We start from the raw sequence: 57671 nt of genomic DNA, 5'->3' as shown, positions 1-57671 counted from the left end.
ATCAGGTAGAAGGATAGCGGTTAGTTCTTAGGACGCCACAGCTGTTCCATGGCAATGACAAGGGCGGTACCGACGAGCAGACCGTTGCTCATTAAGTTCTGCACAAGCGCAGGCATCGCAGAAAACACTTCCGCCGGAAGAAACATCGTCCCCATCCCGAAAAGGTAGGCAATGCCGACGATGGTAATCTTTCTGGAATCCAGAGGCTCCAGCGTGAAGTTGTTAATCGCGATTCCCACAAGCTGGACGAATGTCGCCATAAGCGCCGCGTTGGCAACCGAGGAGGGGATGCTTGAAATCACCCGTGTCACCGGCGGAAAAAAGGCTGTAAACAACAGCAGGATGGCAGCGTAGATGAACGGGTTTTTCCGCTTCTGCCCGGTAATGGCGATAAAACCTGCGGACGTAGCTCCCGGGACGTTGGCGACGGTTGCCATGCCGCCGGCAATCATCGTATTGATTCCGGAAAACATCGTTCCTCTGTCGACCTGGACGCCGTTATTTTCTTTACCTTCTCCTACTGTCTGTTTCACTGCTGTAATGGAGGCGACGATATTCGAAATCGAAATGACAGCTGTAATGAACGCCATCGGCAGCAGGCTCCACTCCAGCGTTGGTAGACCGAAAGCGAATAGCTCGGGAACTGAAAATACCGGCATCTCCGCTTCCGTCATCTGCCCGCCGAGAATCAAACGGTGAATGACCCAGCCGATCACAATGCCGATGAAAACGGCATAGCTGCTCAGCCATCCTCTGGCAAACGTCGATAATCCGAGCACAATAAAGAACGTCAGAAAGGCAAGGACTGCGGTCGTTCCCTGGATTGTTCCACTGTCTCCCTGCAGACCGAGCATCCCTTTCAGCAGCGTTCCACTCAGCTGTACGGTCAAGAACAGGAAGAATGCCCCTGTCACAAGAGGAGTGAAGATGGGCAGGATTTTCTGCGACACTTTAAACGCCCCAAACAGGAACAAAAAACCGCCTGTCATGATCATCGTCATCTCCAGCGCCTGAAGTGTTCCTGTATAACTGCCGCCTGCTTCTGCACCGGTCATGGCCATAACGGTAAAGATACTGACCCAGATGCCTGCGGGAATTTCCATGATCGGCAGACGGTGGCCGAACAGCCCTTGAAGCATGGAAGCGATCCCAACGGTAAAGAAGGTCCGCTGGATCAATCCGGCGGTTTCTATGTAGTCTAATTGATAAATCGATCCGATCACAATCGGCAGCGCAACCGCATTAGCAAGCAGAAAGACGAACCATTGGATGGTTTCAAGCAGGCTGGCTGCCGGACTGGTTTGATTCAATGTTAACACTCCCTCAAAAAACAGTGGTAAAGAATAACTATGAGTGTATCACTTTCTATCCTGTTGTGGGGGACGATCCGGGCGGTTCCTGATCTTGGTGAACGTATTCGGTTCCGGGAACCAAAGCGTGAACGTGGATCCCAGGCCGGGTTCCGATTGAACATCCAATTCAATGTTCAACGGGCGGCGGATGCGGTCAACGAGGTAAAGGCCCATCCCCGATGCTGCTTCAGTTTGGTGAGCGGTTGTTGACGTGAACCCTTTTTCGAAAATGCGTGGCCTGTCCTGTGCTGCTATGCCCCGCCCTTGATCAGCAACCGTAAGAAAAGATCGGCCACTCTTTCTGCCGCTTGTTACCGTAATGTCTGAGGAAGGGCTGTATTTAATGGCGTTCGATAGCAATTGACGGATCATAAAGGAGAGCCATTTCGCATCCGTCAGAACAGATTTCTGATCCAGCTCAAGGTCAAAGCCGATGCCTTTCTGCATGCACCACGATTTCAAGGTTTTAATTTCACTGAACAATAAAGGCTCGAGCGCGGTTTCTTCTATGTATAAGTCATTTTCAATAAAAGGGATCCGCTTCCGGTGCAGCTGCTGGTCGAGCAGAAGATGGATCCGCATCCATTCATAGGTCAGACGCGAGCGCAGCGGGTAGTCTTCAATCCCTTCGATCATCAGCTTCATCGCAGTCATCGGCGTTTTCACTTCATGGATCCATCCGAGCAGGTCATCTTTTTCCTCCTGCAGAAGATCCTGATGATGGGCAGCTTCCTTTTTCAATCGTTCCAGCTGCTCCCGGATGCTCGTTTCAATGACGGACTCCAAGGGACTCTCAGCTTCAGGAATCGTGGTCAGATCAAGGTCATTGTCCCGCTCCACCAACTGCTTGTAAAACCGGGTCTCCTTCTGGAAACGGAGGAGCAGAAACAAGCTGAAAATGATCAGCGATAAAAATACGTAATACGTAACGGCACGGAATGGGAGGGACGAGTCGAGGTATCCAATAAGGAGGGCAAGCAATTGAAGGGACATGAACAGAAGAATCCAGCTCAGCTTTTCCCGCATATAGGTGAAAATCATGAGCCTGCCTCGTCTCTGGCTGTATACCCTTGCCCGACTTTTGTTTCGATGACGTGTTCCAGACCAATCTCATTCAGCCGTCTGCGCAGCCGGTTCACATTGACTGTGAGTGTATTGTCACTCACGAAGCGTTCATCCTCCCACAGCTTTTGAATGATTTCCTCACGGGAGACCACTTTGTTCTTTTTTTCGAGCAGCTGCTTTAAAATGAAGCTTTCATTTTTTGTTAAATCAATGGACGTATCGTTTGCCGTCACCCGGCCCCGCTCAAAGTCCACCGTTGCGCCAAACCAAGTCTGCAGTTCAGAGGCGTGGGTGTTGTAGTTGTAGACACGTCGGAGAATGGCCTGGATTTTAGCGATCAATACTTCAAAGTGGAACGGTTTCTGTACAAAATCATCGGCTCCAAGATTCATCGACATGACCATATCCGTCGGGTGATCCCTGGAGGAAAGAAAGATGATGGGGACGTTGGAATGCTCCCGGATCATCCGGCACCAGTGGAAGCCATCGAACTTCGGGAGCTGGATATCGATGATCACAAGCTGCGGTTCAACGGACGTGAATATTTCCATCACCCGGCTGAAATCCTGCACCCCGTGAACCGCATACGACCACTGGGACAGCCTTTCCTGCATTTCCTGAAACAATGTCCGGTCATCTTCAATCAACAGTACATCAAACACATCGATCCCTCCGTTTTTCCGTTATTTACCTTTTGCTATTATAGCAGACAAGCGAGGGTTTCCCTATTGTACTTTTGTAACGCTTGACCGCGGTGAATTTTTTGAACATTTCAGCATCTTCCTCTTTCATTTGTTTGAAGGAGGGCGTACAATGAGTACTAATATTTCCGCCTGTGATGGCAGGTGAAACCAATCGAAAAGGAGTCTTATCTATGTCCCTACCAATCGTCGAAGCCGCCTATAAAAAGGAGAAACCCGAAACGGAGCAGATTCCTTTTGGAAGAACGTTCACGGATCATATGTTTGTAATGGATTATGAAGAAGGGAAGGGCTGGCACGAGCCCCGCATCGTTCCTTACGAGCCCCTGACGCTTGATCCGGCCGCCATGATCTTCCATTACGGGCAGACTGTATTTGAAGGATTGAAAGCCTACCGTACAGACGACGGACGTGTCCTGCTGTTCCGTCCGGAAAAGAACTTTGAGCGCCTGAACCTATCCGGTGACCGTCTCAGCATCCCACCTGTCGATGAAGACGAGGTACTGGGCTACTTGAAGGAGCTTGTCGCTCTGGAAAAGGACTGGGTACCGGAATTTGAGGGAACTTCGCTATACATCCGTCCGTTCATCATCGCTACGGAACCGAGCCTCGCTGTTGCTCCGTCCAAATCGTATAAGCTCATGATCATCATGTCACCGGTCGGTCCGTACTTCTCCGGAGGAATCAAGCCGGTTACCATTAATGTGGAAGACCAGTTCACAAGAGCCGTCAAAGGCGGAACCGGAATGGCTAAAACCGCCGGTAACTATTCGTCCGGCTATCAGGCCCAGGCGAAGGCAGCGAAGGAAGGCAATGCTGACGTCCTTTGGCTGGATGGTGTGGAAAAGCGCTACATTGAAGAAGTCGGCAGCATGAACATCTTCTTTAAAATCGATGGGGAAATTGTGACCCCTGCTTTGAGCGGAAGCATTCTGCAGGGGATTACACGAACATCAATCATTGAAGTACTGAAAGAATGGGACATTCCAGTGACCGAACGCCGCATCTCTATTGAAGAGTTGTATGAAGCGTATGAACAGGGAAAACTGGAGGAAGCGTTCGGAACTGGAACAGCGGCCGTCATTTCTCCCGTCGGTGAGTTGAACTGGCTTGGGAAGAAAATGGTGATCAACGACCACGAAATCGGTGCGCTCTCCCAGGAGCTGTATGATACGATTACAGGCATTCAGCGTGGAAGAAAAGAAGACAGCTTCGGCTGGACCATCGAAGTATAAGAAAGCAGAAAAAGGCTGCCGGGAACATGTTCCCGGCAGCCTTTTTTCTGTCAACCGACCATATGGGCTTTTGGTGCTTCTTTAGGCTGAAGACTGTTGTAGGTCTCCATGACGCGGGCGGTCTCTTCTTCCGTTAAGGGAAGGAGCGGGAGGCGGACGCCTCCGGTATGAACGCCCATTTCATTCAACACCGCCTTGACCGGGGAGGGACTCGGCGCTGAGAAAACAGCGTGCATGACAGGGAGAAGCTTTTGATGAAGACGCGCGGCAAATGGGGCGTCTCCTTCTCTGAAACTCTGAATCATCTGCTGCATCTCATTCCCGATGATATGGGAGGAGACGGAGACGATGCCGGTTCCTCCGATGGCGACAAACGGAAGGGTGTTGGAATCTTCCCCGCTGTATACCGAAAAGTCACGGTCTGTTTCACGGATGATTTCCGCCGCGGCTTCCAGGTCACCGCTCGCTTCTTTTACGGAAACGATGTTGTCAATCTCAGAAAGGCGGATAATCGTTTCCGGTTCCATGTTGACGACACTGCGTCCCGGAATGTTGTACAGCATGACCGGAAGGGAAGTGGCTGCGGCAATTTTTGAGAAGTGCTGGTACAGTCCTTCCTGTGTCGGCTTGTTGTAATAAGGAGTCACAAGCATGATGGCATCCACGCCTGTCTGTTCGGCTTTTTTCGTCAATTCAATGGATGCGCGGGTGTTATTGGATCCTGTACCGGCGATGACCGGGACGCGGCCGTTTACAACTTCTACTACGTGTTCAAACAGCTGGAGTTTTTCATCCGTTGTCAGTGTCGGGGATTCACCGGTCGTCCCGCCGACAACCAGGCCGTCACTGCCGTTCTCGATCAAGTGGTTGACTAAAGCTCCCGTTGCTTCCAGGTCCATATTCTCGTCGTTGTCAAAAGGGGTCACCATCGCTGTCAGTACTTGCCCGAAGTTCATTAACCTCACACCTTTTCTTGTATTTTGTACGTTCGAGGTCGTGAGGGCCATACGGCAGTAAAATCAAAAACGACAGCATCAAGGGCTTCGATGCTGCCGTAGAAACTTTTATACCGTTCCTGCGTAAGATAGCCCTCCATATAGTTTCCTATATGACAGTTCTGTGCCTGTTGAGCATCAGACCCAGCTTCAGGACCATGAGAGTCCGTACACTTCGGCAATTTCCCCTTTCCGCATGCATCCATGGATCTCATTCTCCTCCACATGCGTACTCTTGTCATTGCACCTCTATCCTTACTTCAAATGAAATTTGAAATAAGAAACTATTTAGTTAATAAAAATAGTACCAAAATTCACGTCTGCTTACAACAGGGAAGTGCTAAAATCATGCTATTAGACAAAAATGGTCGCCAGGCACCGATGTCCGACTCATCTTTTTTATAAAGCTCTGTTAAAGTCTGTTGTTGATATTTTAAACGATTACTAAATCGTCTCCGTCTGGAATTAAGGGTCCGGTCCGTTGTTTACTCAGAGCATGGGATGGCAGGGAAAACCGTCCGCTTTCCGCGGGGAACGAAGTTTGAGGAGGCTCACGGTACCCCGCGGAAAGGGAGTCATTCCCAAGGCCGCCTCCTACAAATCCCATGACAGAAAGGGGTGATAGGAGCTCACATGTTAAATAACAACACCAAGCAATAACAGAGCCTTTTATAAAATCCGTCTGCAGGCGGAGGAAGAATCCATCCCGGGCACATCGAGAAGGACATGGATATTCCTTACACTTAAAGGAACTTACAAAAAAGGTGGGGGTAGTCATGTCCGGTTCATCCATTACCGTTTCTAAAGATACACCGTTGGCAGAACAGCGTTCCATTTTTCGAAATAGAAATTTTCTCCTGTTATGGGGAGCGGCCTTGTTGTCCAGTTTCGGTATTTCGTTCTTTTTATTTACTCAAAGCTGGTATGTCGTCCATGAGCTTCGTCTGGAAGCTTCGCTCGGTGTGCTGTACGTGGCAGCAAGTATTCCACGGCTGGTCTTTATGATTGTCAGTGGAACAATCGCCGACCGGTTCAGCCGGACGAAACTGATGTTCCTGTCCGATTTCACGCGGGGGGTGCTGTTAACAGGACTCGTCTGCTGGTATTTCTTCGGGGACATCAGTCTTTGGACATTCGTCGGCTTTGCGTTTGCTTTTGGTATTTTAGATGCGTTCTTCTGGGCAGCAGAGGGGGCGGTTCTACCGTCAATCATTTCCAGGGATCAATTGACCCGTGGAAATTCAGTGATTCAAATGACGAACCAGACGTCGTTCATTCTAGCGCCTATGGTGGCAGGCATTCTCGTTTCCTTTGGCAGTTATGCGCTCGTATTCACGGTCACCGCTGGGATGCTGTTTACCGGAAGTCTGTTTATTTTTCTTATGAAGGTGGAGGAAGAGAAGAAAGCCGGAGAGGAGGAGGAAGCGTTCTGGGACTCTTTCAAGGCAGGCGTGCGCTACGTCAAAAACTCGCGTGTGCTTTCCTTGATTATTGGAATGAGCATTTTATTGAATCTGTTCATGGTCGGGCCGATGACGATGGGGCTGCCTCTCTTTGTGAAGCAGCGTCTGAATGGCACGGCCCTTGACTTCAGCTTTCTTGAGGCAGGTCTGGCAGTGGGAATGCTGCTCGGATCTGTAGTCATCGGTATCCTTAATTTGAAAAGAAGAAGAGGGAAAACGAGTCTCACCGCCCTCATGGCTGCCGGAGCCGCTTTTTTCGCTTTAAGCTTCACAGAAGGGGTATGGTTCAGCCTTGGGTGCCTCGTCGTCTTCGGATGTTGTCTCTCTATCTGCAACATCCCGGTCATCTCTGTGCTTCAAAGTTTCATTGAAGAAAAAATGATGGGCAGGGTGATGGGTCTTGTTTCGCTTGCATCGATGGGTCTCGTTCCAGTGAGCTACGGCGTGACCTCTCTTATACTGGCGGCAGGAGTGCCGATCCATCAAATCATGGCCGGGGGATCTGTACTTGTTACGCTGTATGTCCTCTTTGTCTATGTGCGCTTCAGGGAGCTTCGCGAACTGGACTGAAGTTCTCTCTATTAAAAAAAGGGGAATCCTCCGGTATGCAGAAGACCACCCTCTTTTTTACATATATCTGTATACAGACACTGGTGACGCCGGTTCTCGTCGTCAGCGCTGTCCTTTGTACCAGCCTTTCTCCTTGAATATGGAAATCGCTTCAATCCGGTTGGAAACCTCCAGCTTCTCCAGAATGACAGATACATAGTTCCGGACGGTTCCGGGGGTAATGAACAAAGCTTTAGATATGTCCTTCGTATTTCGGCCGTCCGCCATCAGCTGCATCACTTCCCGCTCCCGTTCTGTGAGCGGGTTTTGATCGGCGAAGGCAAGGTCGACGAGCTCAGGGTCGAAGATGCGCTGTCCGGCTGTAATTTTACGTATGGCTGTTGCCAGGTCTTCACTTGGACTGTCTTTCAACAAATAGCCGCTGACGCCTGCTCTTCTGGCACGGTCAAAATAACCGGGACGGGCAAAAGTCGTCAGGATGATCACTTTGCAGGGCTCCTCATACAACTCTTCCGCGGCATCCAGCCCATCTTTGACCGGCATCTCAATATCCATGATGCAGATATCCGGTTTCAGACGGCGGACGAGGCTGCAGGCTTCTTCACCGTTGGAAGCCTGGCCGACGACTTCCATGTCCTCTTCTAAATCAAGCAGCGCCCCGAGTGCACCGAGCAGCATGCGCTGATCCTCGGCAATGACAATTTGAATCATAAGAGTTCCTCCTTTTTCCCTTGCTGAATGACTGTGGGAATGTGAAGGGTCAGTTTCGTTCCCTGGTCACTTTCCAAATCAAGCCGTCCATTTACAAACTCCAGTCGTTCCCGCATTCCCTGCAGGCCGTGTCCCTGGAACGGGTCCATCGTTTCCGGAAGGCCGATGCCGTCATCTTCGATGGTGACCGTCAACTCCATGGCAGAGGCTGCAATCTGGACGTGACAATGGGTGGCCCGGCTGTGTTTGACGATATTGGTGGCGGCTTCCTTCAGGCACATGCTGAGAACATTTTCCGTTAAGGCAGGGATGGAAGTATTCCCGAGGTTGCCTTCATAGGTGAACTTCATTTCCGCAGCTTCGATGATCTGCTGCACCCGGATCAGTTCATCTTTCAATTTCATTCCCCGCATGTTGGAAACCATCTCCCGGACCTCCTTGAGAGCGTTGCGGGCGGTTTGCTGGATATCCTCCACTTCTTTCTGCGCTTTGTCCGGCTTGGCCGTCATCAGCTTGGCGGCGAGGTCACTTTTCAATCCGATCATGGACAGTTTCTGCCCGAGTGTGTCGTGGAGGTCACGGGCAATTCGTTCCCGCTCTTCAATCACCATAAGCTGGGAAATCCGCTGGTTGGCGTCCTCCAGCTTATTTTCAAGATCCTGCTGCTGGTTGCGGTAACGGACAGTGAAAGGCAGCAGGATCACCCCGATGACGGTAATGATGATAAATGGAAGGTTCGGAAAAATCGAATCCAGCTCCTGCACGAAAGTGTAGGCGATCGTTGCAAGTGTAAGAGTCAGGTGAACAATATATAAAGAAAGAAACCCTCCGAAATGACGGATGTTCCCGATGAAAAAAGCCAGGAACAAGGAAAAGTAAATGTAGCCGAACAACAAGGTCATTCCAAGACTGATCGCCATCTCAACGCTGACCCACAGATAAACGAGACGGCTGTCCGATACGAATGAAAACCGATAGGCCAGAAAGAAAATGAAGACGAGAAGAAGTCCGGTCAAAATTTCGTAAATGGAAGATGCCCGGAAGATAAAGAAAAACGGCAGGATACAAAAGATGATCCAGACGTATATGCTGAGTCCTGTGTTTTTTGGGATAATATGATACCACTTCTGCATGAACGCTACCTCCTGTGTCTAGCATATGGGAAATTCGGGCGGCTGTCATGAAGGAAAAAGCCCATTCTCAACGAATGGGCTTTGAATCAACTTTCATTCTGCACGCGGCGGGAGACCGCTGCACTTGCTTTCTTCTTCAGGAGCGGCTGGACTTCCCTGAACGTCCGGAACGTTTTGTTCTCGGTGTCATAGAGCCGGAATTTGATGGACTCAAGACTCGTTTTCAGCGTGATCGTTGTTGCATACTGGAGCGGCGGTGTTGCATCATGTGCTTTTTCCAGTGCATAGTTGGGAACCCTCGGGCTCAAGTGGTGCACATGGTGAAAGCCGATGTTGCCGGAAATCCACTGCAGGACTTTCGGAAGTTTATAATAAGAGCTTCCATCAACAGCTGCTTTTACGAAATTCCACTCGGATTCCTCTTCAAAATAGGAATCTTCAAACTGGTGCTGGACGTAAAACAACCAGATGCCCAGTGCACCGGATATATAAAGGATCGGCAGCTGTACAATCAGGAAGGCTTCCCATCCGGCCATCCAGATGATCATTCCGTATATCAATGCGGCAGCAGCCGTTGTCACGTGGGTGTTCACACGCTCTTTTCGCTTTGCGCCCTTGCGGTTGAAACGGTTGGACACGAGGAACAAATAAATCGGTCCCAGACCAAACATGATGACAGGGTTTCGGTACAGACGGTAGATGAGGCGTTCTTTGAAGGACGCTTGTACATATTCATCTACGGTCATGACCCAGATATCACCTGTTCCACGCTTATCGAGGTTGCCGCTTGTCGCGTGGTGGATGGAGTGGCTCCGCTTCCACTTATCGAAAGGGAACAGCGTCAGGATCCCTGTAATCGTCCCGATCACGCGGTTGGCCTTTTTATTTTTGAAAAAGGACTGGTGGGTACAGTCGTGAAAAATGATAAACAGACGGACGACAAAACCTCCGGCAAGCACGCCGAGTCCGCCGGCGAGCCAAGGGGAGACAGCCATGCTTAGATAGGCTGCGGCCCATATGATTAGAAATGGAACGAGTGTATTGATCAGCTGGCGGATGCCGGCGTTTCGATCTGGTTCTGCAAAGCGGGCGACGCTTTTCTTCAGCTCTTTTTCTTTCTCCTTATCCATCGTAACGACTCCTTCATAGTAATTCGTAATTCTAACAATAGGGGAAAAGGAGACGTATCAGAAGACATAAACGTCAGCACTTTTATATGACACTTGTCATGGGTGTTTCCCTGTTTCTGGATGTGTTTCACGTGGAACAGGTCGTCAGGCGTCCACGCCGGGGGTTCTCAACCTGCGGAGCCCTCTTAAATCAAGCAGCGTAAACCCAAGCTTGGAGAGGATTGGCAGCACGATGAATGCTGTAATCTCCATGACTTCTTCAAATGCCCCTACACCTGAAGGGCCGAGAACCCACGCCGTCGGATAGAGTACCCAGAAAGACGTCAAGTAGGCGGCCATTTGCCCATAATGACGTTTCAGCCCGTCCCCGCTCTTGGCAGCCATCTTCCGCAGGGGATACCAGATGATATACAAAACAATGAAAAGGGCGGCTATACCAAGTCCGTACCAGACGTATTTCAGCGTATCGTTCGAAAAATCAGCGATCAGTCCGGTTAAGATCATAAACACATCGGCTGTAATCAGACCGCCGATCAGGGCCTTATCTTTTTTCGGCTCGTAAAACATCGCTGTCAATGCAAGCGCCAGCAGCAGGAGAGGGGTCGTGACCACCCAGTCCAGGTAGCGGGCAAAGTAAATGGTTTGATCCGGCTCCAGTAAAACCCCCTGACCGAGGGCGATGGATAAGTAGGCGGTTCCTGACCAAAGAGGAATGATCATCGCAATGATGTATTCTCCCTTGGAAACTCCGCGTGGCTTTTGGCTCCATATAAAAAAGGTGACAGCTCCAATAAACATGATGGCTGAATAGGAATAGTGCATAACAATATCAAAGCGGCTCATTAATTTCAGCTCCTTGTTACGTTTCTTCCATCATTTTGGTCATAACGGATAGAAAATAGACCTATCCTCTTAAGCGAGCGCTTACAACGTGGTATGATAGAAGTGTGAATACCATCTTGATCGGGAGGGTTTTTCTATGACTACAAAACGCATTCTTGTTGCCTATGATGGAAGTGAAATGAGTAAAAGAGCTGTGGCCGAGGCGAATCTTCAGGCGGTGGAAGCTCCACAGCGCGAGATTCACCTGCTTGCTGTCGTCACACCAACAGGGCCGGCTACAAACGCTGCCGTATCCAAAAGTCTTGGCCGGGAAATGGCCGACCGGTTTCAATCGGAAATGGAAGAGCTCAAACAGGAATTCAAATCTCACAACATCGATGTCATTACAGAAGTTGTAGTCAGCCCTGTGAAAGAAAACGCGGCCGTCCAGATTGTTGCCTATGCCAATAAGCACGACATGGACCTCATTATTATCGGAAGCCGCGGTCTCGGAAACATGAAAAAAATGCTGCTCGGAAGTGTGAGCAGCAAAGTCGTCCAACAGGCCTCGTGTCCGGTCCTTGTCATGAAATAACAAATGGATGAAAAAAGACTCTCCTCTGCATACACAGAGGAGAGTCTTTTTGTTTCTATGAGTTCTATTTTCCGCTTCTTCTTATAAACCGTAGGACGTCATCCCGCCGTCGATGAATATATTCTGGCCGGATACATAGCTGAAACCTGAAGAAGCGAGGTACAGAATGGAGGACTGAAGCTCTTCCAGCTGTCCGAGACGTTTCATTGGAGAACGATCTTCAAGGGCAGAACGGAAGCTGTCATCGGCAAGTGCCTCTTCGTTCAAATCCGTTTTGAAGAACCATGGGCTGATGGCGTTCACCGTAATGTTGTAAGGCGCAAGCTCAAGGGCGAGCTGCTTCGTCTGGTGGATGGCTGCTGCCTTACTTGTGCCGTACACAGAGCTGAAGGACAGGCTCACTTCACCGGCGACAGACGCTGTGTTGATAATGCGTCCGTATGCCTGTTCTTTCATATAAGGGGCAGCGGCCTGAGTCATGAAGAAGATGGATTTGGCATTCGTGTTCATCACTGTGTCCCAATCCTCTTCGGTCAGATTGTTGATATCTTTGAACGCGGCTGTTCCTGCATTGTTTACAAGAATATCGATTTGTCCGAAGTCATGGTAGATGGTCTCGACCACCCGTTTGATATCGGAGGTGTCTGTGACATCGCCGGTAGTATCCGGCCTGTGTCCATGTAAACCAATCCAACTCCGGGCGGGTTGGGAGAGGGTCCTCTATAATTTGTAAGACTTTTACACTTTTTTATATGAGAAAAATGTTTATCATGGGAATTTCTGTGATATATAAAGGATGTGTACACAACAACAACCAACTTTTTGAAAGGAGTTTTTTAAGATGGCAGACCGTTTTAAAACTGGCGAAAAAGCACCTGAAAAAGGAACATATCAATTTGATGGGTTAGTTGATGGGGGCAGTGAGAACGACGTAACCGAAGATGAAAAACATATTGAACTGGAAAACGGGGATCAGTTCCCGCCGATCCGCTCCAACAAGGAAGCGGCCTATTGGAAAAAAGCGTAGCATGAAAAGTGAATAAGACCCCCGGAATGATTCATCCGGTGGGTCTTATTTATTTTATCGATATAATATATGGAGTGTAAAAAGCCATCCGTTGTGTTTAAACACTAAATTGCCGTGCTTATCTTTGTGGTTGGTGCACGTTGTATAATGTAAGCGTTATTCGTTACAATTTTCTTAACAATTAAAATACGACATTCCACCTAACGGCCCGCATGGTAATCGATAGGAGAATGATGAAAGGGTGTGGTGTTCTTGGAAGCCATCAGCAAGAATTTTTTCTTATACCTCTCCAACAACAAGCTGTTAGATCGCTTTGCAAAGCGTTTTGGCGCTAAGTTCGGGGCTGACAAGATCGTGGGGGGAGAGACGTTCTCCCACGCAATTCCAATTATACAGCAGTTAAACCATGACGGGCTCGAGGTCACTGTAGACCATTTAGGGGAATTTGTTGATTGTGAAGAAGAGTCGAGAGACCGCGCCGGGGAGTGTATCCGGACCATCCAGCAGATTGCTTCCGGAGGACTCCGATCGGAAGTTTCACTGAAGCTTACTTCCCTCGGGCTTGATATCAGCCGGGACCTCGTTATCGAGAATCTGTCCCTGATCTTGAAGGAAGCGGAGAAGCACGATATTACGGTCACCATCGATATGGAGGACTCCTCCAGATGCGGGGAGACACTTGATATTTATAGAGAATTGAAGGAGAAGTATCCAAATCTCGGCACGGTCGTTCAATCTTACTTATACCGTTCTGATGAAGATCTGGATGCCCTGAATGACTGCGATCCTTATCTTCGTCTTGTAAAAGGGGCCTATAAAGAATCACCGAAAGTCGCCTTTTCCGAGAAAAAGCTGGTGGATGATAATTTGAAGCACCTGATCAAGAAAAACCTTCTGAACGGACATTACACGGCTGTGGCCAGTCATGATGACCGGATTGTGGAGTATACAAAGGCTCTCGCAGAAGAGCACAACATCCCACGTGAACAGTTTGAGTTTCAAATGCTGTACGGCATGAGAAACCAAATGCAGAAGGATCTGGTGGAAGAAGGATATAAAGTACGCGTGTATCTTCCCTATGGTGAGGACTGGTACGGATATTTCATGCGGCGCTTAGCCGAGCGTCCGGCCAACATTGCCTTTGCCGTTAAAGGGATTTTCTCTAAATAAAACCACACAATCAGAAAGGGGAATATTATTATGGTACAGCCTTACAAACACGAACCATTCACGGATTTTGAACAGCAGGAGCACAAGAAAGCCTTTGAAGATGCATTGAAGCAGGTCAAGGAGCAGCTGGGGCAGCACCATGACCTTCTGATTCACGGAGAACGTGTCCGGACCGATGATACAATTACGTCCACCAACCCGGCGAACACGAAGCAGGTTGTGGGTACGATTTCAAAAGCGAATCAGGAGCTGGCGGAAAAAGCGGTACAGTCTGCGTCCGATGCTTTTGAAGACTGGAGAAAATGGGATCCAAGGGCACGTGCAGAAATTCTATTCCGCGCTGCTTCCAAAATCCGCCGCCGTAAGCACGAGTTCTCTTCCTATCTCGTTTATGAAGTTGGTAAGCCTTGGAAGGAAGCCGACGCAGATACAGCTGAAGCGATCGATTTTCTTGAGTATTACGGCCGTCAGATGATTGAACTGAAAGAAGGAAAAGCAATAGAAAGCCGCCCGGGAGAGGAAAACCGCTATGTCTACCAGCCGATTGGAGTAGCGGTCGTGATCCCTCCTTGGAACCTGGCTCTCGCCATCATGGCTGGTACAACAGTCGCTCCGCTTGTTGCCGGAAACACGGTGGTGATGAAACCGGCCAGTAACAGTGCCGTCATCGCTGCTAAGTTTGTAGAGGTCCTGGAGGAATCCGGTCTGCCGAAAGGCGTTCTGAACTTTGTACCGGGAAGCGGCGGCGAAGTCGGCGACTATCTCGTCGATCATCCGAAAACCGCATTGATTTCCTTTACGGGCTCCCGCGATGTCGGTCTGCGTATCATGGAACGGGCTTCCGTACGCCAGCCGGGCCAGAATCACTTGAAACAGGTGATTGCTGAAATGGGCGGTAAGGATACGGTTGTCGTTGACAAAGAGGCAGACATTGATACAGCTGTCGATGCCATCGTCGTTTCGGCGTTCGGCTTTTCCGGACAGAAATGCTCGTCCGGCTCCCGTGCCGTCGTTCACGAAGATGTGTATGACGAAGTACTGGAGAAAGTCAAAGCAGCCACTGAAAAACTAACGGTCGGCAACGCTTCTGAAGAGAATGTCTACATGGGGCCTGTCGTCGATCAGGGAGCTTATGACAAGATCATGAGCTATATGGAAATCGGCAAGGAGGAAGGTCGCCTTGTCACCGGCGGCAAAGGAGACGATTCCAAAGGGTACTTCATCAACCCGACCATCTTTGCCGATCTTGATCCAAATTCCCGCATGCAGCAGGAGGAGATCTTCGGACCTGTCGTCTGCTTTACAAAAGCGAAAAACTTTGATGAAGCGATTGATATTGCCAACAATACCGAATATGGCCTCACAGGTGCTGTCATTTCCGATAACCGCGACCACCTTGAAAAAGCGAAATACGATTTTCACGTCGGAAATCTTTATTTCAACCGTAACTGCACAGGTGCCATTGTCGGTTACCAGCCGTTCGGCGGCTTCAAGATGTCCGGTACAGATTCTAAAGCCGGCGGGCCTGATTATATTGCCCTTCACATGCAGGCGAAAACCATTTCCGAGATGTTTTAAACCATGCTCATAAAGGCTCTCCGTTCAGGGGAGCCTTTTTTATTTGAAGGAAGTCGGCTCTTTTTCCCGCCCCTTTGACCATTTTCTTTTTCTTTCCAGTGACAACCGATATAATGGAGGGTAACGAATGAAGACATTCAGCCTACTTAGAAAGGTTAGGATTCCCATGGAAGTTAAAGATAGGATTCTGCAGGCAGAAGATATCCATAAAGCGACGGAGCTGCTGAGCTCCAGACTCGGTAAGCCTGTGATTATTGAAAACAAAAACTTTGAATTGATCGCCTACAGCTCCACTCATGATGATTTCGATCAAACTCAGCAGAAAACCATTCTATCCAAAAAATGCCCGATCTTCATTATTGACCGGTTGAAAAAAGAGGGCATCGTCCAGCGCCTGGAAATGCAGCCGGACCCGATCCGTGTCCATCCGATGGAAGAGCTTGGCTTCCAGCAGCGTGTCGTCGTGGCAGCCAGGCACCTGAATCATACGATGGGGTATGTCTGGGTGCAGGAGGCCGGCCTGCTGCTGGATGACGCGGACTTTCAGTTCCTTGAAGACATCACCAATCATATAGGCAGACTCATTTATGATCAGTTCATGAGAGACAATGCTAAGGAAGGACGGAAAGAGGAGCTTTTGTGGCAGCTGCTGCAGCATGAGTACGGCAGTGAAAGCCAGTTCCGTCACGAAGCCGCCCTCGCCAAACTGAATCTGGCCGACCGTTTTTCCGTCGTCGTTTTTTCGGTCACCGCACCTCAATATAAGAGCATGCTTGATGATCTTCTACAAACGGTGCACCGCTTCCGGATCACGCGTCCGATGTATGTGCTGAAAACAGAATTCCAGCTTATTCTGCTCGTGGAGGGAAGGGCGTCCGACCGTTTTTCATCAAGAACGACAGCGAGGGATTTTATTGAGGAAGTGAAAAAAGAAACAGGAGAAGAAGCGTTTTATCATTTCCTGATTGGCGTCGGCAAGGAATATACAACACTGTCCTTGATGAGGAAAAGTTTTTTGGAGGCGCTCGAGGTCATTGAAACGGCCAACTTCATTAACCCGCGCCCGGAAACGATGCCGCGGGAATTCGTGACACTCGGCCTGTACAGATACCTGGCCGCCCTTTATGAAAAAAACAGTTCCGAGGATTATTACAGTGAAGATCTGCTGGCCTTGATGAAAAATGATATGGATAAACAGACGGAACTTCTGCTCACATTGGAAACCTATCTTGCTAACAATGGGAAAGGAAAGCAGACCGCCGGAGAGTTGTTTATCCACCCCAATACACTCAATTACCGAATTAAACAGATCCAGGAAATGACGACCATCGATTTCCAGGATTTCAACATGAAGGCGTACCTTTATACTGAACTCCTGCTCCTGAATAACGTCGAACACTACTACAAACGTTACCAGTCAGCACTAAGGTCGTGACCGATCTGCACATAAGAGTGATGGTTACGCTCCGCTTATCGGTGGATGCTTGCCGCGGGCACGGCCTCAGCTAATTGGATCAAGAAGAACACTTGATCCAGTGGATCTTCGGCTCGCGCTGTTCCCACAGGCGTCACCAGCGAACGCTCCACGTAACACGAGGGGGGGCGGAAAGGTGTCTCTACAGTACCGGTGTGCTATTTCATTCAGGGAAGATAAAAGTGGATGCTCTTTCCAAAGTGGGAAAATTGGATGCGAATCTGGACAATGTGAGAAGGGGGACCGCCTGTGTGGGTGGTTCACCTTTTTTTATATACGTTCTTGAAGGGTTAAGAGTGATGACAGACGGGGTACACGTACATTATACCTGAAAGGACGTGACGAGCATGGCAGAAAAAAGACCGGTCATTGCGCTTGCAGGCGCGAGTGGATATATAGGACAGAACCTGATGGAAAAGTTGAGAAAGCACGCCGACATCATTGCCCTTTCCAGAAGTGGTGACCAAAAAGAAGATGAGGAACAGGTAACATGGCGTTCCTGTGACCTCTACTCCATGGTGGATGCTGAAAAAGGCCTGGAGGGGGTGGACATCGCGGTCTACCTCGTTCATTCCATGCTGCCTTCTGCGAAGCTGACCCAGGGAAAGTTTGAAGATATGGATGTCATTTTAGCTGATAACTTTGCCCAGGCTGCAAAGAAACAAGGGGTCCGCCAAATCATCTATTTGAGCGGTATCATCCCGGAGCAGGAAAAAAAGCTGTCCCGACACTTGAAGAGCCGACTGGAAGTGGAAGAAATTCTTGGAGCCTACGGAGTACCCGTGACCACGATCCGGGCCGGGCTGATTGTGGGGCCGAAAGGATCTTCCTTCCCGATTCTGAAAAAGCTGGTTAAACGGCTGCCGTTTATGATTCTGCCAAAATGGACCCGGACGAAGACCCAGCCGATCGCCCTTCCGGATGTGCTGCATGCCCTGGACAGCAGCATTGGAAATGAAGAGGTGAAAGGACGTCCGGTAGACGTGGGCGGTCCGGATGTCATGACCTACGAGACGATGATGAAACGGACGGCTGCTGTGATGGGTAGAAAGCCGCTCACCATTAACGTTCCTTTTTTAACCGTTGAACTCTCCAAATTGTGGGTGCGTCTTGTCACGGGCTCGCCGAAGGAAATGGTCTATCCCCTGATTGAAAGCTTGACCCATCCTATGGTCACACAAGAGGAAAATAAAGTGGAAGGGTTAAGTGAAGGCCGCATTTCTTTTGAAGAGGCGGCCAGGGAAGCTCTTGCAAAGGAAGAAGAGAACAAAGATGGAAAGAGAGCCCTTCCGATGTTTCAACCGATGCAGCAGGATGTCCGGTCTGTCCAGCGTATTCCGATTCCAGAAGGATATGATGCAGACTGGGTTGGACGTTACTATGTGAAATGGCTGGAAAACACACTCAATCCGTGGGTGAAAACGGAAGTGGATGAAGACAACTGCTGTAAAATCGGGGTCGTCTTTAAACAGTCTCCGCTTTTATCCTTCGATTATGCCAAAGACAGAAGTACCGGGGACCGTGCTCTTTATTACATTTCCGGAGGTATGCTCGCCGACAGCGGAAAAAATGTGCGCGGCCGCCTGGAATTCAGGAAAATCCCCGGCCGTCAGGAAGCCATTGTAGCAATTCACGACTACATGCCTTCGCTGCCCTGGTTTTTCTATAAATACACCCAGGCGAAAGCACACCTTGTGGTGATGGCCTTATTCAGGAAGCATTTGGAGAAATGGGGAAGTTCCACCGTTCTTCACCATGCATAAGCGATGCCCGCTTTTCCCAAACTAAGCGTGTAACACTTAAGCTTGTATGAGGTGATTGGGATGAGCAAGAAGGACAAGAAGCACGACCGGCAGTTCAAGGAACGCAATAGTCACGGTGAGCACCGTAACGGGCGGCTGGCTCAATTTAAGAATCACAGTACTGAATTCGGTTCCGAGCCGGATGAATATATCGACCGTGCCCGCCTTGGCTATAAAGGCGACGCATAAGTAAAGGCCTGTCCATTCATGGACAGGCCTTTTGCTGTCACCCTTCAGAAGGGGATTTCTTTTTCTGCACTCCCGTGCGCACATTTTTCATTGTGATGAAGTAAATGGCGCTGATCAACAATCCGGCCGAAGCCGTTAAAAGATAGACGACGGACAGATCGTCGGAAATACTGTCTACAAAAGAGGATAAAAACTGTCCAAGAAAAACAGCGGAAGAAAAGTAGGCGAGATTTTTCCCGCGCTTGGCGGCGCTGCTTTTTTCCACGGTCATGTGGTTGGCAAGTGGAATGGTAAAGCCAAAGCCAAAGCCAATCAAAATTCCCGCCCCTGCGGCAAGCAGGAGGGAGGTCTGGTTCAGCCCAAGCAGCAGATAGCCGCCTCCGAATAAAAAGAACCCGGTCATCAGCGTGGAGTAGTCACTGATTTTATTGACCACCTTAGGCATCTGACTGGCTGATATGACGGCCACAAGAGAGATCATCGCCAAAAAGTATCCCGTTCCTGTGGAAGTCATGTGAAAGTGCTCAGCCAGGTAAAAGGGCACAGAGACCATCGTTACAAAAAAGATGGTCATGGCGAGCATAGCGGATAACAGCACCGGCCAGATTTTTTCGGAAGAAGTTCCACCATCGGCTTCCTCTTCCCCTCCGGTTTCTTTTCTTGTAAAGGGCACGAAAGATAATAGAAAAACAAGAGCGATCCAACCGAGAAGATACAACAGGAATGGGAACTGCCATCCGAAGCTTCCGAGGATGCCTCCGATACTCAGGAAGATGATACCTCCAGCTTCAATGGACATGCCCTGCAGAGCCATCATCTTCAGTCGCTGCTCTCCTTCAAAAAATTCGGCAAGCAGCCCGGTAGCCGAAGACATCACGACAGCCGTTGCCCCGCCGAGGAGAATGCGGTCGGCGAAGACCAACACCGTCCCGTCCAGCCAGATGGCGCTTATCCCCAATGCTCCGTATAAAATCAGCCCGGTACACAAAGCCCTGTAGGGTCCGGACTTGTCGATGAATTTACCGGCGAGCGGAGCGAACAGGACAACGCCGAGCGAAGGGAGTGTCGTCAACCAGGCGGCTGAGTCCTCCATATTGTAGTGCTGGGATATATCAAGTAAGGCGGGAGTAATGGCGCTGCCGACCATGACAGTCAGACTGGCCGCGAGCATTAAGGCAAATACTCCCGCTTTGGATAATGGTTTCATCGTACATACCTCCTTTAGCCATTCGGAAATCATCATAACACATATTTAGTTAGGAAACTAATTAAATGATCATCCAATGCAGTCGGTTTGTGATAAAATAGCGGCAGAAAGGGTGAACGCGATGAATGAATCACACAATGAGGATATTGGCTATCAGATTCAGAAAATATCCCATTCAATCAAACAGCTTCAGAACGAGAGGCTCCAAAAGGAAGATTTGAGCGTTTCTCATGTGAATGTCATGTTCGTTCTTTATGAGAAGGACGGGGTGACGCAGTCCTATCTGCAAAAAGAGCTTGGAATCAAAGCTTCTTCTTTGTCCAAGCTGATTGATATACTTATCCAAAAGGATCTGGTTTATAAAGCATCGCTTGAAAAGGATGCCCGCACGAAACTGATTCATTTAACGTCTCTTGGTAAGGAGCGGAAGGAGCAGCTTCAGCATATCCGCTACGATTTAGAAAGCGAAGTGACCCATCCGCTGACACCCACAGAAATCAAGCAGATGCAGGAGATGCTGCAAAAAATCAAAAACCATCTGGAGGAGTAGTACAGCCCTTTCCCCCTTAACTGTTGTTACAAAGACGACGATATAAGAAAAAAAGACATGCAGGGGGATTTAGAATGGGTTGGTGGGATAAGAGAAAAGAGGCCGTGCGTAAGAAGCTGGGAGAGGGAAAAACAGGGGTGATCGACGTCCCGGAAGGATCGGCTGTTCATCGTCAATGTGAAATGATTCAGCTGACGACAGATGACCTCGCTGTTTTGCAGGACCTGCAGCCGCTGGTAAGCGTGGAAATGGAAGCGGTTGTGAAGAAATTTTACGTGAATCTCGAAAGTGAGCCGGCGCTTCAAAAAATGATTGAGGAACACAGTACCGTTGAGCGCCTGCGGAAAACACTGGCTGTTCATATGGAAGAGATGTTTTCGGGTGTCATCGATGAGTCATATATTGAAAAAAGGAAGCGTATTGCCGCGGTACACTTGAAAATCGGATTGGAGCCTAAATGGTATATGTCTGCCTTTCAGGATTTACTGCTCTCCTTCCTGGAGGTATACGACAGGCATTTGGAAGAAGACGATTACCGGCAGGCGGTTGCAGCGACGACAAAAATACTGAGCATCGAACAGCAGCTCGTCCTGGAAATGTTTCAAAGAGAAGCGGATGCTTTACGGGAAAAAGAAATAGAGAAAAGAGAAGAAGCCTACCTGAAAGTGGATCAGATGTCCGCAGAAGTGGCTGCTGTTTCCCAGCAAGCCAGTGCTTCTACCGAACAGCTGACCGATCAAACGGAAAAAATGGTCACCGACTCTAAAAATGGAACAACGGTAGCCCGCCAAGTGGAGCAGCAGTCGCTTGATGGTAAGAAGCAGTTGGAAGTACACCAGCGGCAGATGAATCAGATTCAACAGACCATCAGGGAAATCTCCGGGGATATGGAAAAATTGAGCCGGATCGCTGAAGAAATCAGTAAAATTGTGACGATCGTTTCTTCCATCGCTGAACAGACCAACCTGTTGTCCCTGAACGCTTCGATTGAAGCTGCGCGCGCAGGGGAGCATGGAGCAGGGTTTACGGTTGTAGCCGCTGAAGTACGTAAATTATCGGAGCAGACACAAACCTCTGCTGCAGAAGTTTCCCAGTTGATTCATTCTACAAGCGGACAGATCCATAACGTGTCTGGTCATGTAGGCAGTATCGATGAGATGATTGCAGAGGGTGCGGACAGTATGGAACAGATCAATCACTTCTTTACGGAAATTGTTACGGCGATGGGGCAGAACAAAGCCTACAATGCAGGTATGGAAGAGGAACTGCAGCATTTTTCGCACGTTATTGATGAAATCAATGATGCCGTTGGTAAAGTAGCGGCTTCTTCCCAGCAGTTGACAGCGATGGCTGATTGAATGATTTGTTCGTAAAGGGAAGCTCAGCGTTTCCTAAAAAAAGTCCCTGAGACGGCTGTCTCAGGGACTTTTTCTATTAAGAGCGTGTATTGATTTCAGTGACGTTGTCCTGTGTGTTGGAAGGGGTGAAGGTTTTTCCTGCTGTTGGAGTGGTCTGCTCTTCCTCATCGCTGGAAAGCTCTTCTTTCGCTTCTCTGGCTTTGTCTCCGACTTCCTGTAGTTCTTCACCGGCGTCTTTAGCTGTGGAAACAATTTCTTCAGACTCTTCTTTAATGTCCTTCACTTTGTCGGTGATTTCTCTGCCTTGGTTGTTGAAAACCTCCTGTACTGTGGCAGCGGCTTCAGATGCGATATTGACGATATTGCGGACACGTGTAACAAGATCATCTTTTTTCTCTGATGGATTTTCTTTTACCTCGGAAGCGTATTCCGTTACAGAATCCTTCTTGGCACGGGATCCTTCTTTCAAACGGCGGCGTTGTTCAGGGTCTTTCGCCAGAACGATCGCACCTCCGATAAGAGCTCCGGTTACAATAGCGATAGGAAGCTTTTTGCTCCCGCTTTTTTTGGTCGTCTGTTGAGTTGTCATAATTGAATCACCTTTCTATCCTTATATTTTTTTGAGCTTCATTCCTCATTGTTTCTCTGGCGGTCTGAATGTCTTCATACTGAATTCTGCCTGCCTGGTAAAATTCACCCTTTTTACGCTCCACCTTCATTTTGGCAATGGATGGATCACGCGTAAGGGAGTGGATAAGTACGCCTGTCAGAGCTCCTGCCGTCAATCCTGATATCCATTCAAGAGTCTTCATGATGTCGTACGGTCCAGCTGGGCGGCTGATTTGAGCGCCTTTCTTTTCTGAGACAGGTAATAGGTCATGGCAAGCGCTCCATAAATGCCCCGCCAGCCTTCTTCATTAATTTTTTGTTCGCCTTCAAAGGTGGTATTCTTCAAGGAAGAGGTCATATCTACAAGAGAAGAAGTGAGCTTCCTGGAGGATTCCCCAATATCTCCAACGATATAGAATAACGGGCTCAATGCTTTAATCTTTTCATTCACATCGGCCAGTGTATCATTACTGTTATGCAGGACGCCGGTCGTTTCCTTCATGACGGAGTCCAACTGTTCCGGGAGCTGATCCACGGTTTCGCGGACCCCGCTTAAAACACCGGCAAGGTTATTAAGAGCTTTAATAAGAAAAATAGAGACCACAGCAAAAGCGATTCCGATGATGAGTACGCCGATTCCTAGAAAATCCATGCCAACCTCACTCCTTTATTTTCTTTCGTTTCCATTTCACATATAAATCAATGGCTGCATCGCCCCACTGCATGGCTTTAATGACATTCTCATTACGCTCGTGGGAGGCGTGGGCCACACTTTCTGAAACCCCTTGAAGGGAACTGTTCACATTTCCTACGGTCGAGCCCACATTGTTGACGGCATCCATCAAGCCGTTGATGCTCTGGGTTTTCTCTTCAAGATCAGCCGCCATTGAATTGGTTTTTTTCAACAGGCTCTCTGATTCAGATGTAATCCCCTGAATCTGGCCTTCCACTTTCTCCAATGTATTGGAAACACTGGACATCGTATGGGATGCTGTCTTTAATGTTTTCACAACAAAGATACTGATGAAGGCAAATGCAATTGCGATGATGAGTAGTCCAAGTCCTGCTAATGACATCTCGTTCCACCTCTCTTAAATTCGGTTTGTAAAAGCTATACCACTATTCTTTTTTGCTGAAACGCTTCTGGAAAAGAAAATATCTGCCAGTCCATGATAGAAGATAAAGGAAGGGGGCCCATAGACTCAGAGAATCGGTGGTTTCTAATTTTGTGAGCCGGGGAATAGAACAAAAAATGTAAACGCTTACTTATAAAGGTTCTTAACGAAAAATTAACAAATGGACGGATGCCATGGTTATTCGACATTTTTCGACAAAACTTTTCAGAATATTTTTATCAATTGTAATTGTAAATCTATACAGGTGATTTTATGATGAATATAGGAGATAACAAACGTTTCCGAATTGATTGATAGGCAGCAGGTCTAGTCATAAAGTTTGATTATTGAGACGAGGAGTGATGGTGTGGTCCAGGATACATCTTTAGAACATGATATTTATTTATTCCATGAGGGGAACCTCCGGTACAGCCACAAACTGCTGGGGGCTCATCCGGATACGAGAAACGGAGAGCAGGGCATCCGTTTTGCGGTCTGGGCTCCGAACGCCGTTAAGGTCAGTGTCGTCGGTCCATTTAACAACTGGGACGGACGGGAACACCCAATGGAAAAGATCAATGACAACGGCGTGTGGATCGCCTTTCTTCCCGGTCTGGAAAAAGGAACGATTTATAAATACGAAATTTTAACTCCTCACGGACATCTCCGCTTGAAAGCTGATCCGTATGCATTTTCAAGCGAACTCCGTCCAAATACCGCTTCGGTTGTCTATCCGCTGGATGATTATGCATGGGGAGACCATGACTGGATGAACCAGCGGAAAGGACGTAATCCCTATGAATCACCCATGTCGATCTATGAACTTCATTTAGGGTCCTGGAAGTACATAGAGTCGGAGGTTTTTTACAATTTCCGTGAATATGCAGATATGGTGATTCCTTATGTGAAAGAACTCGGCTATACCCATATCGAACTTCTACCCATGACGGAGCATCCGTTTGACCGCTCCTGGGGCTATCAGGCGACCGGATACTTTTCCGTGACCTCCCGTTACGGCACCCCGGATGACTTCAAATATTTTGTCGATCAATGTCACAATTCTGGAATCGGTGTCATATTGGACTGGGTACCGGGCCACTTCTGCAAGGATGAACACGGGCTTCGCAGGTTTGACGGGGAAGCGCTTTATGAATATGCCAACCCTAGTAAAGCTGAGAAAACACAGTGGGGGACGCTTACGTTTGATTTTGCCAGAAACGAAGTACAGAGCTTTCTCATCTCCAATGCTGTGTACTGGCTGAAAGAGTATCACCTGGATGGACTGCGTGTGGACGCTGTTGCCAGTATGCTCTATCTCGATTTCGGTAAGGAAGACGGAGAGTGGGAGCTGAATGAATACGGCGGGCGTGAAAATATTGAAGCCATCGACTTCATCAGAAAAATGAATAAAGCCGTTTTTGAAGAAGTTCCGGATACGCTGATGATGGCGGAGGAATCGACGTCCTGGCCGCTTGTCAGTGCCCCGACACATATCGGCGGACTCGGGTTCAATTATAAGTGGAACATGGGCTGGATGAATGACATGCTCAAGTATATGGAAATGGACCCGATCCACCGGAAGTACCATCATAATTTAATTACCTTTTCTCTTCATTACGCCTTTTCCGAGAACTTTGTATTACCGATTTCTCATGACGAAGTCGTCCATGGAAAGAAATCGTTATTAAATAAAATGCCGGGCGACTATTGGCAGAAATTCGCCAACCTGCGTGCATTTCTCGCTTATATGTACGCCCATCCCGGTAAGAAGCTTCTATTCATGGGAGGTGAATTCGGACAATTCGACGAGTGGAAGGACTTGGAGGACCTGGACTGGGAGCTGCTGGAATACGATTCCCACGCCTCCATTTTGGAGTACACGAAACAGCTTCACCAGATGTATCAGGAGATGCCTGCATTATGGGAGCTCGATCATAAACCAGAAGGGTTCACATGGATCGATCCGAATAACTATGAGCAGAGCATTATATCTTTTGTACGGAACAGCCGGACATCAAACGATCAATTAGTCATTGTATGCAATTTCACTCCGGAGGTCTACCACGATTATAAAGTCGGAGTGCCTGAACAAGGCTCATACGAGGAAATTTTCTCGAGTGATGCGGAGCACTTTGGTGGTTCCGGGCAGAGAAATGGACTGCCCCTGGACACGATATCCTCTCCATGGCAGGGCCAGAACCAGCATGTCACCATGACGGTTCCCCCGCTCGGTGTGAGCTTCCTGAAAAGAACATCAGTAAATCAAGGAGGAGAATCATGAAAAATAAAGAATGTGTAGCGATGCTTCTAGCTGGTGGGCAGGGGACCAGATTGAAATCATTGACGAAACAGATCGCCAAACCTGCCGTATATTTCGGCGGTAAATACCGGATCATTGATTTTCCGCTGAGCAATTGTACGAATTCCGGCATTGATACAGTCGGCGTACTTACACAGTACGAGCCGCTTATTTTAAATGATTACATCGGCATTGGAGATACATGGGACCTGGACCGTAAATTCGGAGGCGTGTCGGTGCTCCCTCCATTCATGCAGTCGGAAGGCGGAGGATGGTATACAGGAACGGCGAATGCCATCTACCGCAACCTGAAATTCCTGAACCAGTATGATCCGGAGCACGTGCTGGTCCTGTCCGGGGATCATATTTATAAGATGGATTACGGTGCGATGCTTGATTACCATAAGGAAACGGATGCGGACGTGACGATTTCTGTTATTGAAGTTCCTTGGGAGGAAGCGAGCCGTTTTGGAATTATGAACGCCGACGATAACGGGAAGATTACAGAATTTGATGAGAAACCTGAATATCCGAAGAGCAACCTGGCTTCCATGGGCGTCTACATTTTCCGCTGGGATGTACTGAAGCAGTACTTGATTGATGATGCGGAAAAAGAAGATTCCTCCCATGATTTCGGGAAGGATATCATTCCATCTCTTCTTAACGATTATAAAAAGATGATGGCCTATACATTCGAAGGCTATTGGAAGGATGTCGGAACGGTCGACAGCCTTTGGGAAGCCAATATGGACCTGCTTAAGAAGAATCCTGAACTGAACCTCAGTGATTCCAGATGGCGGATCTATTCTAAAAATCCAAACCAGCCGCCGCAGTATATTGCACCGTCAGCTTCTGTGAAAAATGCGCTGATTAATGAAGGGTGCCGGATTTACGGCAAGGTGGATACATCGGTGATTTTCTATGGTGTTCACGTTTGTGAATCCTCCGTTGTGAAAGATTCTGTCATCATGCCGGATGTCAAAATCGGCAGAAATGTCACGATCAACCGTGCCATCATCTCCAAAGGAACGGTGATTGAGGATGGAGCCGTGATCGGTGATCCTTCACCAGACAGCGAAATCACGCTGGTGGCAGATGAAGGAAGTGTTCTGGCAACAAGCTATGCTACAAACTGATTTTTGAGGAGGATTTTATGGATCGTATCGCTGGAATTATTAACCTGGACCATGAGCAGGATATGCTCGATGAACTCACATACTTCCGCTGCGGGGCAGCGGTTCCTTTTGCCGGACGCTACCGGATGATTGATTTCGCTATTTCCAATATGACCAACTCCCGGATTGAATCCGTAGCTGTCTTTGCAAGAAGAAAATACCGTTCGCTGATGGACCATCTCGAACAAGGAAAAGCCTGGGATCTGGACCGCAAACGGGGCGGTCTTTTCATCCTGCCCCCTGACTGGAATGATCCGACCGATATTTCCCGCGGGGATCTGCAGCATTTCCATAACAACATCGATTTCATCAACCGGACGCTGGCGGATTATATCGTCATCTCCGGTTCCCAGCACATCTGCAACATCGATTATCAGGATGTCCTGCAGGAGCATAAGGAATCAGGGGCGGACGTAACGGTCATTTATAAAAAAGTAGACGAAATGTATTCCGAGCATGAACGCGCTCACAAGCTCGATATCGATGGGAATAACCGTGTGACGAATATTCACAATGATCGAAGCAGCCATAACGTCTATATGGATATGTACATCATTGACAAGGAATTTCTATACAATCTGATTGAGAAGTGCATTGCCCATGGATGCTCCAACTTCTTCCTGGATGGGATCAAAGGAAAGCTTCCGAACATTCATATCAATGCTTATGAGTACCACGGCACTCATGCGCTGATCAATTCGGTGGAAAGTTATTACCGCAACAGCTCCAAGTTGTTGAATGCCTCTGAGCATGATGAGTTATTCAAAGAGGATGCACCGATTTTCACGAAGGTGAAAAACGAAGCACCATCGAATTATACCCAGTCATCACACGTGACAAATACAATGGTGGCCAACGGGTGTGTCATTGAAGGGGAAGTCGAGGACAGCATCCTGTTCCGCGGTGTCAAAGTAGGAGAAGGGGCGGTCATTAAAAACTCCATCATCATGCAGCGCTGCGAGATTGAAGAAGGAGCGGTTCTGGAAAATGTCATTCTTGATAAGGATTGCACCATTTCCAGTGGCAAGACGCTGATTGGAGCACCTGAAAAGCCGTACGTACTAGCGAAGCGGCGATCAATGTAATCCCCTTTGTCAGGGACTGTCTGGACCTTACCGCTCGGGCAGTCCTTTTTCTTTAACAATGGTTAAGTGATGGATTGAACAAAGATAAGGAGTGGATATACGTGAATATTTTAATGGTTGGTTCAGAATGCACCCCTTTTGTAAAAACCGGTGGTCTTGCTGATGTGCTCGGTACTCTGCCGCATGCCTTGAAGAAACAGGGCGCCGATGTCCGTGTCGTCCTGCCGAAATATGAGAACATGGATGATCACTGGAAGGAACAGCTGACCCACCTGGATGAACTGGATATTACGCTTGGGTGGCGGAGCCAGTATGCAGGAATCGAATATATCAACTATGAGGGCATTCCCGTCTATTTCATAGATAACGAATATTATTTTAAACGTTCCAATCTTTATGGGTATGGAGATGAAGCCGAGCGGTTCGTTTTCTTCAATAAAGCGGTTATGGACTTTATCTGCACGCTGGAATGGACTCCGGATATCCTGCACTGCCATGACTGGCAGACCGGTCTCATCCCTGTCTACCTACATACCCATTATAAGGATGTGGAAAAGCTTCAAGGTATGAAAACGGTCTTCACGATCCATAATTTGAAGTATCAGGGGATTTATCCGCAGTCTGTCCTGCATGATCTGATGGACTTTGATGAAAGCATGATGAGAGATGATGCGTTCGAATTTTTCGGGAACATCAACTTCATGAAGGGTGCTTTGAACTACGCCGATTTTATTACAACGGTCAGCGAAACTTATGCAAAAGAGATTCAAACGCCCTATTATGGGGAAAACCTAGACGGAGTACTTAGAAAACGGACTGACGAATTAATCGGAATCGTCAACGGCATCGACGAGCATAACTATAACCCTATGAAAGACGAAGCCCTTGCTTTTCCGTATCGCAGCTCCCTGATCAAGAAGGCTCAGAACAAGATGTGGCTGCAGGCTGAATTAGGTCTGCCTGTACGTAAGGAAGTACCGATGATTGGCATCGTTTCCAGATTGGTGGAACAAAAAGGGTTCGACTTGATCGGAAGGGTGATTGACGAGCTGCTTTATCATGATGATGTTCAAGTCGTCCTGCTTGGTACGGGTGAATATCAATATGAGCAGCTGCTTCAATGGGTACAGCACAGACACCCCGAAAAAATGTCAGCGAATATCCGTTTTTCAGAACCATTATCCCGTCAGATTTATGCGGCCAGTGATATGTTCCTCATGCCTTCCCGTTTCGAACCGTGCGGGATTGGTCAGCTGATTGCCTTAAGGTATCTGTCTGCTCCAATCGTAAGGGAAACAGGGGGACTTGTGGACACCGTCCAGCCATATAATGAAGAGACTGGGGAAGGGAACGGATTTTCATTTACAAACTATAACGCCCACGACATGCTGTACACGATCCGCCGGGCCGTCGAATTCTATCAGGAGCCTGCTTCTTGGCAGAATCTTGTAAAAAACATCTGCAAGAGTAAGTTCACTTGGAAAAACTCTGCGGAGCAGTACATGGATTTGTATCAAACGATGTTCCGGTAGAGCTGATAGGAGGAACCTTTATGGTGATGTTCAGTAGCAAAGAGGAATTCAAGGCCGCGTTTAAGGAGCAGTTGGAGGACCGGTATGGGCGGACGCTGGAGACAGCTTCGGAGTATGATACCTACCGCGCGTTAGGGGCGCTGATTCAGGAGAAAATCAATGCCAAATGGCTTCACACCCAGCAGCATTACAAGCGTAATAAAACGAAGCAGGTGTTTTATTTCTCGATGGAATTCCTTATGGGGCGTCTGCTTGGGAACAATCTATTAAACATGGATGTTCTGACACTTGTAGAAGAAGGACTGGAGGAGCTTGGTTTGTCCCTGTCCGGGTTGGAAGAGAAGGAAAGTGACGCAGGACTCGGCAACGGCGGTCTCGGCCGTTTGGCGGCTTGTTTTCTGGATTCCCTGGCCTCTTTGGAGATGGCTGGTCACGGCTATGGCCTCCGGTATAAGTACGGCATGTTTGATCAGCATATCATCGACGGGAAACAAGTGGAATTTCCTGATTACTGGCTTTCCAAAGACTTCGTCTGGGAAGTGAGGCGCCCGGATGAAGCAATCGAAGTCCGTTTTGGCGGACAGGTATCTTCCACCCGTGACAAGGACGGAAAGCTGCATTTTAAGTATGAGCACTACGAACCGATCCAGGCGGTGCCTTATGATGTCCCGATTGCCGGATATAAAAACGAAACCGTGAATACGCTCCGGTTGTGGTCTGCAGAACCATCTGTCGGAGACACAATGTCCCGTGCTGAAAAAGAAGGGGAGTTCGGTCATTTTCTCGGCCATAAACGTTCGCTGGAATCTATTTCGGATTTCCTATATCCGGATGATTCTACAGAAGACGGTAAACGCCTCCGCTTAAAGCAGGAATATTTCCTCGTTTCCGCCGGTGTCCAGTCGGTTGTTCGCTATTTTGAAAAACTGGGAGTGCCATGGTCCTCCTTCCCTGAAAAAGCAGCCCTCCATATCAACGATACCCATCCGGCCCTCGTCATTCCTGAACTGATGCGGATCCTTATGGATGAGAAAGGAATCGGCTGGGAGGAGGCATGGGAGATCACCCGGTCCTCGGTTTCCTATACGAATCATACAACCCTTAGTGAAGCGCTTGAGTCCTGGCCTGTAGGTCTTGTCCGCTCGCTGCTGCCACGGATTTTCATGATCATCAATGAAATCAATGAGCGTTTCTGTCAGGAGCTGTGGAGCACTTACCCAGGCGATTTCGACCGCATTGCCGACCTTGCCATCGTAGCGGACGGTCAGGTGAAAATGGCCCATTTATCCATTGTCGGAAGTCACAGCATTAATGGTGTGGCAAAACTCCATACAGAAATATTAAAACATCGCGAAATGAAACGATTCTTCCATACTTTCCCGGATCGCTTCAACAATAAAACCAACGGAATTACTCACCGCAGGTGGCTGATGCACAGCAACCGTAAACTGACGTCACTCATTACGGAAGCGATCGGCGACACCTGGATCCACGAGCCGCAGCAGTTAAGCCGGCTGATGAGCCGGAAAGATGATTTAAGCTTCCTTGATCAGCTTCACGATATCAAGCACCAGAATAAAGTGGAATTTGCAGAGTGGGTGCAGCAGACGCAGGGAATCACCGTCAATCCGCACTCCATATTCGATGTCCAGATTAAACGGCTCCACGGTTATAAGCGTCAACTGCTTAATGCTCTTCATATTATGCATTTATACAATGAATTGAAGGCAGACCCTGCCATGGAAATGGTACCGAGGACTTTCTTTTTCGGAGCCAAGGCAGCCCCGGGTTATCATTTCGCGAAAACGGTCATCCAATTGATCAACCGTATTGCAGAAGTGGTCAACAATGATCCTGCTGTAAACGATTATATAAAAGTGGTGTTCCTTCCGAACTATTCCGTGTCCATGGCAGAGAAAATCATTCCAGCGACCAATATCAGTGAGCAGATATCCATGGCTACGAAGGAAGCTTCGGGTACAGGGAATATGAAATTCATGATGAACGGCGCGGTGACCGTGGGGACGATGGACGGGGCGAACGTCGAAATCCACGACCACGTCGGGGATGATAACATTTACATTTTCGGTCTCACTTCTGAGGAGATCTGGGAGTATTACAATCAAAGCTCCTACTCTTCCAGTGAGATTTATCATAATGACGACCGGATCCGCCGTATTCTCGATGAATTGATTCATTACAGTCCTTTTTCTAAAGGCGAAACGGAATTCCAGGCCATTTACGATGCTTTGGTCACCTATAATGACGAGTACTTTGTACTGAAAGATTTTCCAGATTATCTGCTGGCTCAGAAGAAAGTCAGTCAGGATTATCAGAGAAAGCGTCAGTGGAACTTGAAGAGTCTCGTAAACATCGCCCAATCCGGTGTGTTTTCCAGTGATCGCACGATCCAGGAATACGCAGAGGAGATTTGGAAAATCAATCGTGTCGGGGCGCTGAAGTAGTTATATAGGGGGACGGATTTGTGAGACAAAAGGAAATGTATCATAACAGCTTTGAGGAATCCTATAGAGAGCCTTTCGGTGCTGCGCCGAAAGGTTCTGCTGTTACACTGAAACTGGATGTGCTCAACCGCCATCGTGTATCCCATGTCATCCTTCACTATATCCTTGACCGTACGGATCATGAAAAGACGAAGGAAATGGACGTATGCAGCGAGGAACACCAGTGCACGACATATGAAACGACTATAAAAATGCCGGAAAGTCCACAGCTGATCTGGTATTTCTTTGAAATCATCTCCGAAGACCGCACCCTTTTTTACGGACGGGAGCGGAGTAATGAGAGCGGGGAAGGCCGTATTTATGATCATATCCCCCCTTCCTGGCAGATTACGGTTTATGATCCTGTTTACGAAACGCCGGAATGGTGGAAGAATGCTACGATGTATCAAATATTTCCCGACCGTTTTTATGCAGCCGGTGACATTGATATGAAAAAAGCACCGGAAACGAGCCTTGTACATGCCCATTGGGAGAATGACCCTGTTTATATCCGCAATGAGCGAGGAGAAGTCATCCGCTGGGACTTTTTCGGTGGCAGCCTGAAAGGCATTACGGAAAAACTTGATTACCTCGAGACACTGGGCATTACCGTTCTTTACTTGAATCCAATTTTTGAAGCCGAAAGCAATCACCGGTATGATACGGGGGATTATCATAAGATTGATGAACTACTCGGTACAAAGAAAGACTTCGAGGCGCTGATTGAAGAAGCGGAAAAACGAGGCATGGAAGTTATGCTGGACGGGGTGTTCAGTCATACCGGGAGCAACAGTATTTATTTCAACCGGGAAGGGAAGTACGACTCCCTTGGTGCCTATCAATCCAAAAATTCCCCTTATTACAGCTGGTATACATTCCACAACTATCCCAACGAATATGATGCCTGGTGGGGAGTAGGGACTCTCCCTACACTCCGGAAGGAAAATGAAGATTACCAGAACTTCCTGATTCACGATGAAGACAGTGTCATCAAAACGTGGCAGAAGTCAGGGATGAAGCACTGGCGTCTTGACGTAGCGGACGAGTTGACCGATGACTTGATCCGGCAGATTTATACCCAGCTGAAGAAGAAGGATTCATCCAGTGTGCTGCTTGGGGAAGTGTGGGAGGATGCGTCCAACAAATCAGCCTATGGAAAACGCCGCGACTATTTTCTCGGGGGCGTCCTGGATTCAGTGATGAATTACCCGATGCGGCGGATCCTGCTCGACTTTATTAAAGGGGACATGGATGCCTACACGGTGCACAGGCGCTTGATGACTTTATGTGAGCACTATCCGAAAGAATACTTCTATGCCGTCATGAACATGCTCTCCAGTCATGATGTCGAAAGAATTTATACGATGCTGGCAGACTTTCTGCCGGATGACTTTTCCGATGAGCAGAAAGAGCAGCTCATCTTCAAGCAGATCAAGGCTCTCAGTCTATGGATCTATGCTTTTCCGGGTGTGCCTTCCCTGTACTATGGCGATGAAGCCGGGCTGACAGGCGGAGCAGATCCGGATAACCGTAAACCTTATCCGTGGGGAAGAGAAAACCAGGAACTGCTTGACTGGTATACCAAAATCGGGAGTTGGCGGAAAGAGCATGATGTTCTTCGTACAGGGCATTGGAAGTCCTTTGCCCTGGATGATGATGTTATCGGATTTGAGAGATGGAATGAAAACAATGTCGACCATTTTGGAAATGAAGCGGCGGACGAGCGGATTCTCTTTTTGTTCAACCGGAACCTCCGGGAAAAGCGGGAGATTAATATCCCCATTCAAAAAGGGAAATGGCAGCAGCTGGAGAACAAGAAAAGTATATTCAGTTCGAAAAATAACTGGCTGACGATCAAACTGGATCCGTCAGAGAATATGATTCTACGGTTAATGAAATAGGAGGCGTAACCAATGGGTTTCTTAGATGGATTAATGGGAAACGCGTCCGAAGTGGACGTAACGAAGCTTGAAAAGGATTTGAAAGATATCCTTGCCGGTGGAGAGCAGGTAGAGAGCGGTTATAAAGTGCTCCGCGACTCGTTTATCTTCACAAACAAACGGCTGCTTCTCGTGGATAAGCAGGGCATGACGGGGAAGAAAGTGGAGTACCACTCCATCCCGTATAAAAGCATCACCCATTTCAGCGTAGAAACAGCGGGCAGCTTCGATATGGATGCTGAGCTGAAGATATGGATTTCAGGGTCATCCGAGCCGATCGGAAAACTTTTCAAGAAGGACAGCCCGATCGAATCCGTTCAACAAACACTGGCTGAACATGTATTATGACCTTTGCAGCCTTCTTCCGTATAAAGGAAGAAGGCTTTTGCTATTGAAAAATGACTGCCGTTCAAGCATCATAGAAGTACATCATTATGAAAGCGTTACCAAAGAGGTGTTCTCATGAAGCTTGAGCTTGTTCAGAAACAAACGACAGGGTTATTTATGACAACGGAAATGCGCCAGGCCGTTCAAATGCTTCAATTTTCAGCGGGTGAGTTATGGGAGTATGTGCAGCGGGAGGTTGATGAAAACCCGCTCCTTCATTTTTCTGTCGACGCTTCATCCGTGTTCTACAAGCAAGGTGCATCGATGAATTTTATGGAAGAGATGACTCCTGATCAAGCATCATGGAGGGATAATCTAGGGGACCAGATCAGGCTGCTGGAGGTGCCTGCAGAGACGAAAGAGATGCTGATTTTTCTTGCAGGGCATCTGAATGATGACGGTTTTTGTGAAGCATCGGACGAGGAGACAGCAGAAACCTTTCATACGACGTTGGAATCAGCGAGGAGCATACGCATGTCTATGTTCAACCTGGATCCCGAAGGTGTAGGCTGCCGGAACATAAGGGAGTATTTGGTTTTTCAGGCTGCCCGGCGCTTTCCTGAGGATGAAAAACTGCCGCTGATCATCCGGCATCACTTGGATGATCTGGCCCTTGGAAACTGGGAGGAGATTGAAAAGTCTGCAGGCATACAGCGGAAGGAAGGAGAGGAAGCACTTTTGCGGTTAAAGCAGTTGAATCCGAGACCGCCGGCTTCCACTTTATCTCCATCCATTCCATCTCTCCCACCTGATTTAATAATGGAAGAAACGGCAGAAGGGTATCAGCTTCACGACCCTTATTCCATGACGAAATACCTGGGGTGGGACCACGAACTCCTTGAGTTATACGATACCAAAGCAGAGGCCGCCGGTTTTTTTGAAGAAGACTATAAACGGGCCCGATGGCTGATTCAAAGCCTGGAAAGCAGGAAGAACACTCTCCTGCAGACGGCCGAGGTCGTCGTCCGTCATCAGCAGGAGTTTTTCCGGGGCCGTTCGCTGCAGCCGTTGACGCTGAAGAATGTGGCAGATCAGCTCGGTGTGCATGAGTCCACCATCAGTCGTGCGGCTGCCAATAAAGTCATGCAGACACCAAAAGGACTGTATCCCTTGAAAAGCTTTTTCGTCACGGGGTATCAAGGGGAGGACGGAAGAGGATATTCATCGGGTTATGTGAAAGAAAAGATCACCGGGATGATCCAGGGGGAAAATAAAAGGAAACCATATTCCGACCAAAGCATCAGCCGCCTCCTGCTTCAACAGGAAGGTCTTCACATATCCAGAAGGACGGTAGCCAAATACAGGGAAACTATGAAAATTCCATCCTCCTCACGCAGGAAGGACACGTCCAAAAAGCTTCACCTCCTACATTCCTAGGTTAATATTCTCCTGAATGGGGGATAGACTATTAAAGTGGAGTGAAGGAGGAGAGAAACGTTGAAGAAGATCATTGATTATACGAAAGCGGTCATCAAGGAATTTCAAAAAGATAACGTCCCTCTGCTTGGGGCTGCCCAGGCTTATTATTACTTACTATCCATTGTTCCGATGTTGATTCTGCTATTATCTATACTCCCCTATTTGAATATTGATGCAGAAACGGCGATCCAGGCCATGGGCAACGTTCTTCCGAGCGGCACCGTTGATGTATTCCGTGAAAATATCGTTGCAGTAGTGGAACAGCCGAACGGGGGGCTTCTTACAGTTGGTATTCTGGGTACGCTCTGGTCCGCTTCCAGTGGCATCAATGCGTTCATACAATCGGCCAATGAAGCTTATGAAGTAGAAGAAACGAGGTCGTTCATCAAAGTGAGACTGCTGGCGGTCGCGTTGACGATAGGCATGATAGTAGCGATTGTCGTCGCTCTTGCGCTCCCGGTGTTCGGACAAGTCTTGATTGATTTCATCAACCTTCCAGCTCAGACGGAAATACTGATGCAGGTGCTGCGCTGGGTGATCAGTATATCGGTCATCGGTCTCGTATTGATGGCCCTTTATCACTTCGCCCCAAACAAGAACATTCCATTCAAGCATATTCTTCCGGGGGCAGTGATTACTGCGCTTCTCTGGCAGGTCATTTCCCTGGCTTTCTCGTTTTACGTAACGAACTTTGGAAACTACTCTGCAACGTATGGAAGTCTCGGTGGTGTCATCATTCTTATGCTTTGGTTCTTCCTGACCGGTATCATCTTAATGGTCGGTGCGGAAATCAATGTCGTCTATCACCGACGCCACGGAGGCAGGAAATCAAAAGCGGCTTAAATGTGAAGGAGGTCTCCCGTCCTATGAGGAGACCTCCTTTTTTAATGGAGGGAAAGGTTGAATTTCTCAAGAAGTTCAGACAGCGTCGGCCGGTCATGTCCATTTCTTCCTTTCCCGGGATCTGCATGAAGCAGTGATTCCAATACAGCTTCTTCGCAGGACTCGCGTACAGCTCGGAATGCCGCATCGATATCCTCTTCATGAAGCATTTCTAAAGACAGGGGCTGGTCCGGTTTGTCATGCGGAATGGTTCCAGCGGTTGTAAAACCGATGACAACTTCACCACTGCCGTTACCGATAATAGACCCCGTCCTCGATAATCCGGCTGCTGCCCGTTTGAGTATCCGCTTCAACTGCCGCTCTGTGACCGGGAGATCCGTCGCGCAGATGACCATCACCGAACCGCGGTCCTTCTCCTGTACCTGATGTGCTTCGTTCAGCTCTTTCCCAACCGCTCTTCCATCGATCCGCAGGTCACTCAGCGTCCCGAAGTTGGTCAATGTCAGAACGCCGAGGGTATACGATCCGTAGGCGAGGTCGATTTTACGCGAAGCTGACCCGATGCCGCCTTTCATGGAGTAACATACCATGCCTGTCCCCGCTCCCACACTTCCTTCTTCAAACTCATCTTCCGCTCTTTGCAGCGCATGCCATACATCCTCCTTCGCTACACTGCGGTTTCGGATATCATTCAAATGCATATCATTGCACTCCCCGACGACGGGGTTGACCGTCCCTGTCGTCCGTCCGATTTCAGGGTTCCGCTCCAAGCTGTAATCAACGAGGGCATCGTAAACCCGGCCGACTGCGAACGTATTGGTTAAGGCGACAGGGGTTTCCAACGTCCCCATTTCTTCGATCTGGATTAATCCGGTGGTTTTCCCAAAGCCATTGATGACATGCGAGGCGGCCAGCAGCTTTTGTTTGAAAAGGTTCCCTTCATGAGGAAGGATGACCGTTACGCCTGTGCGTGTGTCTCCGTCTGTCAGTGTTTGATGACCGACTTTGACACCGGGTACATCGGTAATTTGATTTCGTCTCCCCGTCTGCATCTCTCCAATTGTAATTCCGTATGTTCTTGTTTTTGTTCCCATCCATAAACCCTCCCTGCCTTCCTACTACTTTCTAAATGAAGAGATGAAATTCCTTTTTATGTATGAAAATACATCCTTCGGTTTTAATATACGTTCAAACGCTTGTATATAAAGGTTTTTTGTATGGAAAAGTGAATAAAATAAATTTTCTTTTGAAAAATCTCAAAAAATATTTGGTTGCGCTTACATCGTTTTTATAAGTGGATTTGTAAAGGATTGTCATTGTCGTATTTGCATGAAAATTCAGCGGTTATGCCTGATGAGGGCGTGATTCTTCCATATGTTCATGCTATACTAGTAAGAAACTGAAAAGACAGAATTTTTCTATTATTGCCTGCAACCTTCAAGAATAAGTCCGCTAGGGGGAAAGATAATGCAAAAACACGGATATCCTGTTCCGCAGGGGCTGTATCATCCGGAAAATGAGCATGAAGCTTGTGGTATCGGAGTTATTGCCAACATCGATGGGACAAAGAGTCATAGTATTGTAGAAAATGCCATCACGATTTTATGTAATCTGGAGCACCGGGGCGGTCAGTCCGCGGATATCAGTACAGGGGATGGTGCCGGTATTTTAACCCAGATTCCTCATAAATTCTTTGAAAAACAATGTGAGAAAGAAGATATATACCTTCCGGAGGCTGGGAAATACGGGATCGGCATGGTGTTCTTCCCGGAAGATCATGGCTTGAGAGTCGACTGCATGCAGCGCTTTCAGCGTATCGTTGAGGAAGAAGGACAGCAGTTCCTTGGCTGGCGTACTGTACCCGTCAACGACTCCTTCGTAGGAAAAGATGCGAAAAAGACGAAGCCATTCATTCGTCAGGCTTTTGTAGCTCCTTCTGCAAATATCCAGACGCAGATGGATCTGGAACGCCGTTTATACATCATCCGCAAACGTGCGGAAAGCGAAATTGCTTCCTTGGACCAGTATGATGACTTTTATATCAGCAGCCTGTCTTCCAATACGATTGTGTATAAGGGCATGCTGATTCCTGAACAACTGGACTCCTTTTATATTGATTTGAACCATCCTGATTTTAAAACCGCCCTCGCCTTAGTACACTCTCGATTCAGTACGAACACCTTCCCGAGTTGGAAACGATCACATCCAAACCGCTATACCATCCATAACGGAGAGTTTAACACCCTCCGCGGAAATGTGAACTGGATGAGAGCGAGGCAGGAGCTTTGTGAGTCTGAATACTTCAGCAAAGAAGATCTGGATAAGCTTCTGCCGGTCATTGATGCCAACGGAAGTGACTCATCCATGTTCGATAATGCGTTTGAGTTTCTTTACTTATCCGGTCGTTCTCTGGCCCACACGGCTATGATGATGGTCCCTGAGCCATGGTCCAATGATGAGACGATTCAGGAAGATAAGAAGAGCTTTTATGAATATCACAGTACGCTGATGGAACCATGGGACGGCCCGGCAGCCCTTGCCTATACGAACGGGAAGCAGATTGGTGCCTGTCTGGACCGTAATGGTCTGCGTCCTGCCCGATACTATGTAACGAAGGACGGCATGATCGTGCTCGGGTCTGAAGTTGGTGCGCTCGATATTTTCGCTGATGATATTTTGTACAAAGATCGACTGCACCCTGGCAAAATGCTGCTCGTCGATCTTGAAGAAGGGAAAATCATCCCGGATGAAGAGATCAAGCTTCAGATTGCCCGTGAGCATCCGTACCAGGAATGGATTGATGATCATAAATTCGATTTGGAAGACCTGCCTGAGCCGGCTGCAGAACACCGACCGATCGGAAATCTGATCGATCAGCAGCTCGCTTTCGGATACACGACAGAGGAATTGAATAAGATCCTCATGCCGATGGTGACGGATAAAAAAGATCCGGTCGGTTCGATGGGATATGATTCTCCGCTGGCTGTCCTTTCCAAGAAACCTCAGCTGCTTTACAGCTATTTCAAGCAGCTGTTTGCCCAGGTGACCAACCCTCCAATCGATGCCATTCGTGAAAAACTGATTACGATGGTGGAAACGACCATTGGTGCCGAAGGGAACCTGGTGGCTCCAAAACCGGACAGCTGCCGTCAAATTCGTCTGAAGACACCGATTCTGACGAATAAAGAGCTCGAACAGCTTCGCCAGCAGACGGTGGAAGGATTCAAACCGGTCACACTGTCGATGTTATTTAAAGCGGAAGAAAATGAAATGAAAGCTTCGCTCGACCGTTTATTTGAAGAGGCCGATCAAGCGGTGGAAGACGGAGCGACACTGATTATCCTTTCTGACCGCGGTGTGAATGGTGAGTATGCAGCCATCCCGACGCTGCTTGCTGTTTCAGGTCTCCACCACCATCTGATCCGCGAAGGGACGAGAACGAAAGTCAGTCTGCTTGTGGAAACAGGGGAAGCGCGTGAAGTCCATCATTTTGCAACACTTCTGGGCTACGGGGCAGAAGGGATCAACCCCTACCTTGCCTATGAATCGCTGCGTGACCTTCTTGAAACCGGTCAGATTGAAGCCGTTTCCCATAACGAAGCTGTACAGACGTACATTAAAGCGGCAACAGACGGTATTATTAAAGTCCTCTCCAAAATGGGGATTTCAACCATCCAAAGTTACCGGGGAGCCCAGATTTTTGAGGCTGTCGGTATTCGGATGGATGTGATCGATCAATACTTTACCCGGACGGCTTCCCGTCTCGGCGGAATCGGTCTGGACATCATTGAAAAAGAAGTATTGATGCGTCATGAAACAGCCTTCAGTGAGGGCCGTGGCGGAAACCGTACGCTTGATGCGGGTGATGATTATCAATACCGCAAAAATGGTGAGGATCACCAGTACAATCCGCAGACGATCGCGACACTGCAGCACGCCTGTCGTGCCAATGATTATGATCTTTTCAAGCAGTACTCGCAGATGCTGACGGATGAAAAGCATAACCTTCAATCCCTGCGTGGACTTTTATCCTTTAAAAAACGGCCGTCCATTCCGTTGGATGAAGTGGAATCGGTTGAAGACATTACCCGGCGCTTTAAAACCGGTGCGATGTCCTTCGGTTCCATCAGTCAGGAAGCCCACGAGGCGCTTGCTGTCGCGATGAACCGGATCGGAGGCCGCAGTAACTCCGGAGAGGGCGGGGAGAACCCGGCCCGTTTTGAACCGGAAGAAAATGGTGACCTGAAACGAAGCGCTATTAAACAGGTAGCTTCCGGACGATTTGGCGTAAATAGTCACTATTTAGTGAATGCCGATGAAATCCAGATCAAGGTCGCCCAAGGGGCGAAGCCCGGGGAAGGTGGACACCTTCCTGGTAAGAAAGTGTACCCGTGGGTAGCCGAAGTCCGCGGCTCCACGCCAGGCGTTGAGTTGATTTCACCGCCTCCGCACCATGATATTTATTCCATCGAGGATCTGGCTGAGTTGATCTACAACTTGAAAAATGCCAATCCAAAGGCTCGTGTCAGCGTGAAGCTTGTATCGGCTGTCGGTGTAGGAACCATTGCTGCTGGTGTAGCGAAAGGCCGTGCCGATCTCGTTCTGATTAGTGGTTATGACGGTGGAACAGGGGCTGCGCCGCGTACAAGTATTAAGCATACCGGTCTTCCGTGGGAAATCGGTCTGGCTGAAACCCACCAGACACTTGTGCTCGACCGGCTTCGTGACCGCATTGTCGTTGAAACAGACGGTAAGATGATGACCGGCCGAGATGTCGTTGTCGCCTCTCTTCTTGGAGCGGAGGAGTATGGATTTTCCACAGCCCCTCTTGTTGTCCTAGGCTGTGTCATGATGCGTGTCTGCCATTTGAACACATGTCCTGTTGGTGTAGCCACCCAGGATCCTGAACTTCGGAAGAAATTCACCGGTGAAGCCGATCACCTTGAAAACTTTATGCGCTTCATTGCCCAGGAAGCGAGGGAGATCATGGCAGAACTCGGCTTCCGTACGATCAACGAAATGATCGGACGGACGGATGTGCTTGAAACAAACGAAGCCATCGATCATTGGAAAGCGAAGGGTGTGGACTTGTCTGCGCTTCTTTACCAGCCCGATGTACCGGACAACTATGGTTTATTTGCTGTGCGTAAGCAGGATCACGGTCTGGATAAGACCCTCGATATGGAAGAACTGCTCCCGTTATGTAAAGATGCGATCGAAACGGGTAAACCGATGAAATATACCGGGTCGATCCGCAACATCCACCGGGTGACAGGGACGATTTTGGGCAGTGAGATTACCCGCCGCTACGGCGCAGAAGGCCTGCCTGAAGATACGATCAACCTGACATTCAAAGGTTCAGCAGGTCAGAGCTTCGGAGCTTTCATTCCTAAAGGGATGTCACTACGCCTGATCGGAGATTCCAATGACTATGTCGGTAAAGGACTGTCCGGAGGGAAGATCATCGTCCACCCTTCATCCAAGTCTTCGTTCCGTCCGGAAGAAAACACGATTATCGGAAACGTGTCTTTCTATGGAGCATCCGCTGGAGAAGCCTATATCAACGGTCTTGCCGGGGAACGCTTCTGTGTACGGAACAGTGGGGCGGATGTCGTCGTCGAAGGTGTCGGGGACCACGCCTGTGAATATATGACGGGTGGAAGGGTCGTCGTCCTTGGAGGTACCGGACGTAACTTTGCTGCTGGTATGTCCGGAGGGGTCGCCTACGTTCTTGATGAAACAGCCCACCGTTTTGAAACGAAGTGCAACAAGGAGCTTGTGCTTCTGCAGCAATTGCAGGATTCACAGGAAATCCAGGAGCTTTATGATATGATCGATCGTCACGTATCGTATACAAACAGCCCGTTGGGACAGAAGATCCTTGCGGAGTGGCCGCAGTACGTGAGCCGATTTGTCAAAGTGATTCCAAGAGATTACCTGCACATGCAGGAACGCATTCAGCGCCTGAAAGAGAGCGGACTGGACAAATTTGACGCAGAAATGACAGCTTTTGAAGAGAGAAACAAACCGGTGGAAACCGTCAAATAACAGCGGAGGGGGAGACCTGATGGGAAAGTCAACTGGATTTATGGAATATACGCGCCAGGCTATACCTGAGCGTGATCCTGAAGTTCGAACGAAAGACTGGGAAGATTACACGCTTCCCCTTTCAGATGAAGAAGTACAAAAGCAGGGGGCCCGCTGCATGGACTGCGGCGTTCCGACGTGTCATTCCGGAATGGAAATCAACGGCATTACGACTGGATGCCCGGTCTATCACTTGATTCCCGAGTGGAACGACCTCGTCTATCGAGGGAAATGGAAGGAAGCTCTTGAGAAAGAACATGAAATGAACAATTTCCCGGAGTTTACCGGATTTGCCTGTCCGGCTCCATGTGAAGGCGCCTGTGTGCTTGGCATAAATGAGCCGCCTGTTGCGATTCGTAGTGTAGAGCGTTCAATCATTGAAAAAGGTTTTTCGGAAGGCTGGGTAACTCCTCAGCCGCCGGCCTCCCGCACAGGTAAAAAAGTGGCGGTTGTCGGTTCCGGTCCGGCCGGCCTTGCTGCCGCTGCGCAGTTGAACAAAGCCGGGCACTGGGTGACGGTATACGAGCGGAATGACCGTGTCGGCGGACTGCTGACCTACGGCATTCCGGAAATGAAGCTTCCGTACTCCGTCGTGGAACGCCGTGTGAACATTCTGAAGCAGGAAGGCATTCAATTCCTGACCAACACAGAGGTAGGGCGTAACTACCCTGTTTCCCGCTTGAATGAAGAATATGATTCGGTCATTCTATGCGGCGGTGCTACGACACCGAGGAACATCGACGTAAGTGGAAGAAGTCTGAAAGGCGTTCACTATGCGATGGATTTCCTTCATTCCAATACGAAAAGTCTTTTGGATTCGGACCATGAAGACGGCAACTATATCAGTGCCAAGGGTAAGAATGTGATCGTGATCGGCGGGGGAGATACAGGAACAGACTGTATGGCCACATCCATGCGCCATGAATGTAAAAGTCTGACCCAATTTGATATCTACGATAAGAAGAGCAGCGTCCGCGATAATGAAACAAACCCGTGGCCGCAGTATCCAATTATCCACCGTGTGGAATATGGGCAGAAAGAAGCGGAAGCTGAATTCGGTAAAGATCCGAAAGCTTATGCAGTCATGACGAAAAAATTCGTCGGTGACGAGAACAACCGCATCAAGGAAGTGCATACCATTGATGTCGCTCTTTCCTATGATGAAAAAGGGAACAAAGTACGTACGGAAATTCCGGGGACGGAAAAAGTGTGGAAGGCGGACCTTGTCCTGCTTGCGATTGGATTCAGCGGGCCGGAGCAGGATCTCATTGAGAAGCTGGGCATAGAAACGACCGTCCGCTCCAATGTAGCTGCACAATATGGCAGATACACGACCAATGTAGATGGCGTGTTTGCAGCGGGCGACATGCGACGCGGACAAAGCTTGATTGTGTGGGCAATCAATGAAGGCCGTGAAGCAGCCCGTGAATGTGATCGTTACTTGATGGGTACGACGCAGCTGCCTTAACTATCAAAAAGGGGGGACAACGATGTCCCCCTTTTTTTATGGTCTACCTGATTCATTGTTTTTGTTTTCTAAAAATAATAATAATGTCGTTTAAGTTGTCGGACCCTCGGGTACTTTTAGATTGTAATGGTTATTTTTTACTTACCATTCTAAACATAATCAGAGGAGGAGCACAATGAGCGACAAGCGTACAAAAAAGGATGAGCAGCTGGATCAGTACAGAGTAGATGATTCTGGTAAACATATGACCACCAACCAGGGAGTGAAAGTATCTGAGGATGAATTCTCCCTCAAAGCTGGTGAGCGCGGCCCTACTCTTATGGAGGACTTTCACTTTCGCGAAAAAATGACCCACTTTGACCATGAACGTATCCCTGAGCGTATTGTGCACGCCCGAGGTTTTTCTGCTCATGGAGAATTTCAATTATATAAATCACTTGAAAAATACACGAGTGCTGACTTTTTGACGGATACATCGAAGACAACCCCGACGTTTACACGTTTTTCTACCGTGCAGGGGTCCAAGGGCTCTGCGGAGACTGTTCGTGACGCCCGAGGTTTTGCTACGAAATTCTATACGCAGGAAGGGAACTTTGATCTTGTAGGAAACAACATTCCCGTTTTCTTCATCCAGGACGCGATCAAATTCCCCGATTTAGTTCACGCTGTTAAGCCTGAACCGCATAACGGTATGCCGCAGGGGGCATCCGCCCATGATACGTTCTGGGATTTTGTTGCCCATAACCAGGAATCTGCGCATATGGTGATGTGGACAATGTCCGATCGTGCCATTCCACGCAGTCTGCGTATGATGGAAGGTTTCGGTGTACATACCTTCCGCCTTGTGAACAAAGAAGGCGTCGCACACTTTGTGAAGTTCCATTGGAAACCTGTTCTTGGAACGCATTCCCTCGTTTGGGACGAGGCTCAGAAAATTAATGGAAAAGACCCGGACTTCCACCGGGGTGACCTTTGGACCTCTATTGAAAACGGGGATTATCCGGAATATGAACTTGGCTTCCAGGTGATTGCGGAAGAAGATGAATATAAGTTTGACTTCGACCTTCTTGATCCGACGAAGCTTTGGCCGGAAGAAGACGTACCTGTCGAAATCGTCGGTAAACTGACGATGAACCGCAACGTCGATAACGTCTTTGCTGAAAACGAACAGGTCGCCTTCCACCCGGGCCATCTTGTACCAGGCATCGACTTTACGAATGACCCGCTGCTACAGGGGCGTCTTCACTCCTACACGGATACGCAGCTGATCCGCCTCGGCGGCCCGAACTTCCACGAACTGCCGATCAACCGTCCGGTCTGCCCGTTCTTTAACAATCAGCGTGACGGCTATGGACGTCAGACGATCAATAAAGGACCTGTGGCTTATCACAAAAATGGTCTGGCTGGCAACACGCCGGCACCTGCGAGCAAAGCAGAAGGCGGCTTTGAGCATTATCAGGAAAAAGTGGACGGCCATAAAGTCCGTGCACGAAGTGAAAGCTTTAAGGATCACTTCTCCCAGGCGACCCTGTTCTGGAACAGCATGAGTGATCATGAAAAGAATCACATCATCAATGCATTCAGCTTTGAACTTGGAAAAGTACAGAGTGAGGATGTGCGTGAGAAAATCGTAGAGATGTTCTCCAACGTAAGCCTTGAGCTCGCCCAGTCTTTTGCGAAGAACATCGGTGTAACCCCTCCGGAATCCGGTGGTTCGAACGTGACGAAATCTTCCCCGGCGCTCAGCCAGGCGAATACGGTTCACTCTCCGGCAACGAGGACGGTCGGTGTCATTCTTGCTGACGGTTTTAATGGTCAGGATGTGAGACAGACATTGGAGCAGCTGGAATCCCAAGGGATCATCACAAACATTATCAGTAACCGTCAAGGGATGCTGAAAGGTGATGACAATTCAGAACTGAAAGTGGACCATACGTTCCTCACGGTGGATTCCGTTCTTTATGATGCGATTTATGCTGTCGGAGGTGCTGATGCGGATCAAACGTTCGCCAAACAGTCCGGTAACTTCCTGTCTGAAGCGTTCATGCACTTCAAACCAATTGGAGCGACTCACGAAGGTGTGGAATATGTGCAGCAGAACGATATGGACGGCCAAAGCGGCGTCATTACAGGAGACAACGCAGAGCAGTTCGCCAAACAGTTTGGTGAAGCTGTTGCCGCCCACCGCTTCTGGGATCGTGAAGTCATGTAAAAAATAAAATGGAGGATGGATTTGTCCGTTCTCAGGCTGCCGGGGAATTTTTCCGGCAGCTTTTTTTTCTTCGTTGTTTCAAAAATGCAGGATTAAGGGAATAGTAAAAGAAAATCCAAACACAATGAGGTGATCGCATGATTCGTACGATCCTGATGATTATCGGCTTAATAGTAGTAATCAGCTTTATTATCTCTCTTATATAAGAAGTACATCCGGACGGTGCATTCGACTTGCACCGTCCGTTTTCTTCTGCAGGATGACAATGGGAGAAAGAAGGACAGCCGTCTGCATCATGTATAATGAGGATATGGTTTGAAAAAGGGAGGTAATAAAGTGAGAGAAGCTGTGGAACAACATAAGGAACAATTTATCGAAGAACTCAAGCAGTATCTGCGTATACCGAGTATTTCGTCGCTGTCTGCATATAAAGGAGAGGTTCGCCGGGCGGCGGAATGGACCGCCGAAGCTTTGGAAAAGGCCGGAATGGAGCATGTGGAAGTCATCGAAACGAATGGTCATCCACTTGTTTATGGTGACTGGCTCCATGCCCCTGATAAGCCGACCGTGCTGGTGTACGGTCACTATGACGTCCAGCCGGAAGACCCTGTTGACCTTTGGGACACACCGCCGTTTGAGCCGGTCATCAAAGACGGCAGGATTTATGCACGTGGAGCGACCGACGACAAGGGCCAGCTGTTCATTCATATCAAGGCGGCCGAGCTTCTGATGAAAGAGCATGGAGCGCTGCCTGTGAACGTGAAGTTTATCATCGAAGGGGAGGAAGAAGTGGCCAGTCCGCATCTCGGTCCTTTCATTGAGGAAAATCAAGAGCGTTTATCCTGTGATTCTGTCGTGATTAGTGATACTTCCTTCAGCGGCAAAGACCAGCCGGCGATCTGCACCTCCCTTCGTGGGGCGCTGGCGATGGAAATGACGGTCCGGACCGCAAACTCTGATCTTCACTCTGGTACATATGGAGGCGGCGTACCGAATGCGGTTCATTCGCTCGTCAACCTGTTGGATTCCCTTCATGATTCAGAGGGGAGAGTCTCTGTAGAGGGCTTTTATCAAGGCGTTCCGGAACCGACCGAAGAACTCCGCCGGGAAGTCGCTGCCGTTCCTTTTGACGAAGAAGAAACGAAACGCGCACTGGATATAGACGACCTTTACGGAGAAGCCGGGTTTTCATTTAAAGAAAGAACAGGCATCCGCCCGACGCTCGAGATCAATGGCATGACAGGCGGTTTCCAGGGCGAGGGACTGAAGACGATTGTTCCAAAGGAAGCCTCCGCCAAAATCAGCTGCCGTCTCGTTGGTGATCAAAATCCACAGGCGGTTTATGAATCAATAGAACGCCATGTGAAGCAGCATAAGCCTGCCGGGACCAAAGTCAGTCTGGAGAAATTCATTCAAGCGGACCCTGTCGCCATGGATTCTCAAAACTCCTTTATCCAGGCTGCGGCAGAGGCTTATGAGGATGTCTACAAGGTGCGTCCGCTGTTTCCGAAAGAAGGCGGATCCATTCCCATCGTGGAAGTATTTGGACGTGTCCTGGATGCCCCTGTCGTATTGATGGGTTTTGGTCTTCCGACAGAGAATCTCCATGCCCCTAATGAACACTTCCATCTGGATAATTTCACAAAAGGAATCGAAACGGCCGCCCAATATCTTCAGAAGTTATCATGAAAGAAAGCTGGCACCCACACGGGTGTCAGCTTTCTTTTTCAGCGAGATGGAGGATGTGCTGAATGAACGGTTCCTTCGCTGCGGTATAGCGGGAGCGGTTCTTTTTGTGTGTGACGGCAAGGCGGCTTTTCAACCTCTGATAGTCCATGGCTTTTTCCGGATGTTTCATGAGATAGTCGCGAAAGGCAAGCTTATCCCGCCACTCGTTTCCTTCATACGCTGTGATGTGAAGGGGACACGTTCCGTTCCCCGGCTCTCCTTTACGAAAAAAATACCGCTCCTTCCATTCGAGCTTTGGCACATATGTATAGCCGGCTTTCTGCAGAGCATGGATGAAGGAACCATTTAGATCAAGGCGGGGAAGACCGAGCATCAGGTCAATCACCGGCTTTGCTTTCATCCCGGAGACAGCTGTGCTCCCTATATGCTCGACAGGGTAGTCCTGATCAAGAAAGCTCAAGATTTCAGCCTTTTCTTCAGCAAATATCTCAGGCCATACGTGCTGGTAGTTGTGCAGCTGGATATCGTCCATCCTTTTCCTCCTTTACGGGGACGTTCCTATGATTCTATCACGAGATCATTGTCTTTTTTTGTCAAAATAACCCTTTCTCCGTGTTAAACTAATAGTAAATGCTTATAGAGGAGGAAGGTTATGGAACCAACACAGCTGAAACCTAAATCATTTGGGGAAATTCTTGATACATCGTTCAGCATATCGAAGAAGCATTTCCCGTCTTTATTTCTTATGCTGTTATTTTTAATCGGCCCGATTTTCATAGTCGATTACTTGTTCATGATTGTAAGCGGTATTGATCTTTTCCGCGAAACATCCGGCGGAGGATTCGGAGAGCAGCTGATGAACAACCTGGACAGTGCGGGAAACATACAAGCTTCGGTTGCTGCTAACCTGGGAATTGGAATGGAAATGGTGTACCTGGGGTTGAACACCATCTTGAATCTCGTGCTCTATACAATGGCTCAGGCTGCGGTCATCATTGCAGCCGGCAAAGTCATCAAAGGAGAAAGCTGGACGAAAAAAACAGCAGTAAAAGGGGCCTTTTCAAGGTTCTGGCCGTTGATTGGAAGCTCTTTGCTGCTTGGGGTCATCGTCTTTGGAGTCTTTTTCGTTTTCTTTATTGTCATTGGATTTGGCGGGATCGGACTGACCCTGGCGGCTGGAGACGGAGCTGGATTTATTCCGATCATTCTCCTCGTCCTCGGTTTTATCGCGCTGCTCGCTTTTTTTGGAACACGACTGAGTATGTTCTTCGGATCGGTTGTTTACAAAAAAGCAGCGCCTGGGTTCACAGAAAGCTGGAAATTAACGAAAGGAAGATTCTGGGCGACGCTCGGGTTATTTGTTGTCTTCGGCATCATCATATTCCTGCTAACTTCTATATTTGATGCGGTTTCCATTATTCTTCTTGGAGGAAGTGTAGCCGGCAAACTTTTGACCGACCTGTCTACACTCCTCGGAACATTGTTTTTAATGGTTGGTTACACGGTCCTGTTGTACGATTTGAAGACCCGGAATGAGGGCGGAGACTTGAAGGATATGATTGCTTCCTATAAAAACACGTAATCTGCGAAGGGCTGAAGGTGGGTGGCAGTATGAGCGCAATACAGCAGGAAAAGGAACACTTGAGCGATATTTTGAGCAGGACGGAATATGAAGCGTATGAAGAGCAGCCGGAGCGTGCAGGCAGCCGGATCGGCGAACTGCTTTCCGCATGGGTCAGAGACTTGTTGGAAACTCTTTTTCCCGGGGCGGAAATCACAGGATCTGCGGTGGATGGTGTGCTGTATTTCATTGGAGCCATCGGCCTCGGTGTTCTCGTGTTTTTGGCTTTCCGGCTGTTCAGCAGACTCTCGGGCGAAAAGCATGCCCGTAGTAACCGGACGTTTCTTCCAGGTGAAGAAGGACCGCTTTCGCTCGATAGTCATTGGCGGCAGGCAGATGAATGGGCGGAACAGCAACAATGGACTGCTGCGGCCCGTCAGGTTTTTCTGGGGCTCCTGCTTCATTTTGATGATCAAGGGTTTGTAGATGTGCAGTCATGGAAAACCAATGGGGATTATGAAAAGGAATTGAAAGCTCATACCGGAGCGGATTATGTGGAAGCGTTCCGCCGTCTGGCCTTAATGTATGACCAGATGACCTACGGAGAGCGGCTGCTGAATGAAAAGGACTACCATACCTTCCGTTCTGATGCAGCATGGTATGTGAAGGAAGGAAGAAAGGAGGAGGCCTGATGAACCAAAGGAAAACATGGCTGGGAATCGGAGCGGCTCTCCTTCTGTTTGCCGGGGTCATTTACTGGAGCTCAAAAGAAGAACCGGAAGTCTATCCTCCGTACACATCCGAATCTCCGGCACCAAACGGATTGAAGGGGTTCTACACGCTGTTGGAAGAGCGGGATCAGGATGCCGCGCGCTGGAATGCAGCCCCTGGACAGCTTCCGGCGGCCGGTACCTCCCAGACCCTCTTGATGGCGGAGCCTGTGACGACGGTGAGTGGGGAGGAGATGCAGCGGTACAAGGAGTGGATGGAGGCGGGCAACACCATCTGGCTGATGAAACAGCATCCGGCCGGTTATTTTGATGTGGCTGTTGAGTATCCGGATTCCGACCAGGGATCTTCGCTCATCACAGATGCCGGCGGAAATCAGTATGAGGCAGATATCCCTGCTCCCCACCGGCTGCAGACCGGGGAAGCAGATAAAATACTGCTGAAGGACGAAAGTGGAGCGGTTGCCATTGAACGATCTTACGGCGAGGGGAGGCTGATTGTCGGTTTAACGCCCTCCTGGCTTGTTAACGACCGGATAATAGAAAAGGATCACTTTACCCTTGTCACGAAACTTATGGATACAGCGGGCAGCGGCGGAAGTCTTTGGTTTGATGAATACATACATACCCGGAACGGGTTCGCTGATAAAGCAGGTGTTTACCCTTCCTGGCTCTTGTTTTTCACTTTTCAGCTGGCCTTGTTGACGCTGGCCTGGCTGTGGTGGAAAGGGAAGCGTTTCGGCCCATTCTTCACACCGCGGGAGGATGTCGTCCGCTTTGGGGATGAACGTCTTCAGGCCGTTGCAAGCTGGTATAAAAAAGGGGAGTTTTACCGGGAGTCGCTGGCGATCCAGGAATCCTATATCCGCCAGCTGCTGCAGGAGCGCTTCGGTGTACCGGTCCACATATCATGGGAAGAAACGAGAGAGCGTCTGGACGGGCGGATCGACCCGGATTCGTTGGAAAGGTGGACGACGATGTCCCGCCGGATTGAACCGCTGGAACATCAAAGTCATGTCGATAAAAAATCCTACCTGGAATGGTCAGGTGTACTTGAACAGATGAGGAAAGAGGTGCAGGACAGATGAAAGAGCAGATCCATCAATTAATCGAATCCTACGAAAGTAAAGTCATCGGACAGTCGGAAAATCTCCGCCTGATGCTGGCAGCGGTATTTTCCGGAGGCCATGTCCTTTTGGAAGGTGTGCCGGGTACAGGGAAGACGAAAATGGTCCGGACGCTCGCTGACCTGCTTGGCGGCGATTTCAAACGCATTCAGTTCACACCCGATCTGCTTCCGAGTGATATCACAGGGAGCATGATCTACAACATGAAGTCCGGCATGTTTGAAACATTGAAGGGACCGGTTTTTACAAACGTTCTTCTGGCAGATGAAATCAATCGTACGCCCGCTAAAACACAGGCGGCACTGCTTGAGGCGATGGAGGAAAAACAGCTGACCATCCAGGGGGATACCTATACGCTTCCTGCTCCGTTTTTTGTTGTGGCTACACAGAATCCGGTCGAGTTTGAAGGCACGTACCCACTCCCGGAAGCGCAGCAGGACCGCTTTATGTTTAAATTGACTGTCGATTTCCCTGCTCTCGAAGAAGAAGTGAATGTTATAAAGAGTATCGTCAGTGGTGGGACAGCTGATGCTGAGACCACTTCCGTTCTGTCTATGGATATCTTCCAGGAGGTAAGCAGGGAGATTGCAGCGATTACCGTAACGGATGACGTCTATGAGTACATCACACAGCTGGTAAGGAAAACAAGAGAGACGGATACGATCCGGAACGGGGCGAGTACACGGGCGGCTATAGCGATGGCACGTGCGGCAAAAGCCTGGGCCTATTTAGGGTCGCGGGATTATGTGACACCGGACGATGTGAAGAAAGTAGCCGTACCTGCACTGAGGCACCGGATTTTACTTGCGCCTCATATGGAATTGGAGGGAGCCACCTATGACCAGATCATTCAGGAGCTGGTGGGATCTGTTCCTGTTCCGCGATAGGGGGATCGTACCAACGCGAAGGCTGCTTCTTCTTGCAGCTGTGCTGTTGGTTTTAGTGACAGGACTGGCGGCCCTGGGTGTTCCCTGGCCGTATCTGCTTTCCTTAAATGCTGTCGTTTTTCTCCTCAGCCTTCTGGATTTGATGCTGATGCCAGGGAAAAAACAAATTCACTTCCATCGTTCAATGGAGGAGGAGATTGAACGTGGGTTAGAGAGTGAAGCTGCCCTTGTCATAAAAAACAACTCGGATCACCGGATGTTTGTAGAAGTGATCGATCATTTTCCTCCATCGTTCTCCAGACCTTTTCCACTGGAAGGATGGATCAAGGGAGGAGAAGGAAAAGACCTCCCGTTTTCGTTTACGGCCGGACAACGGGGCGATTATAGACTTCCGTCCATTTCCTATCGCTGGTGTTCATCCATCGGCCTGTGGGCGAGACAGGGACGTGTCGATCAGGAAATGAAGGTGCGTGTCATCCCGGACTTAAGCGGCAGCCGGCACTTTCTGAAAGATGCCCAGCGTTTTCTGCTTTATGAAGGAACCCGCATTAGGAAAGACCGGGTCGGCTCAGGAGAGTTCAGTCAGATCCGGTCGTACGTGACAGGCGATGACATTCGAAAGATTAACTGGCGCCAGACGGCGAAACAGCAGGAGCTCATGATGAATGAATATGAGCCGGAACATGGGAAGTATGTGACGATCCTTATTGACTGCGGAAGAATGATGGGAGTGGAGCTTGAAGAAAATAACCGCCTCGAAAAAGCCTTGGAAGCGGCTCTTACTGTAACAACGGCGGCTTTAAAGCGAGGCGACTATGTTTCTCTGGCTGCTTTTTCAAAGCGTGTTCATGTCTATGTGCCTCCTGGAAAAGGAATGGCCCATATGCAGACCATTCTACAGGAAGTCTATCATTTGGAGGTGGAAGGTTATGAATCGAACTACGCCTCCGCTTTTCAATATTTACAATCCGTCCAAAATAAGCGCAGCCTTTATCTTTTGTTCAGCGATGTCACCACGTTTCTATATGAAGAAACAGCGCTGCATTACTTGATGAGGTTAAGGCGTGCCCATTTATTTCTTATGGTTGGTATTGAGGACAGGACAGTGGATGAGGCTGCGAGGCGCATCCCGGAAGATGTTGCATCCACAATGGTGAAAAGTATGGCACAGAAGCAGTTGATGGATAAAAAGGAGGAAATGAGACGCTGGGAGAGCCGTGGGCTTCCGATGGTTGAAGCTCCGGAAGAGGCTCTCGCATCCGCCTCGGTATCCTATTACATTGATATTATGAACCGCGGGCTGCTTTAAGCGGTCGGCTTCCAAGAACGATATAGACGAGTAGTCCGATCACAGTCAGTGCAGCAAAAGCATACTTAGCTTCAAGCGGCAGTGCAGAAGGCGTGATGTATCCTTCAATAATCCCGGCGATGATAAACAAGGGCAGCGTTCCGATTAACAGCAGCACGGAGCGGTAGGCGTTCGTTTTCAATTGATAGGCACGGGTTCGTGAGCCGGGGACCCATAATTTAAAGCCCATCAGAAGTCCGGCTCCGCCGGCAATGAAAATGGCTGTCAGCTCGATGATTCCGTGAGGGACGATATAGGCCCAGAAATCATAGGATTTTCCGTAGGTGAAGAAAAGAGCGGCCAGCGCGCCGACGATGATGCCGTTAAAAATAAGCACATAGACGGTGACCAGACCAAAGGTTACACCACCGGCAAACGCAAGGAAGGCCACCTGTATATTGTTGGTCAGAATTTCAGCCGACATCACTGGTGAATTCACCCCACCGTCACTGCCGATCTGTGACGGGTCCACGTTTTGAGCGATGTTGGCGGGCAGTATCGTGTACAGGCTCATTGGGTCCTGGTAGACGGCTGTAAACGCAGCCGTTCCTCCAAGAAGAAACAGGCACATGCTGATGATGACAAACGCCCACTGCTCACGAAGAAGATGGATGAAGGTGTGGCCGAACAGATGCTTCACCTGTTTCCAGTTGGAGGTCTGCTCCTGATACAGGGTGTTGTGGGCTTTTGATGTCAGCGTATTCAAGTAATCCGTGCTCTCTTCTTCAGGGAAGTACGTCTGACTGAAGGCCAGGTGCTGGGTAACCTTCTGATATGTCCGCTGGAAATCCTCCACTTGCCCGGCTGTCCATTTTTTCTTATTCTGCTGCAGCGTATGGATCAGATTCTCCAGCCGCTTCCAATCCTGGCGGTTCTGCGAGATAAATGTACGATAATTCATAGGGTCACCTGCCGCTCGGAAATTTTTTACAACGTAGTTTAATTATAAGCAAGATTGCCTTTAATGGAAACCCGGGAGAGGAGATGGCGTATGCAGGAAAATGTACAAGTGAAAACACCGGAGCATGTGACTCTTAATTTCAGACTGGCTGGACTGGGCAGCCGGGGAGCGGCACAGATTACAGATACGTTGATTACTACGCTGATGAATGCCGGTCTGCTGACAGTCATCCTGCTGATGGATAACTACATGGGTGTTTACTTCTGGCAGGCAGAGAGCGTGATCGTTGCTGTCATCATTGTGATCGTTTTTATTATTAACTGGGGGTACTTCTTTTTATTTGAATGGCTTGCAAACGGAAGGACGCCGGGCAAGATGCTTCTGGGACTGCGAGTGGTCAGGGAGAATGGCGGACGTCCGACCGCTCTTTCTGTTCTCATTCGAAATCTGCTCCGGATTATTGATATGCTTCCTTTCTATTACCTGCTTGGTATGCTGATGGTCTTTTTCCATCCGTCCCACAAACGTCTTGGTGATGTGGTAGCTGGAACGATTGTCATCCATGAGAAGAAGAAAAAGGCAGAGAAGAGTTCGGATAAAAAGCTGAACAAGCTTCTCAGGGAAAGGAACATTACGGCGCAGACGGTGCACATAGGAGATTGGGAACGCCAGCGGTTTTCAAAAGAAGATTGGAAACTGCTTCGGACGTATGTTCACCGCTACCCTGGTTTGAATGCCGTGGAACAGGAAGAGTTAACGGAAGATGTTGCAGCAATTCTTTTACCGAAACTGCAGCTGGAAGACCGTGCAGACCATCTGGACAGAGAGGACCGCCTTTTTGCCTCCTACCTGATTTTAAAAGAAGACTGGGAGTTTGAATGGTCCTGATTCCAGGCCGCCTTTCCTTTACATGGAAGGCGGCTTTTTTGAAGAATCCATAGAATATTGGAGAAAATAGAAATAAACATTTACAACAGCCGTATATTTGGTATTATATATAAGGATTTGTAGTGATTTGAGGAAATTTAACGAATAAAGGGGAAAAACAATGGTTACATCATTTGCGATGTTGTCACTGACCGTCCTGCTTCTGTTCTTAGTGATGTATGCAGCTGATACGTGGGTGCGCCGTTTCCGCAAAAGCGGACAGGAAACAGCCGCTGCTCCGTCCAATCCATTGGATGTTCAGCCGCCATCTGCCAAATAGATAGAAAGATTGAAGGCGTCCCGTGTCCGGGCCGCCTTTTCTATGCCGGGAACCGGTTTGCGTTTTGTTCCCCCGTGGATTGTGGTAAAATATATATGTTTACATATCGGAAGATTCACGCCTTAGATTACGGGTCGTGTATAGTTAATAAAAAGGTAAAAGGGGATATCTCATGACGAATAAAGCGGTCGTTTTAGGTGCGAATTATTATATTGGACTGAGTACAATCCGGTGTCTGGGTATTCATGGTGTCCATGTTGCTGCTGTGGATTACGCGTGGGAAGGGGCTTACGGGCTGGAATCTAAATATTGTTCGGAAGCGCTGATCGGACCTCACTATAAAGAAGATCCGGCTGGACTTGCTGCTTTCCTCGTGGATTATGCTAAGAAACAGGACAGTCCTCCTGTTCTCATTCCGACAGCCGATCCGTACGTGGAGTTCGTCGATGAACATCTGCCGGAATTACGGGAACATTTCCTTATTCCTCAAAAGGAACAGGGGTTATATACTAAGATAATGGACAAAGGAACGCTTCATACCCTGGCTTCTGAACATGGGGTGGCGGTTCCTGAGACCGTCAATGTCGATGAAGAGAATTTCGTAGAGCGTGTGGAAAAGGACATTCAGTATCCGTGCCTTGTCAAACCGGTGGATTCACCGGCATTTGTGGCCAAGTTTCGAAGAAAGCTCTTCACGGTACACAATCAGGAGGAACTGCTGGAGAAAGTCAACGAGGCGAAAGCGGCAGATATCGAAGTGATTGTACAGCGCATCATTCCTGGTTTTGACGATCATATGTACACATTTGATGCTTATCTGGATCAGGATTCGAAAGTGACCCACTGGGTGACCTGCCAGAAGCTTCGGCAGTTTCCTGTGAATTATGGGGCCTCTGTCTACACTCAGCAGAAATACGTTCCGGAATTGTACGAGCTTGGAACGAAATTCCTCGAAGGGATCCAGTACAAAGGATTTGCCGAAATCGAGTTCAAAAAAGATGCCGAAACAGGGCAGTATTATTTGATTGAAATCAATGTGAGGATTACAAACTTAAACCACCTGCTGCAGAAGACAGGAATCAATATTCCTTATATCACCTACCGGGAGCTTACAGGCCGTCCACTTGAGCCGAAAGCTGTACGTGAGGATAAAAACATCGTATTCTGGTATGCCTATGAGGATCTTCTTGCCGTAAGGGAATATATCAAGACGGGTCAGCTTTCCCCGAAAAGTGTGATGAAATCCTATTTCAGACCGAAAGCCCATGCAATCTGGGACCCGAAAGACCCGAAACCGGCCTTTGCTTTCGGGAAGAAGCTGGCACGCCTCGTCGCTGGACGTGTGACGAAAAAAGCGTAGAAAAACAGGAAATATATGCCGGGGGACAGCAGGAAACGTTCTGCGGTGTACGAAACATATA

The 57671-nt window shown here is 48.7% G+C and carries 49 protein-coding genes and 1 riboswitch; of the genes, 32 read left to right on the top strand and 17 right to left on the bottom strand.

Going from position 1 to position 57671, the window contains the following annotated elements:
* Positions 1 to 20 precede the first annotated feature (20 nt).
* The 3 genes from ACXAD6_RS17595 to ACXAD6_RS17585 are packed head-to-tail and all read right to left on the bottom strand — an operon-like array spanning position 21 to position 3079.
* Positions 21 to 1319 (bottom strand): purine/pyrimidine permease, encoded by a 1299-nt coding sequence (locus ACXAD6_RS17595; RefSeq protein ID WP_474970011.1) that lies wholly within the window; start codon positions 1317 to 1319, stop codon positions 21 to 23.
* A gap of 39 nt (positions 1320 to 1358) precedes the next feature.
* Entirely contained in the window at positions 1359 to 2393 is a 1035-nt protein-coding gene (locus ACXAD6_RS17590) for a sensor histidine kinase (protein ID WP_474970010.1), read from the bottom strand.
* A complete protein-coding gene (locus tag ACXAD6_RS17585; RefSeq protein ID WP_474970009.1) occupies positions 2390 to 3079 on the bottom strand; it encodes a response regulator transcription factor in 690 nt (229 codons plus the stop codon). Before ACXAD6_RS17585 ends, ACXAD6_RS17590 begins: the two co-directional genes overlap by 4 nt.
* A 212-nt stretch (positions 3080 to 3291) precedes the next feature.
* Between ACXAD6_RS17585 and ACXAD6_RS17580 the strand changes: the two genes are divergently transcribed.
* Entirely contained in the window at positions 3292 to 4353 is a 1062-nt protein-coding gene (locus ACXAD6_RS17580; RefSeq protein ID WP_474970008.1) for a branched-chain amino acid aminotransferase, read from the top strand.
* Between the two features lie 50 nt (positions 4354 to 4403).
* Here the strand turns inward: ACXAD6_RS17580 and dapA are convergent, their stop codons facing one another.
* The gene (gene dapA / locus ACXAD6_RS17575) at positions 4404 to 5309 is read right to left on the bottom strand and encodes a 4-hydroxy-tetrahydrodipicolinate synthase (RefSeq protein WP_474970007.1); all 906 of its coding nucleotides are present in this window, start codon (positions 5307 to 5309) and stop codon (positions 4404 to 4406) included.
* A 121-nt stretch (positions 5310 to 5430) separates the two neighbouring features.
* A riboswitch (Lysine riboswitch) is annotated at positions 5431 to 5608 on the bottom strand.
* Positions 5609 to 6124: 516 nt separating this feature from the next.
* Here dapA and ACXAD6_RS17570 point away from each other — a divergent pair.
* Entirely contained in the window at positions 6125 to 7381 is a 1257-nt protein-coding gene (locus ACXAD6_RS17570; protein ID WP_474970006.1) for an MFS transporter, read from the top strand.
* Positions 7382 to 7483: 102 nt separating this feature from the next.
* Here the strand turns inward: ACXAD6_RS17570 and ACXAD6_RS17565 are convergent, their stop codons facing one another.
* The 4 genes from ACXAD6_RS17565 to ACXAD6_RS17550 form a co-directional block, all read right to left on the bottom strand.
* Positions 7484 to 8092, bottom strand: a complete 609-nt coding sequence (locus ACXAD6_RS17565) for a response regulator transcription factor (protein WP_474970005.1) — start codon at positions 8090 to 8092, stop codon at positions 7484 to 7486.
* Positions 8089 to 9225 (bottom strand): ATP-binding protein, encoded by a 1137-nt coding sequence (locus tag ACXAD6_RS17560; protein ID WP_474970004.1) that lies wholly within the window; start codon positions 9223 to 9225, stop codon positions 8089 to 8091. The genes ACXAD6_RS17565 and ACXAD6_RS17560 overlap by 4 nt, the downstream gene beginning before the upstream one ends.
* Positions 9226 to 9311: 86 nt before the next feature.
* Positions 9312 to 10355, bottom strand: a complete 1044-nt coding sequence (desA, locus tag ACXAD6_RS17555; protein WP_474970003.1) for a Delta(5) desaturase DesA — start codon at positions 10353 to 10355, stop codon at positions 9312 to 9314.
* Between the two features lie 144 nt (positions 10356 to 10499).
* The gene (locus ACXAD6_RS17550; RefSeq protein WP_474970002.1) at positions 10500 to 11198 is read right to left on the bottom strand and encodes a bacteriorhodopsin; all 699 of its coding nucleotides are present in this window, start codon (positions 11196 to 11198) and stop codon (positions 10500 to 10502) included.
* Positions 11199 to 11334: 136 nt separating this feature from the next.
* Between ACXAD6_RS17550 and ACXAD6_RS17545 the strand changes: the two genes are divergently transcribed.
* A complete protein-coding gene (locus ACXAD6_RS17545) occupies positions 11335 to 11772 on the top strand; it encodes a universal stress protein (protein ID WP_474970001.1) in 438 nt (145 codons plus the stop codon).
* A gap of 81 nt (positions 11773 to 11853) precedes the next feature.
* Here ACXAD6_RS17545 and ACXAD6_RS17540 read toward each other — a convergent pair whose 3' ends face one another.
* Positions 11854 to 12462: an SDR family NAD(P)-dependent oxidoreductase gene (locus tag ACXAD6_RS17540; RefSeq protein ID WP_474970455.1), complete on the bottom strand. Its 609-nt coding sequence runs from the start codon at positions 12460 to 12462 to the stop codon at positions 11854 to 11856.
* A gap of 151 nt (positions 12463 to 12613) precedes the next feature.
* Between ACXAD6_RS17540 and ACXAD6_RS17535 the strand changes: the two genes are divergently transcribed.
* From ACXAD6_RS17535 to ACXAD6_RS17510, 6 genes are all read left to right on the top strand, one after another.
* The gene (locus ACXAD6_RS17535; RefSeq protein WP_027956040.1) at positions 12614 to 12799 is read left to right on the top strand and encodes a YjzC family protein; all 186 of its coding nucleotides are present in this window, start codon (positions 12614 to 12616) and stop codon (positions 12797 to 12799) included.
* Between the two features lie 252 nt (positions 12800 to 13051).
* Complete coding sequence (locus ACXAD6_RS17530) at positions 13052 to 13969, top strand: proline dehydrogenase family protein (RefSeq protein ID WP_474970000.1); 918 nt, start codon at positions 13052 to 13054, stop codon at positions 13967 to 13969.
* Between the two features lie 30 nt (positions 13970 to 13999).
* Positions 14000 to 15547, top strand: a complete 1548-nt coding sequence (pruA, locus tag ACXAD6_RS17525; protein WP_474969999.1) for an L-glutamate gamma-semialdehyde dehydrogenase — start codon at positions 14000 to 14002, stop codon at positions 15545 to 15547.
* A 127-nt stretch (positions 15548 to 15674) separates the two neighbouring features.
* On the top strand, positions 15675 to 16982 hold the full coding sequence (locus ACXAD6_RS17520; RefSeq protein ID WP_474969998.1) for a PucR family transcriptional regulator: 1308 nt from the start codon (positions 15675 to 15677) through the stop codon (positions 16980 to 16982).
* 386 nt (positions 16983 to 17368) lie between these two features.
* Positions 17369 to 18784 carry an NAD(P)H-binding protein gene (locus tag ACXAD6_RS17515; RefSeq protein WP_474969997.1) on the top strand — a complete coding sequence of 472 codons (1416 nt, stop codon included), beginning with the start codon at positions 17369 to 17371 and terminating at the stop codon, positions 18782 to 18784.
* A gap of 60 nt (positions 18785 to 18844) precedes the next feature.
* Positions 18845 to 19012, top strand: a complete 168-nt coding sequence (locus tag ACXAD6_RS17510; RefSeq protein WP_474969996.1) for a hypothetical protein — start codon at positions 18845 to 18847, stop codon at positions 19010 to 19012.
* 37 nt (positions 19013 to 19049) lie between these two features.
* Here the strand turns inward: ACXAD6_RS17510 and ACXAD6_RS17505 are convergent, their stop codons facing one another.
* The gene (locus ACXAD6_RS17505) at positions 19050 to 20219 is read right to left on the bottom strand and encodes an MFS transporter (RefSeq protein ID WP_474969995.1); all 1170 of its coding nucleotides are present in this window, start codon (positions 20217 to 20219) and stop codon (positions 19050 to 19052) included.
* Between the two features lie 121 nt (positions 20220 to 20340).
* Between ACXAD6_RS17505 and ACXAD6_RS17500 the strand changes: the two genes are divergently transcribed.
* Positions 20341 to 20769, top strand: a complete 429-nt coding sequence (locus tag ACXAD6_RS17500; RefSeq protein WP_474969994.1) for a MarR family winged helix-turn-helix transcriptional regulator — start codon at positions 20341 to 20343, stop codon at positions 20767 to 20769.
* Between the two features lie 74 nt (positions 20770 to 20843).
* Positions 20844 to 22127 (top strand): globin-coupled sensor protein, encoded by a 1284-nt coding sequence (locus ACXAD6_RS17495; protein ID WP_474969993.1) that lies wholly within the window; start codon positions 20844 to 20846, stop codon positions 22125 to 22127.
* Positions 22128 to 22203: 76 nt separating this feature from the next.
* On the opposite strand, the gene ACXAD6_RS17490 is transcribed toward ACXAD6_RS17495, so the two are convergent.
* From ACXAD6_RS17490 to ACXAD6_RS17475, 4 genes are read right to left on the bottom strand one after another with little or no spacing between them, the layout of a single operon-like run.
* On the bottom strand, positions 22204 to 22716 hold the full coding sequence (locus tag ACXAD6_RS17490) for a hypothetical protein (RefSeq protein WP_474969992.1): 513 nt from the start codon (positions 22714 to 22716) through the stop codon (positions 22204 to 22206).
* Positions 22717 to 22723: 7 nt separating this feature from the next.
* Positions 22724 to 22939, bottom strand: a complete 216-nt coding sequence (locus ACXAD6_RS17485) for a hypothetical protein (RefSeq protein ID WP_474969991.1) — start codon at positions 22937 to 22939, stop codon at positions 22724 to 22726.
* Positions 22936 to 23388, bottom strand: a complete 453-nt coding sequence (locus ACXAD6_RS17480; RefSeq protein WP_027956774.1) for a DUF948 domain-containing protein — start codon at positions 23386 to 23388, stop codon at positions 22936 to 22938. The genes ACXAD6_RS17485 and ACXAD6_RS17480 overlap by 4 nt, the downstream gene beginning before the upstream one ends.
* A 7-nt stretch (positions 23389 to 23395) precedes the next feature.
* On the bottom strand, positions 23396 to 23812 hold the full coding sequence (locus ACXAD6_RS17475; protein ID WP_474969990.1) for a DUF948 domain-containing protein: 417 nt from the start codon (positions 23810 to 23812) through the stop codon (positions 23396 to 23398).
* Between the two features lie 406 nt (positions 23813 to 24218).
* On the opposite strand from ACXAD6_RS17475, the gene glgB reads away from it, so the two are divergent.
* From glgB to ACXAD6_RS17430, 9 genes are all read left to right on the top strand, one after another.
* On the top strand, positions 24219 to 26132 hold the full coding sequence (gene glgB / locus ACXAD6_RS17470; RefSeq protein WP_474969989.1) for a 1,4-alpha-glucan branching protein GlgB: 1914 nt from the start codon (positions 24219 to 24221) through the stop codon (positions 26130 to 26132).
* A complete protein-coding gene (locus ACXAD6_RS17465) occupies positions 26129 to 27286 on the top strand; it encodes a glucose-1-phosphate adenylyltransferase (RefSeq protein WP_474969988.1) in 1158 nt (385 codons plus the stop codon). Before glgB ends, ACXAD6_RS17465 begins: the two co-directional genes overlap by 4 nt.
* Before the next feature lie 17 nt (positions 27287 to 27303).
* Positions 27304 to 28410 carry a glucose-1-phosphate adenylyltransferase subunit GlgD gene (gene glgD / locus ACXAD6_RS17460; protein ID WP_474969987.1) on the top strand — a complete coding sequence of 369 codons (1107 nt, stop codon included), beginning with the start codon at positions 27304 to 27306 and terminating at the stop codon, positions 28408 to 28410.
* Positions 28411 to 28511: 101 nt separating this feature from the next.
* Positions 28512 to 29942, top strand: a complete 1431-nt coding sequence (gene glgA, locus ACXAD6_RS17455; protein WP_474969986.1) for a glycogen synthase GlgA — start codon at positions 28512 to 28514, stop codon at positions 29940 to 29942.
* Positions 29943 to 29968: 26 nt separating this feature from the next.
* Positions 29969 to 32407: a glycogen/starch/alpha-glucan phosphorylase gene (locus tag ACXAD6_RS17450; protein WP_474970454.1), complete on the top strand. Its 2439-nt coding sequence runs from the start codon at positions 29969 to 29971 to the stop codon at positions 32405 to 32407.
* A gap of 20 nt (positions 32408 to 32427) precedes the next feature.
* The gene (locus tag ACXAD6_RS17445; protein ID WP_474969985.1) at positions 32428 to 34347 is read left to right on the top strand and encodes a glycoside hydrolase family 13 protein; all 1920 of its coding nucleotides are present in this window, start codon (positions 32428 to 32430) and stop codon (positions 34345 to 34347) included.
* Positions 34348 to 34359: 12 nt separating this feature from the next.
* Entirely contained in the window at positions 34360 to 34734 is a 375-nt protein-coding gene (locus ACXAD6_RS17440; RefSeq protein ID WP_027956766.1) for a PH domain-containing protein, read from the top strand.
* Positions 34735 to 34848: 114 nt separating this feature from the next.
* Positions 34849 to 36150, top strand: a complete 1302-nt coding sequence (gene rpoN / locus ACXAD6_RS17435; RefSeq protein WP_474969984.1) for an RNA polymerase factor sigma-54 — start codon at positions 34849 to 34851, stop codon at positions 36148 to 36150.
* 60 nt (positions 36151 to 36210) lie between these two features.
* A complete protein-coding gene (locus ACXAD6_RS17430) occupies positions 36211 to 37035 on the top strand; it encodes a YihY/virulence factor BrkB family protein (RefSeq protein WP_474969983.1) in 825 nt (274 codons plus the stop codon).
* Between the two features lie 41 nt (positions 37036 to 37076).
* Here the strand turns inward: ACXAD6_RS17430 and ACXAD6_RS17425 are convergent, their stop codons facing one another.
* A complete protein-coding gene (locus ACXAD6_RS17425) occupies positions 37077 to 38129 on the bottom strand; it encodes a DmpA family aminopeptidase (RefSeq protein WP_474969982.1) in 1053 nt (350 codons plus the stop codon).
* Between the two features lie 373 nt (positions 38130 to 38502).
* Here ACXAD6_RS17425 and gltB point away from each other — a divergent pair, with 373 nt between their 5' ends.
* From gltB to ACXAD6_RS17405, 4 genes are all read left to right on the top strand, one after another.
* The gene (gene gltB / locus ACXAD6_RS17420) at positions 38503 to 43083 is read left to right on the top strand and encodes a glutamate synthase large subunit (RefSeq protein ID WP_474969981.1); all 4581 of its coding nucleotides are present in this window, start codon (positions 38503 to 38505) and stop codon (positions 43081 to 43083) included.
* A gap of 19 nt (positions 43084 to 43102) precedes the next feature.
* On the top strand, positions 43103 to 44590 hold the full coding sequence (locus tag ACXAD6_RS17415; RefSeq protein ID WP_474969980.1) for a glutamate synthase subunit beta: 1488 nt from the start codon (positions 43103 to 43105) through the stop codon (positions 44588 to 44590).
* A 175-nt stretch (positions 44591 to 44765) separates the two neighbouring features.
* Positions 44766 to 46802, top strand: a complete 2037-nt coding sequence (locus ACXAD6_RS17410; protein ID WP_474969979.1) for a catalase — start codon at positions 44766 to 44768, stop codon at positions 46800 to 46802.
* A gap of 336 nt (positions 46803 to 47138) precedes the next feature.
* Complete coding sequence (locus tag ACXAD6_RS17405; protein ID WP_474969978.1) at positions 47139 to 48491, top strand: dipeptidase; 1353 nt, start codon at positions 47139 to 47141, stop codon at positions 48489 to 48491.
* Between the two features lie 25 nt (positions 48492 to 48516).
* Here ACXAD6_RS17405 and ACXAD6_RS17400 read toward each other — a convergent pair whose 3' ends face one another.
* On the bottom strand, positions 48517 to 49023 hold the full coding sequence (locus ACXAD6_RS17400) for a GrpB family protein (protein ID WP_474969977.1): 507 nt from the start codon (positions 49021 to 49023) through the stop codon (positions 48517 to 48519).
* Between the two features lie 120 nt (positions 49024 to 49143).
* Here ACXAD6_RS17400 and ACXAD6_RS17395 point away from each other — a divergent pair, with 120 nt between their 5' ends.
* From ACXAD6_RS17395 to ACXAD6_RS17375, 5 genes are read left to right on the top strand one after another with little or no spacing between them, the layout of a single operon-like run.
* Complete coding sequence (locus ACXAD6_RS17395; protein ID WP_474969976.1) at positions 49144 to 50073, top strand: hypothetical protein; 930 nt, start codon at positions 49144 to 49146, stop codon at positions 50071 to 50073.
* A 29-nt stretch (positions 50074 to 50102) separates the two neighbouring features.
* Positions 50103 to 50744: a hypothetical protein gene (locus ACXAD6_RS17390; RefSeq protein ID WP_474969975.1), complete on the top strand. Its 642-nt coding sequence runs from the start codon at positions 50103 to 50105 to the stop codon at positions 50742 to 50744.
* The gene (locus tag ACXAD6_RS17385) at positions 50744 to 51868 is read left to right on the top strand and encodes a DUF4350 domain-containing protein (RefSeq protein WP_474969974.1); all 1125 of its coding nucleotides are present in this window, start codon (positions 50744 to 50746) and stop codon (positions 51866 to 51868) included. The genes ACXAD6_RS17390 and ACXAD6_RS17385 overlap by 1 nt, the downstream gene beginning before the upstream one ends.
* On the top strand, positions 51865 to 52794 hold the full coding sequence (locus tag ACXAD6_RS17380) for an AAA family ATPase (RefSeq protein ID WP_474969973.1): 930 nt from the start codon (positions 51865 to 51867) through the stop codon (positions 52792 to 52794). Before ACXAD6_RS17385 ends, ACXAD6_RS17380 begins: the two co-directional genes overlap by 4 nt.
* On the top strand, positions 52745 to 54103 hold the full coding sequence (locus tag ACXAD6_RS17375; protein WP_474969972.1) for a DUF58 domain-containing protein: 1359 nt from the start codon (positions 52745 to 52747) through the stop codon (positions 54101 to 54103). The genes ACXAD6_RS17380 and ACXAD6_RS17375 overlap by 50 nt, the downstream gene beginning before the upstream one ends.
* Here ACXAD6_RS17375 and ACXAD6_RS17370 read toward each other — a convergent pair.
* Positions 54081 to 55043 carry a stage II sporulation protein M gene (locus tag ACXAD6_RS17370; RefSeq protein WP_474969971.1) on the bottom strand — a complete coding sequence of 321 codons (963 nt, stop codon included), beginning with the start codon at positions 55041 to 55043 and terminating at the stop codon, positions 54081 to 54083. The genes ACXAD6_RS17375 and ACXAD6_RS17370 overlap by 23 nt on opposite strands.
* 90 nt (positions 55044 to 55133) lie before the next feature.
* Between ACXAD6_RS17370 and ACXAD6_RS17365 the strand changes: the two genes are divergently transcribed.
* From ACXAD6_RS17365 to ACXAD6_RS17355, 3 genes are all read left to right on the top strand, one after another.
* A complete protein-coding gene (locus ACXAD6_RS17365) occupies positions 55134 to 55931 on the top strand; it encodes an RDD family protein (RefSeq protein WP_474969970.1) in 798 nt (265 codons plus the stop codon).
* A 160-nt stretch (positions 55932 to 56091) separates the two neighbouring features.
* A complete protein-coding gene (locus ACXAD6_RS17360; RefSeq protein WP_156896539.1) occupies positions 56092 to 56250 on the top strand; it encodes a hypothetical protein in 159 nt (52 codons plus the stop codon).
* A gap of 172 nt (positions 56251 to 56422) precedes the next feature.
* A complete protein-coding gene (locus ACXAD6_RS17355) occupies positions 56423 to 57610 on the top strand; it encodes a carboxylate--amine ligase (RefSeq protein ID WP_474969969.1) in 1188 nt (395 codons plus the stop codon).
* Positions 57611 to 57671 lie beyond the last annotated feature (61 nt).

The sequence above is a fragment of the Halobacillus sp. ABH2_015 genome, assembly GCF_056158945.1.
This window is presented reverse-complemented; position numbering and strand designations above follow the sequence as displayed.

Excerpts from the sequence above, each read along its gene's own strand:
- ACXAD6_RS17380 (WP_474969973.1), top strand. The coding sequence starts at position 51,865 with ATGAAAGAGCAGATCCATCAATTAATCGAATCCTACGAAAGTAAAGTC.
- ACXAD6_RS17450 (WP_474970454.1), top strand. The coding sequence starts at position 29,969 with ATGTTCAGTAGCAAAGAGGAATTCAAGGCCGCGTTTAAGGAGCAGTTG.
- ACXAD6_RS17370 (WP_474969971.1), bottom strand. The coding sequence starts at position 55,043 with ATGAATTATCGTACATTTATCTCGCAGAACCGCCAGGATTGGAAGCGG.
- ACXAD6_RS17400 (WP_474969977.1), bottom strand. The coding sequence starts at position 49,023 with ATGGACGATATCCAGCTGCACAACTACCAGCACGTATGGCCTGAGATA.
- ACXAD6_RS17490 (WP_474969992.1), bottom strand. The coding sequence starts at position 22,716 with ATGACAACTCAACAGACGACCAAAAAAAGCGGGAGCAAAAAGCTTCCT.
- ACXAD6_RS17515 (WP_474969997.1), top strand. The coding sequence starts at position 17,369 with ATGGCAGAAAAAAGACCGGTCATTGCGCTTGCAGGCGCGAGTGGATAT.
- glgD (WP_474969987.1), top strand. The coding sequence starts at position 27,304 with ATGGATCGTATCGCTGGAATTATTAACCTGGACCATGAGCAGGATATG.
- ACXAD6_RS17355 (WP_474969969.1), top strand. The coding sequence starts at position 56,423 with ATGACGAATAAAGCGGTCGTTTTAGGTGCGAATTATTATATTGGACTG.
- ACXAD6_RS17360 (WP_156896539.1), top strand. The coding sequence starts at position 56,092 with ATGGTTACATCATTTGCGATGTTGTCACTGACCGTCCTGCTTCTGTTC.
- ACXAD6_RS17510 (WP_474969996.1), top strand. The coding sequence starts at position 18,845 with ATGAGCAAGAAGGACAAGAAGCACGACCGGCAGTTCAAGGAACGCAAT.
- ACXAD6_RS17570 (WP_474970006.1), top strand. The coding sequence starts at position 6,125 with ATGTCCGGTTCATCCATTACCGTTTCTAAAGATACACCGTTGGCAGAA.
- ACXAD6_RS17425 (WP_474969982.1), bottom strand. The coding sequence starts at position 38,129 with ATGGGAACAAAAACAAGAACATACGGAATTACAATTGGAGAGATGCAG.
- ACXAD6_RS17580 (WP_474970008.1), top strand. The coding sequence starts at position 3,292 with ATGTCCCTACCAATCGTCGAAGCCGCCTATAAAAAGGAGAAACCCGAA.
- ACXAD6_RS17375 (WP_474969972.1), top strand. The coding sequence starts at position 52,745 with ATGACCAGATCATTCAGGAGCTGGTGGGATCTGTTCCTGTTCCGCGAT.
- ACXAD6_RS17500 (WP_474969994.1), top strand. The coding sequence starts at position 20,341 with ATGAATGAATCACACAATGAGGATATTGGCTATCAGATTCAGAAAATA.
- ACXAD6_RS17560 (WP_474970004.1), bottom strand. The coding sequence starts at position 9,225 with ATGCAGAAGTGGTATCATATTATCCCAAAAAACACAGGACTCAGCATA.
- ACXAD6_RS17365 (WP_474969970.1), top strand. The coding sequence starts at position 55,134 with ATGCAGGAAAATGTACAAGTGAAAACACCGGAGCATGTGACTCTTAAT.
- ACXAD6_RS17390 (WP_474969975.1), top strand. The coding sequence starts at position 50,103 with ATGAGCGCAATACAGCAGGAAAAGGAACACTTGAGCGATATTTTGAGC.
- pruA (WP_474969999.1), top strand. The coding sequence starts at position 14,000 with ATGGTACAGCCTTACAAACACGAACCATTCACGGATTTTGAACAGCAG.
- ACXAD6_RS17440 (WP_027956766.1), top strand. The coding sequence starts at position 34,360 with ATGGGTTTCTTAGATGGATTAATGGGAAACGCGTCCGAAGTGGACGTA.
- ACXAD6_RS17485 (WP_474969991.1), bottom strand. The coding sequence starts at position 22,939 with ATGAAGACTCTTGAATGGATATCAGGATTGACGGCAGGAGCTCTGACA.
- ACXAD6_RS17520 (WP_474969998.1), top strand. The coding sequence starts at position 15,675 with ATGAAGACATTCAGCCTACTTAGAAAGGTTAGGATTCCCATGGAAGTT.
- ACXAD6_RS17395 (WP_474969976.1), top strand. The coding sequence starts at position 49,144 with ATGGAACCAACACAGCTGAAACCTAAATCATTTGGGGAAATTCTTGAT.
- ACXAD6_RS17465 (WP_474969988.1), top strand. The coding sequence starts at position 26,129 with ATGAAAAATAAAGAATGTGTAGCGATGCTTCTAGCTGGTGGGCAGGGG.
- ACXAD6_RS17495 (WP_474969993.1), top strand. The coding sequence starts at position 20,844 with ATGGGTTGGTGGGATAAGAGAAAAGAGGCCGTGCGTAAGAAGCTGGGA.
- ACXAD6_RS17565 (WP_474970005.1), bottom strand. The coding sequence starts at position 8,092 with ATGATTCAAATTGTCATTGCCGAGGATCAGCGCATGCTGCTCGGTGCA.
- ACXAD6_RS17415 (WP_474969980.1), top strand. The coding sequence starts at position 43,103 with ATGGGAAAGTCAACTGGATTTATGGAATATACGCGCCAGGCTATACCT.
- ACXAD6_RS17475 (WP_474969990.1), bottom strand. The coding sequence starts at position 23,812 with ATGTCATTAGCAGGACTTGGACTACTCATCATCGCAATTGCATTTGCC.
- ACXAD6_RS17545 (WP_474970001.1), top strand. The coding sequence starts at position 11,335 with ATGACTACAAAACGCATTCTTGTTGCCTATGATGGAAGTGAAATGAGT.
- gltB (WP_474969981.1), top strand. The coding sequence starts at position 38,503 with ATGCAAAAACACGGATATCCTGTTCCGCAGGGGCTGTATCATCCGGAA.
- desA (WP_474970003.1), bottom strand. The coding sequence starts at position 10,355 with ATGGATAAGGAGAAAGAAAAAGAGCTGAAGAAAAGCGTCGCCCGCTTT.
- ACXAD6_RS17590 (WP_474970010.1), bottom strand. The coding sequence starts at position 2,393 with ATGATTTTCACCTATATGCGGGAAAAGCTGAGCTGGATTCTTCTGTTC.
- ACXAD6_RS17505 (WP_474969995.1), bottom strand. The coding sequence starts at position 20,219 with ATGAAACCATTATCCAAAGCGGGAGTATTTGCCTTAATGCTCGCGGCC.
- rpoN (WP_474969984.1), top strand. The coding sequence starts at position 34,849 with ATGAAGCTTGAGCTTGTTCAGAAACAAACGACAGGGTTATTTATGACA.
- dapA (WP_474970007.1), bottom strand. The coding sequence starts at position 5,309 with ATGAACTTCGGGCAAGTACTGACAGCGATGGTGACCCCTTTTGACAAC.
- ACXAD6_RS17550 (WP_474970002.1), bottom strand. The coding sequence starts at position 11,198 with ATGAGCCGCTTTGATATTGTTATGCACTATTCCTATTCAGCCATCATG.
- ACXAD6_RS17480 (WP_027956774.1), bottom strand. The coding sequence starts at position 23,388 with ATGGATTTTCTAGGAATCGGCGTACTCATCATCGGAATCGCTTTTGCT.
- ACXAD6_RS17535 (WP_027956040.1), top strand. The coding sequence starts at position 12,614 with ATGGCAGACCGTTTTAAAACTGGCGAAAAAGCACCTGAAAAAGGAACA.
- ACXAD6_RS17385 (WP_474969974.1), top strand. The coding sequence starts at position 50,744 with ATGAACCAAAGGAAAACATGGCTGGGAATCGGAGCGGCTCTCCTTCTG.
- ACXAD6_RS17410 (WP_474969979.1), top strand. The coding sequence starts at position 44,766 with ATGAGCGACAAGCGTACAAAAAAGGATGAGCAGCTGGATCAGTACAGA.